Source organism: Lysobacter sp. Root667 (assembly GCF_001427715.1).
In the GTDB taxonomy this organism is placed as follows: Bacteria; Pseudomonadota; Gammaproteobacteria; order Xanthomonadales; family Xanthomonadaceae; genus Lysobacter.
The window spans coordinates 112,436-160,428 of the sequence record NZ_LMHF01000010.1 but is presented as its reverse complement, the minus strand read 5'-3'; the positions used below and the strand labels follow the sequence as shown (position 1 = coordinate 160,428).

General features: G+C 69.5%; 39 protein-coding genes (1 of these 39 cut by a window edge). 18 read left to right on the top strand and 21 right to left on the bottom strand.

Annotated features, from left to right (window positions below; all coding sequences use genetic code 11):
- Nucleotides 1–621: 621 nt before the first annotated feature.
- The 3 genes from fis to prmA all read right to left on the bottom strand — a co-directional run bounded on the left by fis (nucleotide 622) and on the right by prmA (nucleotide 2,903).
- On the bottom strand, nucleotides 622–894 hold the full coding sequence (gene fis, locus ASD78_RS08540) for a DNA-binding transcriptional regulator Fis (protein WP_055904222.1): 273 nt from the start codon (nucleotides 892–894) through the stop codon (nucleotides 622–624).
- 120 nt (nucleotides 895–1,014) lie between these two features.
- Entirely contained in the window at nucleotides 1,015–1,935 is a 921-nt protein-coding gene (locus ASD78_RS08535) for a DUF3426 domain-containing protein (RefSeq protein WP_056100258.1), read from the bottom strand.
- Nucleotides 1,936–1,982: 47 nt separating this feature from the next.
- A complete protein-coding gene (prmA, locus tag ASD78_RS08530) occupies nucleotides 1,983–2,903 on the bottom strand; it encodes a 50S ribosomal protein L11 methyltransferase (RefSeq protein WP_056100256.1) in 921 nt (306 codons plus the stop codon).
- Nucleotides 2,904–3,125: 222 nt separating this feature from the next.
- Between prmA and ASD78_RS08525 the strand changes: the two genes are divergently transcribed.
- Nucleotides 3,126–4,136: a hypothetical protein gene (locus ASD78_RS08525; protein WP_235566472.1), complete on the top strand. Its 1,011-nt coding sequence runs from the start codon at nucleotides 3,126–3,128 to the stop codon at nucleotides 4,134–4,136.
- Nucleotides 4,133–4,564 carry a hypothetical protein gene (locus tag ASD78_RS08520; protein ID WP_235566471.1) on the top strand — a complete coding sequence of 144 codons (432 nt, stop codon included), beginning with the start codon at nucleotides 4,133–4,135 and terminating at the stop codon, nucleotides 4,562–4,564. The genes ASD78_RS08525 and ASD78_RS08520 overlap by 4 nt, the downstream gene beginning before the upstream one ends.
- Before the next feature lie 208 nt (nucleotides 4,565–4,772).
- Here ASD78_RS08520 and ASD78_RS08515 read toward each other — a convergent pair whose 3' ends face one another.
- The 9 genes from ASD78_RS08515 to ASD78_RS08475 form a co-directional block, all read right to left on the bottom strand.
- Nucleotides 4,773–5,480, bottom strand: coding sequence for a hypothetical protein (locus ASD78_RS08515; RefSeq protein ID WP_055904212.1), 708 nt, complete (start codon nucleotides 5,478–5,480; stop codon nucleotides 4,773–4,775).
- 227 nt (nucleotides 5,481–5,707) lie between these two features.
- On the bottom strand, nucleotides 5,708–7,075 hold the full coding sequence (accC, locus tag ASD78_RS08510; RefSeq protein WP_055904209.1) for an acetyl-CoA carboxylase biotin carboxylase subunit: 1,368 nt from the start codon (nucleotides 7,073–7,075) through the stop codon (nucleotides 5,708–5,710).
- Nucleotides 7,068–7,505, bottom strand: coding sequence for a four helix bundle protein (locus ASD78_RS08505; protein ID WP_056100253.1), 438 nt, complete (start codon nucleotides 7,503–7,505; stop codon nucleotides 7,068–7,070). Before ASD78_RS08505 ends, accC begins: the two co-directional genes overlap by 8 nt.
- A gap of 26 nt (nucleotides 7,506–7,531) precedes the next feature.
- On the bottom strand, nucleotides 7,532–8,008 hold the full coding sequence (gene accB, locus ASD78_RS08500) for an acetyl-CoA carboxylase biotin carboxyl carrier protein (RefSeq protein ID WP_055904206.1): 477 nt from the start codon (nucleotides 8,006–8,008) through the stop codon (nucleotides 7,532–7,534).
- Between the two features lie 42 nt (nucleotides 8,009–8,050).
- Nucleotides 8,051–8,497 (bottom strand): type II 3-dehydroquinate dehydratase, encoded by a 447-nt coding sequence (gene aroQ, locus ASD78_RS08495; protein WP_055904204.1) that lies wholly within the window; start codon nucleotides 8,495–8,497, stop codon nucleotides 8,051–8,053.
- Between the two features lie 309 nt (nucleotides 8,498–8,806).
- Nucleotides 8,807–9,409 carry a TlpA disulfide reductase family protein gene (locus ASD78_RS08490; RefSeq protein WP_082575506.1) on the bottom strand — a complete coding sequence of 201 codons (603 nt, stop codon included), beginning with the start codon at nucleotides 9,407–9,409 and terminating at the stop codon, nucleotides 8,807–8,809.
- Nucleotides 9,409–11,889 (bottom strand): protein-disulfide reductase DsbD, encoded by a 2,481-nt coding sequence (dsbD, locus tag ASD78_RS08485; RefSeq protein ID WP_162250151.1) that lies wholly within the window; start codon nucleotides 11,887–11,889, stop codon nucleotides 9,409–9,411. The genes ASD78_RS08490 and dsbD overlap by 1 nt, the downstream gene beginning before the upstream one ends.
- Entirely contained in the window at nucleotides 11,882–12,217 is a 336-nt protein-coding gene (gene cutA / locus ASD78_RS08480) for a divalent-cation tolerance protein CutA (protein ID WP_055904198.1), read from the bottom strand. The genes dsbD and cutA overlap by 8 nt, the downstream gene beginning before the upstream one ends.
- A gap of 68 nt (nucleotides 12,218–12,285) precedes the next feature.
- On the bottom strand, nucleotides 12,286–13,218 hold the full coding sequence (locus ASD78_RS08475; RefSeq protein ID WP_056100246.1) for a LysR family transcriptional regulator: 933 nt from the start codon (nucleotides 13,216–13,218) through the stop codon (nucleotides 12,286–12,288).
- 93 nt (nucleotides 13,219–13,311) lie between these two features.
- Between ASD78_RS08475 and ASD78_RS08470 the strand changes: the two genes are divergently transcribed.
- The 3 genes from ASD78_RS08470 (at nucleotide 13,312) to ASD78_RS08460 (ending at nucleotide 17,971) form a co-directional block, all read left to right on the top strand.
- Nucleotides 13,312–14,322: an NAD(P)-dependent alcohol dehydrogenase gene (locus tag ASD78_RS08470; protein WP_056100244.1), complete on the top strand. Its 1,011-nt coding sequence runs from the start codon at nucleotides 13,312–13,314 to the stop codon at nucleotides 14,320–14,322.
- A gap of 362 nt (nucleotides 14,323–14,684) precedes the next feature.
- Nucleotides 14,685–15,860, top strand: coding sequence for a hypothetical protein (locus ASD78_RS08465; RefSeq protein WP_156087669.1), 1,176 nt, complete (start codon nucleotides 14,685–14,687; stop codon nucleotides 15,858–15,860).
- Nucleotides 15,860–17,971, top strand: coding sequence for a WG repeat-containing protein (locus ASD78_RS08460; RefSeq protein WP_156087668.1), 2,112 nt, complete (start codon nucleotides 15,860–15,862; stop codon nucleotides 17,969–17,971). Before ASD78_RS08465 ends, ASD78_RS08460 begins: the two co-directional genes overlap by 1 nt.
- Nucleotides 17,972–18,469: 498 nt before the next feature.
- On the opposite strand, the gene ASD78_RS08455 is transcribed toward ASD78_RS08460, so the two are convergent.
- Nucleotides 18,470–20,242 (bottom strand): endonuclease, encoded by a 1,773-nt coding sequence (locus tag ASD78_RS08455; protein ID WP_056100235.1) that lies wholly within the window; start codon nucleotides 20,240–20,242, stop codon nucleotides 18,470–18,472.
- Nucleotides 20,243–20,327: 85 nt separating this feature from the next.
- Nucleotides 20,328–20,744 (bottom strand): helix-turn-helix domain-containing protein, encoded by a 417-nt coding sequence (locus ASD78_RS08450; protein ID WP_082559725.1) that lies wholly within the window; start codon nucleotides 20,742–20,744, stop codon nucleotides 20,328–20,330.
- Nucleotides 20,745–21,863: 1,119 nt separating this feature from the next.
- Between ASD78_RS08450 and groES the strand changes: the two genes are divergently transcribed.
- The 3 genes from groES to ASD78_RS08435 all read left to right on the top strand — a co-directional run bounded on the left by groES (nucleotide 21,864) and on the right by ASD78_RS08435 (nucleotide 25,977).
- A complete protein-coding gene (groES, locus tag ASD78_RS08445; protein WP_055904175.1) occupies nucleotides 21,864–22,151 on the top strand; it encodes a co-chaperone GroES in 288 nt (95 codons plus the stop codon).
- Between the two features lie 108 nt (nucleotides 22,152–22,259).
- A complete protein-coding gene (groL, locus tag ASD78_RS08440; protein ID WP_055904172.1) occupies nucleotides 22,260–23,900 on the top strand; it encodes a chaperonin GroEL in 1,641 nt (546 codons plus the stop codon).
- A gap of 157 nt (nucleotides 23,901–24,057) precedes the next feature.
- The gene (locus ASD78_RS08435; protein ID WP_162250150.1) at nucleotides 24,058–25,977 is read left to right on the top strand and encodes an alpha/beta hydrolase; all 1,920 of its coding nucleotides are present in this window, start codon (nucleotides 24,058–24,060) and stop codon (nucleotides 25,975–25,977) included.
- A 196-nt stretch (nucleotides 25,978–26,173) separates the two neighbouring features.
- Here ASD78_RS08435 and ASD78_RS08430 read toward each other — a convergent pair whose 3' ends face one another.
- From ASD78_RS08430 to ASD78_RS08420, 3 genes are all read right to left on the bottom strand, one after another.
- On the bottom strand, nucleotides 26,174–28,216 hold the full coding sequence (locus tag ASD78_RS08430) for a multicopper oxidase family protein (protein WP_082575504.1): 2,043 nt from the start codon (nucleotides 28,214–28,216) through the stop codon (nucleotides 26,174–26,176).
- 287 nt (nucleotides 28,217–28,503) lie between these two features.
- Nucleotides 28,504–29,937: an XVIPCD domain-containing protein gene (locus ASD78_RS08425; RefSeq protein WP_055904163.1), complete on the bottom strand. Its 1,434-nt coding sequence runs from the start codon at nucleotides 29,935–29,937 to the stop codon at nucleotides 28,504–28,506.
- 15 nt (nucleotides 29,938–29,952) lie between these two features.
- Entirely contained in the window at nucleotides 29,953–30,450 is a 498-nt protein-coding gene (locus tag ASD78_RS08420; protein WP_156087667.1) for a hypothetical protein, read from the bottom strand.
- 302 nt (nucleotides 30,451–30,752) lie between these two features.
- On the opposite strand from ASD78_RS08420, the gene ASD78_RS08415 reads away from it, so the two are divergent.
- The 3 genes from ASD78_RS08415 (at nucleotide 30,753) to glnE (ending at nucleotide 36,112) form a co-directional block, all read left to right on the top strand.
- A complete protein-coding gene (locus ASD78_RS08415; RefSeq protein ID WP_056100220.1) occupies nucleotides 30,753–32,354 on the top strand; it encodes an NAD(P)/FAD-dependent oxidoreductase in 1,602 nt (533 codons plus the stop codon).
- Between the two features lie 374 nt (nucleotides 32,355–32,728).
- Entirely contained in the window at nucleotides 32,729–33,058 is a 330-nt protein-coding gene (locus ASD78_RS08410; protein WP_056100217.1) for a hypothetical protein, read from the top strand.
- 261 nt (nucleotides 33,059–33,319) lie between these two features.
- Nucleotides 33,320–36,112, top strand: a complete 2,793-nt coding sequence (gene glnE, locus ASD78_RS08405) for a bifunctional [glutamate--ammonia ligase]-adenylyl-L-tyrosine phosphorylase/[glutamate--ammonia-ligase] adenylyltransferase (protein ID WP_235566481.1) — start codon at nucleotides 33,320–33,322, stop codon at nucleotides 36,110–36,112.
- Between the two features lie 1,010 nt (nucleotides 36,113–37,122).
- Here the strand turns inward: glnE and ASD78_RS08400 are convergent.
- On the bottom strand, nucleotides 37,123–38,076 hold the full coding sequence (locus ASD78_RS08400; RefSeq protein WP_056100211.1) for a mitochondrial fission ELM1 family protein: 954 nt from the start codon (nucleotides 38,074–38,076) through the stop codon (nucleotides 37,123–37,125).
- A gap of 144 nt (nucleotides 38,077–38,220) precedes the next feature.
- Here ASD78_RS08400 and ASD78_RS08395 point away from each other — a divergent pair, with 144 nt between their 5' ends.
- From ASD78_RS08395 to ASD78_RS08370, 6 genes are all read left to right on the top strand, one after another.
- A complete protein-coding gene (locus ASD78_RS08395) occupies nucleotides 38,221–38,808 on the top strand; it encodes a malonic semialdehyde reductase (RefSeq protein WP_055904144.1) in 588 nt (195 codons plus the stop codon).
- 50 nt (nucleotides 38,809–38,858) lie between these two features.
- A complete protein-coding gene (locus ASD78_RS08390; RefSeq protein ID WP_056100208.1) occupies nucleotides 38,859–39,452 on the top strand; it encodes a YceI family protein in 594 nt (197 codons plus the stop codon).
- A 4-nt stretch (nucleotides 39,453–39,456) separates the two neighbouring features.
- Entirely contained in the window at nucleotides 39,457–40,188 is a 732-nt protein-coding gene (locus ASD78_RS08385) for a pirin family protein (protein ID WP_056100205.1), read from the top strand.
- Between the two features lie 441 nt (nucleotides 40,189–40,629).
- The gene (locus ASD78_RS08380; protein ID WP_031370314.1) at nucleotides 40,630–40,830 is read left to right on the top strand and encodes a zinc-finger domain-containing protein; all 201 of its coding nucleotides are present in this window, start codon (nucleotides 40,630–40,632) and stop codon (nucleotides 40,828–40,830) included.
- A 28-nt stretch (nucleotides 40,831–40,858) separates the two neighbouring features.
- Nucleotides 40,859–41,980: a glycosyltransferase gene (locus ASD78_RS08375; protein ID WP_056100199.1), complete on the top strand. Its 1,122-nt coding sequence runs from the start codon at nucleotides 40,859–40,861 to the stop codon at nucleotides 41,978–41,980.
- Nucleotides 41,981–42,053: 73 nt separating this feature from the next.
- Nucleotides 42,054–43,325 carry an O-antigen ligase family protein gene (locus ASD78_RS08370; RefSeq protein WP_056100911.1) on the top strand — a complete coding sequence of 424 codons (1,272 nt, stop codon included), beginning with the start codon at nucleotides 42,054–42,056 and terminating at the stop codon, nucleotides 43,323–43,325.
- Between the two features lie 24 nt (nucleotides 43,326–43,349).
- Here ASD78_RS08370 and lpxL read toward each other — a convergent pair whose 3' ends face one another.
- A complete protein-coding gene (lpxL, locus tag ASD78_RS08365; protein ID WP_082559720.1) occupies nucleotides 43,350–44,291 on the bottom strand; it encodes an LpxL/LpxP family Kdo(2)-lipid IV(A) lauroyl/palmitoleoyl acyltransferase in 942 nt (313 codons plus the stop codon).
- Nucleotides 44,292–44,434: 143 nt separating this feature from the next.
- Here lpxL and waaA point away from each other — a divergent pair, with 143 nt between their 5' ends.
- Nucleotides 44,435–45,730, top strand: a complete 1,296-nt coding sequence (gene waaA / locus ASD78_RS08360; protein WP_056100196.1) for a lipid IV(A) 3-deoxy-D-manno-octulosonic acid transferase — start codon at nucleotides 44,435–44,437, stop codon at nucleotides 45,728–45,730.
- Nucleotides 45,731–46,148: 418 nt separating this feature from the next.
- On the opposite strand, the gene ASD78_RS08355 is transcribed toward waaA, so the two are convergent.
- Both ASD78_RS08355 and ASD78_RS08350 read right to left on the bottom strand, forming a co-directional pair.
- Nucleotides 46,149–47,552 carry a TolC family outer membrane protein gene (locus ASD78_RS08355; protein ID WP_055904121.1) on the bottom strand — a complete coding sequence of 468 codons (1,404 nt, stop codon included), beginning with the start codon at nucleotides 47,550–47,552 and terminating at the stop codon, nucleotides 46,149–46,151.
- Nucleotides 47,553–47,573: 21 nt separating this feature from the next.
- Nucleotides 47,574–47,993, bottom strand: partial view of a protein-L-isoaspartate O-methyltransferase gene (locus ASD78_RS08350; protein ID WP_055904118.1) — the 3' portion only. It continues 237 nt past the right edge of the window; only the last 420 of its 657 coding nucleotides appear in the window; its start codon lies off the right edge, out of view; it ends in the stop codon at nucleotides 47,574–47,576.

The window sequence follows — 47,993 nt, the reverse complement described above, 5'->3', positions numbered from 1 at the left end:
TTTCGTTCTTAAGCAACAGCTTCCGCCCGCTGCGCGTGCGGGTCACTTTCTCTTGCTAGCCCAAGAGAAAGTAACCAAAGAGAAGGGCTTGCCTTGACAACCCTCCCGTGCGAGGTCGGAGCTGGCGCGGGGATTTTTCGAAGGAACATCCTGTTCCTCGAAAAACGGCGCGCGTCCTGCGCGCCGCCCTTCGGGTCTACGGTTGTTCGTCGTGGTGCGGCTCAATGGATTTAACATCCTGTTCCTCGAAAAACGGCGCGCGTCCTGCGCGCCGCCCTTCGGGTCTACGGTTGTTCGTCGTGGTGCGGCTCAATGGATTTCAATGCCGCGGCAACGGCAACGGCAACGGCAACGGCAACGGCAACGGCAACGGCAACGGCAGCAGCGCGCTGCGCCGGCGAATGGCCGCGTCAGGGCCGTTGGTGGTAGTGAGCGATTGCCCACGATTTTCGGCGGTTTCTGTTCCGCTCGTCGGAGACGCTATCCGGATACCGATCGGTGCCGATGCGAGTGTTCGGCAGGCGACGGCAGGCGCCAGCGCGCAGTGCGACGCGCCGAATTGGCAGAAAACAGCGAAAAACAAGCGTCCCAGCGCGCAAAACGCGCTGCGCGACGGCGCAATTACTCCAGCCCGTACTCGCGCAGCTTCTTGCGCAGGGTGGCGCGGTGGATGCCGAGCATGGAGGCGGCGCGGCTCTGGTTGCCGTCGCAGTGCTGCAGGACTTCGGCGAACAGCGGGATTTCGAGTTCGCGCAGGGCGATCTCGTAGAGGTTCTCGGTGCCGCTGCCGTTGAGGTCGCCCAGGTAGCGCCGGATCGAGGTGGCCACGTGGTCGCGCAGCGGGACGCGCGGTCCGCTGCGGGTAGCTTCGTTGCGATCGGTTGCGGCGTTCAAGCGTATCCCCTGGTGCAGTGTCGTTCCGCCGGGCGGGTGCCTGGCGCAGGGCGCGGCGGACGGGCGGGAGGGGGAGTCTAGCGCGCAGCGGTCGCGGCGGACAACGCGACCGTCGCAGTTTTATTGGAAATCGAAGGTGAATGCGACGATGTGGGGCGCCGGTTCGACCACGTCCAGTTGCACCGAAGCGCTCTGCCCGGGAGCGAGTTCGTCGGTGGGCTTGTGGTCGCGCCGGTAGTCGGACGGGGCGAACGCGCGCTGCCCGACTTCCCGACCGTCGACGTCGGACAAGGTCAGCAGCAGCGTCGGCCAGCGTTGCGGCCAGCGTGCGTCGTTGCGGAAGCTGGCGTTGACGCGCAGTACACCGGTCGCGCCGGGGCTGGGCCGTACGTTGCGGCCGAGCATGGTGTAGGCGGCGGGCTCGTGCCAGGGCGGCAGGCTGCAGCGCAGCACGCCGCACAGCGCGCCGACCAGCGGTCGCCAGCGCGCGTCGGCGGCGAGTTCCTGGCGTTGGGCCAGAACCAACTGCAGCGCCAAGGCGAGCAGCAGTGCGCCGATGGCGGCGAATGCGCGCCAATCGCGACGGGGGGCGGGCGCGGCGGCGGTGCCGCGTACGAAACTGGGTGCGTCGCGCTTGGCGCGGCCGGCGCGTGCGGGGCGGGCCGGCCGCGTGCGTGCGTTGGGCAGGGAGGACGCGGCGATCGATTCCTCCAGCGACGGCACGGCGGCGGTCGCGTCGGCCATCGGCTCGGCGCCGGTGTCGGCTTCGGCGGTGGCTTCGACCACGGCCGCTACGTCGCCGGCATCGTCAGCGGCGAGTTCGGCAGGGCTGTCGGCGTCCGCGCTGAGTCGCTCGGCTTCGTCCCGCTCGGACTGGACGACATCGGGCTCGGCGGTGGCATCGGCCGTATCGGCCGCAGCATCGGCTTGCAACGGCCGCTCGCAACGCGGGCAGCGTTGCGGCGCTACGCGCGCACCGGTACCGGCAGGCGGCAGGATCAGCGCGACCAGGAATCCGCAATGGGGGCAGGCGACGAACATCGGCGTATTCAAGCACGCCGGCTTCGCCGCTGTCCGCCCCCCCGGGCTCAACGGCGACGCGTGCCCGTGACGCGCATCCAGTCTTCGAGGCGATCGGCGCGCAGGTCTTCGAAGGCGTCGGCGTAGCGCGCCAGCACGTCTTCTTCCTGGCCGTGGAGGATGCCCGACAGCGCGATGCGGCCGCCCGGCGCGACGCGTGCGGCCAGGGTATCGGCCAGCGCGATCAGGGCAGAAGCCAGAATGTTGGCGACCACGACCGGGTAGGTTGCGGGCGGTTCGTCCTGCGGCAGATGCACGTCCAGGCGCGCGGCGACGCCGTTGCGTTCGGCATTGTCGGCGCTGGCGAGCAGGGCCTGCGGGTCGTTGTCGACGCCGACCGCGTGGGCGGCGCCGAGCTTGAGCGCCGCCAGGGCGAGGATGCCCGAGCCGCAGCCGAAATCGAGCACGCGCGCGCCGTCCAGGACTCCGTCGGCGGCCAGGCCGTCCAGCCACTGCAGGCACAGCGCGGTGGTCGGGTGGGTGCCCGAGCCGAAGGCCAGGCCCGGGTCCAGCCGGATCACCGCGGCGTCGGCCGCGTCGGCGCCTGCGGGCAGGTCGTGGTTCCAGGGCACGATCCAGGTCCGCGCGCCGAAATGCAGCGGCACGTACTGGTCCATCCAGGCGCGTTCCCAGTCCTGGTCCTCGACCGCGCGGAAACGCGCCTGGCTCCAGTCCAGGCCGGCGTCGAAGGACTCCAGCGCGGCCAGCAGCACCAGCGCGTCGGTGTCGTGCGGGAACAGGGCGCTGAGCACGATCTCCTCCCACAACGGGGTTTCGCCGACGCCGGGCTCGAGGATGGCGTGCTCGTCGTCGGTATCGGCGTCGGCGTCGAGCATGGTCACGGCCAGCGCGCCGACGTCGTCCAGCGCGGTCTCGTAGCGGGGCTGCTCGGATTCGCGGCAACGCAGGGTCAGTTCGAGGAAGGGCATCGAGGTCGCGGCGGATTACGGGCCGGCATTATCCCACCCTCGGCGGGGATTCTGGCCTGGACCCCCGCCGGTACGGCCCGCGCGGCCATTGGCCGGGCGTTTCGGCGGCGGCTGGCGGCTTGCTTTACTATTTGTGCCATCAGTGTGGCCCCGGCTCCGCGTGCGCTTACGCGGCGGGCGGGTCCGGCCCACTCTTCTGCACCCGGCCCAGACCAGGACCGAATGTCCGACTTGCTGACATCCGAACTCGACAAGCAGGCGCCGCCCGCGGCTCGGGCCGGCGTGTTCGCGTCGGGCCGTCCGGTGTTGCTGGTCGCCGCCTTGGCCCTGCTCGCCGGTGGCGTGCTGTACGCGCGCCGCAGCCCGGTCGAGACCCAGGACGCGCCCAAGCCGATCGCGGTGCCGGCCGCGGCCGGCACCGGCGCGGTCGCGAGCGCGACCGTCGGCGTGGCCGACGCCCGCGGCGGCGCACCCGCGCTCAGCCGCGCCTTGTCGCCCGCGGCGCGGCTGCGCGAGCGTTTCGAACACAGCGACGACCTGTACGGCTACGCCCAGGAGCTGGGCCCGGCGGTGCGTGCCGGCCAGCCCGCGGAAACCTGGATGTACAGCCGCGTGCTCGACTATTGCTCGGGCTACGCCGCATCGCCCGCCGATTACGGCCGCGACACCCAGGCGATCGCCGGCATGAACCTGCGCACCTCGGCGGCGATGGTCGCGGCGCGCAACCGCGTCGGCCAGCGCTGCGCGCGTTTCACCCCCGACGACGATCTGTCGTACGCGACCATCCTGGCCAACCGCGTGCGCGCGGCCAAGGCCGGCAGCCTGCCCGCGGAAGCGGCGCTGCTGGGTATGGACGAGCCTCTGAACGACGACGAGGACTACGTGCGCGATCTGGTCGATCGGGTACGCAATTCGCTGGACCCGGAAGCCTTCTTCGCGATCTCGCCGAAGATGGGCATCGCTTCCAGCGGTCGCCGCAACTTTTACGGACCGGTCGCCGGTACCCAGTTCTCGGAACTGGCCTGGCAGCTGGCCGCTTGCAGACTGGGGCTGGATTGCAGCCCCGACAGCGTGCTGATGACGACGTATTGCGCCAACGGAGGCATCTGCTCGCAGGACCCGAGCCAGGACTTCAGCGGTTTCGTTTTCGATGCGGCGGTGCCGCGTCAGGGAACGGAAGTGATGAACGACCTGGTCGACGGTCTTGTCGGCGGAGCGAGGACAACCAAATGAAAGACAAGCGCTTTGTAAACAAGGCCAAACTCGGTTTCTGGATCCTGCTGTTCGCCGCTTATTCGGTGGGCGCGGCCGGGGTCGTGATCGACGTGCTCGCCGACGACTACAGCGAGCTCTCGCAGGTCGCGGTGACCACGGTGCACTCGCCCGAACAGAGCCGGCGCGCCAGCTCGGCCCAGGTCGCGGCGATGTACCGGGCGCAGAGCGGCGCACCGTTCTCGTCGTTGCCGCCCGGCAGCACTTTCAAGGTGGTCTGGCCCGACGGCTCCAGCGAGTACGTGATGATCGTGAGCCCGGCGTCCAGCACCGGCGCGCAACCGATCCCGGGTACGCAGCAGTCGCGCCTGCCGATCCGCACGACGCTGCCCACGCCGGATCTGAACGGCGTCGAGGTCGACGTGTCGGTACAGCGCAACCTGGATTGAGCGCGTAGGGATCGAAGGATTCGCTACGAGCGTCGCGGCGCACCCCCATGTCTGGGTGTCGCCCGGTTTCGCCGGCAGCCGTAGCCTGCGGCGACAACCGCACCGGCGCGGGCATCCGATGTGACGCGATGGTGCGCTTCGGCGCAACGCAGCCTGCGCCTCGGTCTCGCCCGCTCCCGCACTCGGGAACGGGCGCGCGCCGCGACTGTCAGCCGCCGACCAGCTGTACCGCGTCGACGTAGCTGTAGCCGTTCTCGACGTTGTTGGCGAAGGTCACTTTGACGCTCTTGGCCTGGTAGGCCGTCGGCTCGAACTTGCGCACGATCCAGGTGCGGCCGCCGCGCTCGTCGCGCTTGCTGTCGCTCAGGCCGCTCCAGACCGTGTGCGCCTGGCCGGCGGTGTCGATCAGTTCGATCTTGGTGATGCCCTTGGCGCCGTTGCCGCCTTCCAGCGCGACACGCACTTCGCTGGCGCTGACCGGCTTGTCGTAGCTCAGCTCGATCCAGTCGAAGCCGACGCTCTGGTTCTTGTTGCTCCAGGATTCGTCGTTGGCCGGGCCGATGGCCTGGTAGGGGGTGTAGGACTCCTTCACGGTCGAGTCCTTGCCGTCGGCCGAGCCGTAGGACGAGCTGGCCTTGGCCGCGGTCGCCCACTGGCCCTTGGGGTCGTTGAGGTAGCCGTCTTCCATGGTCGCGAAGTCGAGCTTGGCCTGGGCCTTGGCGCGCTCCTCATCTTCGGCGCTGGGCTCGGCCGGGGCGGCGGCAGGAGCGGGCGCCGCTTCGGGGGCGGGCGTGGCGGCGGCGCTGGTGGCCGCGGCTGCCTCGGGCTCGGCCGCGGGGGCGGCCTGTTCGGCTTTCTTGCAGGCGCTCAGCGACAGGATCGCAGCGGCGGTCAGTACGAAAATTCCGTGTTTCATACGGGGGATTACCTGATTGGGTTGGGGATCGCCGCCGGATACGGGCGGGGGCCGTACGGCTGGGCGCGGCAAAGAGTACGCAAAAACATGATGCCGGGGGCACACCCTGCGACGGGCGCGGCGCCGGACCGATCAGGCGGCGCCCCGCCGGCGCCGCGCGCCTCGCGCCCACGAAAAAGGCGGCGCCGGTCGCCCGACGCCGCCCTCATGGTTTGCCGCCGCCGCGATCAGACGATCGAGATCGACTTTTCCTTCTGTTCCTTGAGCCGCTTTTCCAGGTAGTGGATGTTCATCCCGCCTTGCTGGAAGCCGGCGTCTGACAGGATCCGCTGCTGCAGCGGGATATTGGTCTTGATGCCGTCCACGACCATCTCGCTCAGGGCCACGCGCATGCGCGCGATCGCGGTCTCGCGGTCGGGGCCGTGCACGATCAGCTTGCCGATCATCGAGTCGTAGTTGGCCGGGACGCGGTAACCCTCGTAGATGTGGCTGTCCACGCGCACGCCCGGGCCGCCCGGGGCATGGAAGTGCTGGATCAGGCCGGGGCTGGGCAGGAAGCTGTCCGGGTCCTCGGCGTTGATGCGGCATTCGATGGCGTGGCCGGACAGGACCACGTCGCTCTGCTGGATCGACAGCTTGTGGCCGGCGGCGATCATCAGCTGCTCGCGCACCAGGTCGATGCCGGTGACCAGTTCGGTGACCGGATGCTCGACCTGGATGCGGGTGTTCATCTCGATGAAGTAGAAGCGGCCGTTCTCGTACAGGAATTCAAACGTGCCCGCGCCGCGGTAGCCGATGCGGATGCAGGCCTCGACGCAGACCTTGCCGATCTCGGCGCGCTGTTCGAGGCTGATGCCCGGCGCCGGCGCTTCCTCGACCACCTTCTGGTGGCGGCGCTGCATCGAGCAGTCGCGCTCGCCCAGGTGGATCGCATTGCCCTGGCCGTCGGCGAGGACCTGGATCTCGACATGGCGCGGGTTCTCGAGGAACTTCTCCATGTAGACCATGTCGTTGCCGAACGCGGCCTTGGCCTCGGATTTGGTGGTCTGGATCGCGGCGTTGAGGTGCGCCTCGGTGTGGACCACGCGCATGCCGCGACCGCCGCCGCCGCCGGCGGCCTTGACGATGATCGGGTAGCCGATCTCGCGGGCGATCTTGATGTTGGCGGCGTTGTCGTCGCCGAGCGGGCCGCCGCTGCCGGGCACGCAGGGCACGCCGGCCTCCTTCATCGCGCGGATCGCCTCGACCTTGTCGCCCATCAGGCGGATGGTGTCGGCCTTGGGCCCGATGAAGATGAAGCCGGACTGCTCGACGCGCTCGGCGAAGTCGGCGTTCTCGCTGAGGAAGCCGTAGCCGGGATGGATCGCCTGGGCGTCGGTGACTTCGGCCGCGGCGATGATCGAGGCCATGTTGAGGTAGCTCTCGGTCGACGGCGCCGGGCCGATGCAGACCGACTCGTCGGCCATGGCGACGTGCTTGAGGTTGCGGTCGACGGTGGAATGCACCGCGACCGTGCGGATGCCCAGCGCGTGGCAGGCGCGCAGGATCCGCAATGCGATTTCGCCGCGATTGGCGATGACGACTTTATCAAGCATGGGATTCGGGATTCGAGATTAGGGATTCGTAATGCGCGTGCGTCTCGCGGACGGTGCGCGGCGATGAGTCGAGTGACCGGATCAGAGCATTGAGACGGGCGAACGTTCGGTCCAGCAGGTCGGCGTCCGCGGCGTCGTCGGTGAGGTAGCCGAGGCGGCGGGCGATCTCGTACTGAGTGCTGACCTCGGCGAGCGAGCCGCGCGCCATCGCCAGGAATCGCAGATATTCCTGCCGCGAGCGACGCGCTGCGCCTTCGGCAATGTTCGACGGAACGCTCACGGCGGCTCTGCGCAACTGCATGGCCAGTCCCAGTCGCTCCGTGTCGGGAAATGAGGCGGTGATCCGATAGATCGTTTCGACCAGCGACATGGCGTCGCGCCAGACCTCAAGGCGCTCATGCGGCCGCTGCTTTTCCGAATCCCGAATCACGAATCTCGAATCCCGTCGTGATCGGCTCAGCCGATCACGAACAGCGGCTGATCGAACTCGATCGGCTGGCCGCTTTCGGCCATCACCTTGAGCACGGTGCCGGACACGTCGGCTTCGATCGGGTTGAACATCTTCATCGCCTCGATGATGCCCAGGGTGTCGCCGGCCTTGACCGACTGGCCGACGCTGACGAAGGCGGGTTTGTCCGGCGAGGGCGAGGTGTAGAAGGTGCCGACCATCGGCGCGCGCACGACGTGGCCGTCGGGCAGGTCGTTGGGCTTGGCGCTGCCGCCGGTGGCGGCTTCGGTCGGCGAGTGCATCGGCATCGCCTGCTGCGGGCGCTCGGCCATCGGCGCGGCCTGCATCATCGGTGCGGCCACGGCGTAGCCGCCCTTGGGCGTGCGCGCCAGGCGCACCGACTCCTCGCCCTCCTTGATCTCGATCTCGGCGAGGTTGGATTCCTCGAGCAGGTCGATGAGTTTCTTGATTTTGCGCAGGTCCATGGACGGGCCTCAGGTAGTGCCCCGGGTCGCGGGGCGGTGGTTTCAGGATTGGGGATCGAGCCGCTGCAGCGCGGCATCCAGCGCGTAGCGGTAGCTGTCGGCGCCGAAGCCGCAGATCACGCCCAGCGCCAGGTCGCTGAAGTAGCTGGTGCGGCGGAAGTCTTCGCGGCGGTGCGGGTTGGACAGGTGGATCTCGATGAAGGGGATCGCCACCGCGGCCAGGGCGTCGCGGATCGCCACGCTGGTATGGGTGAACGCGGCCGGGTTGATCAGGATCAGGGCGGTGCCGTCCTCGCGCGCGGCCTGGATGCGCTCGACCAGGACGTGCTCGGCGTTGGACTGCAGGCTGTCGAACGTGTGCCCGGCGGCCTCGGCGCGGCCGCGCAGGTCGGCGTCGATCTGCGCCAGCGTGGCGCGGCCGTAGACCTCCGGCTCGCGTGTGCCGAGCAGGTTGAGGTTGGGGCCGTGCAGGACCAGGAGCTTCGCCATCGGAACCGGGACGGTGGCCTTCAAAGGGCGGCAGTGTGCGTGAAGGCCGGTGCCATGTCCAGAAGTTCGCCGCCAAATCGGCGAAGTTGTTACAATTTAAGCAGTTGTTTGAGTGGCGACTCTAAATTCCGGGGTGCTGCCGGAACGTTGCCGGCGCGATGGCCGACGTTGCCGTGGACTGGCGGCCCGATTCGCTTCCTGCAAGTTGCGGTCGAGCGCCGCCGATGTCAAACGCCGCCGCTTGCCGGCGTGTTGAAGGACGATCGGTTGGTAGACGTTCGGGTTAGCGGACATCGGGCCTGGCGGCGCTCAGTGCGGCTGGCCGACCCAGGCTTCGAGTTCGCCGGGCTCGAACGGCCCGATCTTCTGCTTGAGCAGCCGGCCCTCGGCCGAGACCAGGGCGGTGTAGGGCAGCACGCCCTTGGGATTGCCCAACTGCACGCCGGCATCGCGTGGGCCGGCCTGGTCGAGCAGGATCGGGTAGCGCACCGGCACCTGCTGCAGGAAGTCGCGCACCGCGTCGGCGTCGTCCAGGGCGATGCCGACCACCTGGGTGCCGTGGGCGCCCTGGCTGGCGGCGTAGCGGTCCAGTTCCGGCATTTCCTTGATGCAGGGCCCGCACCAGCTGGCCCAGAGGTTGATCAGCAGCGGCCGGCCCGGGTAGGCCGAGGGCAGGCGCACCGGCGGGCCGTTCAGGGCCGCCAGTTCGATCACCGGCACCGGCGCGCCGCGCGAGGCCACGGGCAGGTCGGCCGGCGGCTTGGGCGCGGTCGAGGCGATCACGCCCTGCAGCACGCGCTGGCCGGCTTCGGTGCGCAGCAGCGGGCCGGGGCCGTTGAGCCACAGGCCGAGCCCGGCGCCGAGCACGCCGGCGATGCCTGCGACCAGCAGGATCTTCGCGTTCGCGCCCATCAGCGCGCCCGCTGCACGCGCGCGACGAACTTGGGCGCTTCCTCGAAACCGAACAAACGCAGTTCGCGACGCTCGACGCCGCCGCGGTAGTACAGCGTGGCCGGCGGGCCGACGATGCCGAGCTGCTTCATCAGCGCCGCGTCGGCGTCGTCGTTGGCGGTCACGTCGGCCTTGAGCAGGACGAAGCCCTTCAGCGCGGCCCGCACTTCGGGCTGGGTGAAGGTGTACTTCTCCATCTCTTTGCAGGACACGCACCAGTCGGCGTAGAAGTCCAGCATCAGCGGCTGGCCGGCGGCCTTGGCTGCGGCGACTTCGCGCTCCAGGTCGGCGACCGACTTGATGGTGCGAAACGGCAGTTCGGCGTGCGCCGCGGCCTGGCCGCCGCGCAGGCCGGCCAGCGGCTGCAGCGGGTCCTGGCTGCCGGCCAAGGCGCCGACCGCCTGGACCACGCCGGTCACGCCCAGCAGCAGGGCTGCGGTCCAGGCCAGCGTGCGCACGCCGTCGCGCGCGCCGGGTTTGCTCGCGGCCAGGCCGATCGCGGCCGCGGCGCCGAACAGCAGCACGCCCCACAACGCCAACACCGCCGGACCGGGCAGGATCCGCGACAGCATCCACACCGCCAGGCCCAGGAACACGAAGCCGAACGCGCGCTGCACCGCGACCATCCATGGCCCGCTGGTCGGCAGGCCCTTGCCGGCGGCGACGCCGAAGGCGAGCAGCGGCACGCCCATGCCCATCGCCAGCAGGAACAGGGCGGCGCCGCCGAACAGCTTGTCGCCGGTCTGGCCGATGTAGAGCACCGCCGCGGCCAGCGGCGGCGCCACGCAGGGGCCGACGATCAGCGCCGACAAGGCGCCCATTACCGCCACGCCGACCCAGGAGCCGCCGCGCTGGCGGTCGCTGATCGTGCCCAGCAGGCTGCGCAGGGAGTTCGGCAGCTGCAGTTCGTACAGGCCGAAGCTGGACAGCGACAGCAGCACGAACAGCAGGGCGAAGGCGACGATCACCCACGGGGTCTGGAACAGGATCTGCAGATTGGCGCCGACGCTGGCCACGATCACGCCGGCCACGGTGAACACCAGCGCGTTGGCCAGCACGTACACCAGCGACAAGGCGAACGCGCGGCGCGCGCCGATGCCGGGGCCGTGTCCGGCGATCAGGCCCGACAGGATCGGGATCATCGGCAGCACGCAGGGCGTGAACGACAGCAGCAGGCCGAAGCCGAGGAAGCTCAGCAGCGCGACATAGCGGTTCGGGCCGGATAGAGCGGCGGCGAGGCGGCTGTCGTCGGCTTCGCCGGAGGCGGCGGCGTTCTGACTGGCGCTCTGGTTGGCGTTCGCATTGGCGGCGGCCGTTGCGGCGGTCGCCGGGGCGTCCGCAACGGGGGCGACGTTCGCGCTTGCCGTGGTCGCAGCCTCCACGTCCGGCGCGGCTGCATCGCCGGTTTGCGGCAGGGCCGTGCCGGCATCGGTGCCCGCGTTCGCGTCGGCGGACGCGGCGGCGTCGGTCGCCGGCGTCAGTTTGCCGCGCGGCAGATCGATCGCGATCTTGCGGGTCATCGGCGGATAGCAGATGCCGTCGGTCTGGCAGCCCATGAAGTTCGCGGTCAGCACCAGCTTGGCCGCGTCTTCACGCGTGCGCCGCAGCGGCAGCGGCACGTCGATCTGGTCGAAGAACACCGTGACCTGGCCGAAGTGCTCGTCGCGGTGCGCGCTGCCGCGCGGCCATTGCGGCGCGCCCAGGGCGATGCCGGCCTTGGTCGCGGCCGCGTCGAGCTTGAACGAGGTCTTGTCGCGGTACAGGTAATAACCGCGCGCCGGAGTGAAGCGCAGCAGCAGGGTGTTGCCGTCGCCGGGGATGGCTTCGAAGCCGAAGGCCTGTTCCGGCGGCAGCGGCAGCGCGTCGGCGCCGGCCGCGGCGGCGGGCGCGCCACCGAGCAGGCCCCCGCTCAGCGGCGGAGCGCTGCGATTGGCGGCATTGCCGAAAGCGACCAGCGGTTCGTCCGAACTCGCGGCGGCAGCGGCCGCGGGCAGGTTCACGACCAGGTTGCGGGTCTGCGGCGGGTAGCAGATGCCGGCATCGGCGCAGCCCTGGTATTTCACCTGCAGGCTCACGCGGCCGGCGCCGGCCCGGCCGGGCAGGGTCGCGCTCAGGGCGCTGCGGTAGGTCTCGACCTCGCCGAAGAACTCGTCCTTGTGCTTGTCGCCCTTGGGCAACTGCAAGGCCTGCGCCGCGAACGCCGGGTCGGCCTTGACCGAAATGCGGTGCTTATAAAGGTAGTAGCCGTCGGCGATCTTCCAGCGCAGGCCGATGCGGTCGGGCGCGGCCGCGTCGGCGCTGAGCACGAAGGCCTGGTCGACCGGCAGCAGATCGGACTCGTCGATCGCCGGCGCGGGGCCGGACAGCGACAGCCCGAGCGCAAGCAAGGCGGCGGCGTAACCGGCGCGCGCGCGCCGGCGGAAAACTCGGAGTTCAGTCATCGTCACGGGTCTGTTCGGCCACCCAGTGCAGGTACTGGGGCAGGCCGCCGCAGGCTTCGACCGCGACAGCCTCCGGCAGTTCATAGGGATGCAGGGCCCGCAGCCGCGCGATCAGGGCGTCGAGGCGGTCGGCGCTGGTCTTGATCAGCAGCTGGACCTCGTCCGCACTTTCGACCGCGCCTTGCCAGCGGTAGGTCGAGCGCATCCCGGGCAGCCGGCTCACGCAGGCGGCCAGGCGCTCGCCGACCAGCGCCTGCGCGATCGCGTCGGCGCTGACCGCATCGGGGCAGCTGCTGAAGACCAGGCGCACGGGTGAGGGTTCGGCCATGAGGGGCGCAGTGTAATGCCCGTCCCTGGGCGCGGCGACCGTGGACCTGGCCACGCAGTGTTCCGCGCTCAATCGCCTGGGGCGCGGGCGAGCAGGCGTTGCCAATGCGCGGGCCGGCCGATCGCCTCCTCCAGGAAGTCGATGAAGACCTCGACCTTGCGCGGCCGGTACTCGCGGCCCGGGTAGACCGCGTAGATGCCGATCGGGACCAGGCTCCAGTCCGGCAGCACCTCGCACAGGCGGCCGTCGGCGAGTTCCTCGGCGACGGCGAAGGTCGCCGTCTGCAGGATGCCGCCGCCGGCCAGCGCGGCGTCGACCAGGGGCGCGCCGTAGTTCGAACGCAGGCGGCCGCGCACCGGCACCCGCAGGGTTTCGCGGCCGCGGTGGAACTCCCAGGTCGCGACGTCGCGGAACAGGGTGTAGTGCAGGCAGTCGTGGCCGACCAGATCGGCGGGCGCGCGCGGTGCGCCGCGGCGCTGCAGGTAATCCGGGGACGCGACCAGGATCCGGCGGGTGTCGGCGAGCCGGCGCGCGACCAGGCGCGAATCGTCGAGCGCGCCGATCCGGATCGCCAGGTCATAGCCCTCGCCGATCAGGTCGACGTAGCGGTCGTCGAACTGCGCGTCCAGGGCGATCCCGGGCCAGCGCTGCAGGAACGCGGGCAACTGCGGCATCACGTAGAGCCGGCCGAAGTTCATCGGCAGCGACACCCGCAGCTCGCCGCGCGGCTCGCCGGCGAGGTCGTGCACGCGCTCGGCCGCGGCGGCGATCTGTTCCAGCGCCGGCGCGATCGCGGCGTAGTAGTGGCGGCCGGACTCGGTCAGGCTGAGGCGGCGGGTCGAACGGTTCAGCAGCTTGGCGCCGAGCCGGGTCTCCAGCGCATGCAGGCGGCGGGTGATCGCGCCGGTGGTCACGCCCAGCTGGCGCGCGGCGGCGGTGAAGCTGCCCTGTTGGAGGATGGCTTCGAAGGCTTCCAGTTCGGAGTGCAGGCCGCCGACCATTGTTGCGCCTTTCTCAATAAAGACTTGATCGGCTGATCCTATATCCAATGCCGATTCAACAATAGCCTGTGTCTCCCGCCTAGGAGACACCCCATGGACGCCTACCAACTGCAAGGCCACAGCCTCGACAGCCTGCGCCGCGTGCGCCTGCCCGAGCCGATGCCCGGCCCCGGCGAGGTGCGGATCCGCACCGAAGCCGCCTCGATCAACTACCGCGACTACGCCCTGGCCACCGGGCGCTACCAGGCCGACCTGCCGCGCCCGTTCGTGCCGCTGTCCGATGGCGTCGGCCGGATCGAGGCCCTGGGCGAGGGCGTGAGCGGCCTGAGCATCGGTCAGCGCGTGCTCGGTCACTACACCACCGCCTGGCTGGACGGCGGCTTCCGTTCCGCCAACCACGCGAGCAAGCTCGGCGGCCCGCGCGACGGCTGGCTGGCGCGTTCGATCCTGCTGCCGGCCACGGCGGTGCTGCCGGCGCCGGCCTACCTGAGCGCGGCCCAGGCCGCGACCCTGCCGGTGTCGGGCCTGACCGCATGGGCGGCACTGCGCAAGCTCGGGCTGGCGCCCGGCGCGCGCCTGCTGGTGCAGGGCAGCGGCAGCGTTTCGCTGATGGCCTTGCAGCTGGCGGTGGCCGAGGGCGTGCAGGTGATCGCGACCAGCGGCGATCCGGCCAAGGCCGAGCGCCTGCGCGCGCTGGGTGCGAGCGCGGTGATCGACTATCGCCAGCGTCCCGATCTGGCCGCGGCGGTGCGCGAGCTCAGCGATGGCCGCGGCGTCGACGGCATCGTCGACGTGGTCGGCGGACCGGCGCTGATCGAACTGCTCGGTGCGGCGGCGGACAACGCGCATATCACGATCGTCGGTTTCCTCGGCGGCTTCGAGGTCGCCGGCAACCTGATCGGCCCGATCATGTCGCGCCAGCTCAACATCCACGGCGTCAGCGTCGGCAGCGCACGCGACTTCGCCGAATTCCTGGCCGCGCTGGAACGCCACCGCATCGAACCGGTGGTCGGCGAGCTGTTCGGCTTCGACGACGCGGCGGCGGCGATCGCCTCGGTCGCCCAGCAGCGCGCGCTGGGCAAGCCGGTGATCGTGTTCGATTGAGCGACGATTGGGCCGAAGACGGTTAAACGCCAGAAGACGGTTAAACGCCAAAGGCCCGCGCGCCCCGCAACTGCGCGGCGGACCCTCCCCTGTAGGAGCGGCGTGAGCCGCGATCGCGCCGCAGCCGAAGTATCGCGGCCGCGACTCGCATCGCCCCTACAAAGAACCGGTAATGCAATGGAGTCGATGTTCAGCTCAGCCAACGAACCCTCCCCTGTAGGAGCGGCGTAAGCCGCGATTGCGTCGTCTCCGAAGCGGCGCGGTCGCGACTCACGTCGCTCCTACCCCAAAGCTGCACACGATAGCGACCGGTCGCCGCGTTATCCTTGCGCCAGGATGTTCGCCGCAGCACAGGATTCCGCATGGCATTGCTTCAGGGACGATGGTGGCTTTCGCTTTGTCTGTTCGCCGGTGCCGCATCCGCGGCGGAGCGGCCGCAGTGGTTGCCCTTCATGGGCGACGAGGAAAGCCAGGCGCATGCGATCCATCTGGCCGTGCTGAAGCAGCGCCCTGACGGATTGCTGGAATCGGCCAGCCGTTACCCACGCACCTCCGGGGCCGGCTGGAGCGTCGAGCAGAGCGAGCGCGGCTGGTACGAATACCTCGAACGTCTGATCGATTGCGAGACCGGGCTGTACGTCGACACGGCGCTGTCCCTGCTCGATCGCGACCACCACCCGGTCGCGCGCCGCGACACCAGCCGCGACGACCAGTTGCAGCAGATCGCGCTGACCCAGCAGGACGTGCGCTCGCACCGCTGGCCCGGCAACAGCGAAATCTGGATCGCCTGCGCGGCCGCCCGGAATCCCGCGATCGGCAACGACGCGCGGCCGATGATGATCGAGGACGAAGGCCGCTACGGCTACGATTACCGCGCGATCGGCGATGCGCCGCCGCCCGATGGCGACGGCCTGTTCGCGCGCCTGCGCGCGCAGTACGACGCCGAGCTGGCGCGCTACTCGGTGCCGTCGCAGGCGCCCGCGGGCCAGCCCGCGGCGGCGTTCAAGGGCGAACGCTGGGCCACGGCCAGCGACGAAACCGAAGCCTGGGACCTGGCCGGCCTGCGCCACCGCGGCGCCGGCATCGTCGAGGCCTCGCAGCGGGTGGCTTACGACCCGCGGCGTCCGCCGGACGTGCCCGAGGACGCCGACGTACGCATCGACTACAAGATCGATTGCCGCAACGGCCTGATCGTGCCGGTGACCAAGGCCTACTACGCGCCCGGCAGCGAGCGCCTGCTGCAGCGCATCTCCACGCCGGTGTTCGACACCCTGGACTCGCTGTCGCGGCAGTCGCAGTGGGGCGACGCCTGGACGTCCTGGCTCGGGCCGCAGCGGCCGGGCCCTGCGGCGATGCTGTGCACCGCCGCGGCCGCGCGCTGCAACGGCGGAAAGCCGCAGGCGCCCGCGGCCTTGTTCGAGATCGACCCGGAAGCCTTGCCGCCCGTCGGCGGAGCGCCCTTGTTGCTGGCCGCGCGTGCGCGTTGGCTGGCGCATCGCGACGGTTTCGTGCCTGCCTGCCCCATCGGAGTCCTGTGATGCCTATCCGTCCCATGCTGCTGGCCGTCGCGCTGGCGTCGGCGGCCTTCGCCGCTTCGGCGCAGGAGCCGCCGCTGCAGATCTACACGGTCAAGAACGAATTGGTGAATTGGCGCGGCGACGGTTTGCGCGATGCCAAGGGCGGGACGGTGCTGGCGCCGGCGGGCCTGCTCACCGCGCTCGGCAACGGCGGCTTCCTGGCCCGGCGCGATGGCGCCTACTGGCTGTACGACGCGCGCGGCGCGCGCATCGCCGGCCCTTACGACGATCTCGAAGCGGTCGATCCGGCCCTGGATGCCTTGATCGTCGGCGTCGGCGGCAGCCCGGTGCTGGGCGGCGACGGCGGCCTGATCGACGGCCGCGGCCGCGAACTGATGGCGCCGGTCTACAAGGGTTTCCGTTACCTGCCGGGCACCGGCCTGTTCTCGTTCGAGCAGGCGCGGCGCTGGGGCCTGGCCGACGCGCGCGGCCAGGTGCTGGTCAAGCCGACTCTGGACGGCGTGGCCGACGCGCCGGGCGCGGTGCTGGTCGGCGATGCCGGTCAGCAGGGCCTGATGGATCGTACGGGCCGCTATGTGGTGCCGCTGAGCGAACGTCCCGTGTCCTCCATCAACGACGGCGCCAGCAAGGCCACGGGTTATTTCGCCGTGTGCGACAGCGAGGGATCGGTGTGCCATGGCGTCGACGGCGCGGGCCGGCCGATACTCGGCGGACGCAGCTTCTCCTCCGCGATGTTCCACGCCGATCTGGCGCGCTGGGTGATCGCCGAGGCGCCCGAGGCGGCGCCGGCGGTCCAGGACGACGGTACGGTGGCGATCGGCATTCCGGCGTCGCAGCGCTGGATCCTGGCCGACGAGCGCGGCCGCACGCTCGCGAGTTTCGACTGCGACTATCTGTATCGCATCGGTGGCCTGTTCCGCGCCGCGCGCGCGAAAGACGAGGGCGGCGACTGCGTCTGGGGCTTGGTCGATCGCGACGGAAAATGGCGCGTGCCGGCGCGTTACGACTCGATCGAGGCGATCGGCAACGCCTGGGGCGTGAATGCGGACATTCCGGCGGCGAAGGCGGACGAGTATGCGGTCGGCATCGACGGCGAAGACCGCGAGCGCCGTTTCGGCGTGCTCGCCGCGGACGGCAGCGAAATCCTGCCGCCGCGCTACGCGCAGATTTACTACCGCTATCCCGAATTCGGCCTGTACCTGGTGCGGCAGGGCGAGAAGATCGGCCTGGTCGATCGTCAGGGCGTTTGGCGCCTGGAGCCGACGTACAGCGAGACCGCGCCGAACGCCAGCCTGCCGATGCCGTACCTGATGCTGAGCGAACGCGACGACGACGGCGATGGCCCGCAACGCGATCGCTACGCGATCATCGACCTGCGCACCGGCAAGCCGATGTTCGCCGGCGACTACGAATACCTGGGCGTCGAGTACGACTTCCGCTGGGGAAAACTCGGCCTGCCCTGGGAAGAGTTCGCGGTGGTCGTCGCCAAGCGCGGCGACAAGTACGGTGCCCTCGATCTGCAGGGGCGCGTGGTGGTGCCGTTCGAATACGACAACCTGCAGGGCATGGACACCTGGGGGCGCCTGCGTCCGACCCGTAAAGAGCGCGACCTGCCCCTGGTGTCCGGGCTCGGGCCGCAGCGCAGCGCGCGTCTGCACGAAACCTTGTCGCGCCGCCTGCGCGAGGAACCGGCGCCGCACGCCAGTCAGGCGATGCCGTACGCCGGCCGCTACCTGCCCGCCGATTACCGCAGTGCCGGGCAGGTGCGAGCGGCGCTGGCGTCGGGCCGCTTGTCGCGCGGGTTCGCGCCGATGCTGTTGCTCGACGAGGATACGGCGATCATCGACCTCGACATGATCGTGGACAAGAAGCGGCCGGACTTCGATTTCCTCGAATACTACTGCCCGCGCGACGACGGCTTCGATCTGCTGCTGCCGCAGTCGGCGTTGTCGGAAGAGGCCTGTGCGGATCCGGTCGCGCCGAAGCTCGAGTTTCGCGCGAGTGCGAGCGCGGGCCCGGACCAGGCCTGGGATTGCGGAAACTGCGCGGCCAAGGGTTTGCCGGCGCGCTGGGTGCGGACCGATCCGGCGGCGGATGCGACGATGCCGTAGGCAGTGCGGTGGCGCTGTTTCCTGGATTTCTGTGTAAGACGAGGGACTACGCACGATGCGACGACGCGATGGTTCCTTCCCTGTGGGAGCGGCGTAAGCCGCGATCGCGCCGTATCCGAAGTGTTGTGGTCGCGACTCACGTCGCTCCTACCCCAAAGCCGGCGCTGCGTTGAGTGTGCGCAAGGACGAGATGAGGCTGGGACGGGTTCGGGGCCGTGCTATCCAGCCGGGCCACGCGTGTGAGCGGTGCAGGCCCCGATCTGCGTCGCAGCCGGAATGGCGCGATCGCGGCTTACGCCGCTCCCACAGGAAGCGCGTCGCTACAGGAAGCGCGCCGCCGCAGGAAGCGCATCGCCCTAGGAAGCGCGCCGCCATGGCGCGTCGTCGCCGGAATCGGATCGGCGGCCCTATCGGATCGACGCGGCTCTCTGCGAGGTCCCGACAAACGAACGCCCGCATTGCGCGGGCGTTCGTCGTAGCCGCGGGCGGTTTCGCCGATTACGGAATCAGCGTGCAGCTCGCCGGCTTGGTCGAGGTGAACAGCGAGGCGCTGGCCCACTCCGGATGATCGATGAAGGGATTGCGGTTGCCCTGGAAGCTGAAGATCACTTCGTTGCGGGCCTGCTCGGCGGCGTCCGGCGGGTCCTGCGTGTGCCAGGCCAGCAGCGTGCTCAGCAGGCCCATGTAGGCCGGCGAGGACGAGGTGATCACGATCTTGCTGCGGTCGTCGGTCAGCTCCAGGTCCGGCTCGCTCTGGCCGGTGACCGGATGGGTGTCGCCTTCGTAGCGGATCGCCATGTACATCACCGCGCGGGCCATGTTGCCCTTCATGTGGCCCCAGACCTGGAACGAGCCCGCGTTGCCGTCCGGCGTCTTGACCCAGTTGGAGTTGCCCGGGTACACGCCGCTGCCGCCGCCGTAGCCGGCATTGGCTTCGGTGACGCGCTCGCCGCAGCCGCTGGCCAGGGTGCAGTCCGCGTACGGCTTGTTGCCGCGGTCGGCGTTCCAGGTCGCGTCGGTCAGGTACAGCATGTGGGTGTCGGTGTAGGGCGCATGCGGCAGGCCGAGGTTGCCGGTGGCGCTGCCGAAGCCCAGCGAGTTCGGCCAGGTGTGCTCGCGGTTGTACTTCAGGCCGCTGCCGCTGCCGGCGCGGTCGGTGACCTTGAGGTAGCTGCGGTTGCGGTAGGCGTCGAGGATGCGGCCGGAATTGTTGGGATCCTCGTCGGCGATCTCGAGGATGCTCCAGGTGTTGGTGGTGCCGCCGCTGTACGGGTAGACCGTGTGGCCCTTGATGGTTTCGTGCAGCGAGCAACGCAACTGGCCGGCGCTGCTGGTGTTGACGTGGGCGTAGTAACCGCCGCCGCCACCGCCGCTGGCCACGCTGAAGCCGACCACGGTGTTCTGGGCCGGATGCGCGCCGCCGCTGTCGGTGACCTGCGATGCGACCACGGTGTAGGTGCAGCTCTCGCCGGCGAACAGCGCGGTGCCGGTGGAAGCGGTGAAGCTGGTGCCGCTGGACGGGTAGGTCAGCGCGACCGTGCCGGACTGCGCGCACTGCAGGGTCAGGGCGCCGCTGCCCAGGGTCACCGCTTCGCTGAAGCTCACCGCGAGGTCGCCGGCGGCCGGGAAGCTGTTGCTGCCGTTGGCCGGCGTGGTCGAGGTCACGGTCGGCGCCGGGTTCGGCGTCGAGAAAGTCTGGCCGGCGTTGCAGGCGCCGAAGCTCTGCGCGGCCGACGCCTGCCAGGCGAAGTTCGCGTAGGTGCTGCCGCTGCCGGACAGGCGCAGCGAAGTGCCGGCGGCGGTCGAACCGCTTTCCGATACCGGCAGGTTGCTGCTGGTCAGGCCCGCGGCCGGGCCGTTGGAGGCGGTGATCGCGCCCTCGTAGCTGAGGAACTGGACCACGTTGCCGCTGCCGTCGACCAGGGCGAAGCCGTCGTTGCTGCCGTTCTGGATGCCGTTGGTCGGGTAGCTGAGCACCGCGATGCTCACGCTGCCGCCGCAGGCGACCGTGCTGCCGGCGGGCAGCAGGTCGTTGTCGTAGCTGGTGGCGGCCGACGGCGTGGCGCCGTTGTAGAGGTAGATGCGGTAGTTGCTGAGGGTTTCGCCGGCGGTGGCGACGACCTCGATCTTCTCGCCGACGTCGCCGCTGGAGGTGGCGTCGTCGTAATGGAATTCGTTGATGAAGACGGCGGCCGGTGCGGCGGTGGGCAGCGCGGCGGCGAGCAGCAGGCAGGACAAGCTCGTACGGGAACGACGTAAGGACAACGGCATCGGGCGACTCCCTTTCCCCAGGTGGTCGCCGCAGTCTAGTCGGCCTTTGTGACATCGCCTGCCGCAGCGCAGCAGGCGACCGGGTTCACAGCACCACGCGGGTGCCCTTGGTCAGGCTGGCGCGCGGCCGCCCCGTGCGCAGTTCCGCCAGTTGTTCGGCGATTTCCACCAGCGGCGCCTTGGACTTGGTCGGGGTATCGCGGAAGGCCACGATCAGGCGCAGTTCCAACGGGTCTTCGATCAGCAGGGCCTCGGCCGCGGCCACCGAATCCATCTCGGTATCGGCCGACAAATTCATTTTGCCGCGCCCGGTCGCCAGCCATTCGAACTGCACGCCGGTGATCAGCGCGACCTCGCGCAAATGCGCGACGCTGGGAAACTTGCCCTGCGCACTTTCCCAGTGGCCGACCGCGCTGCGTTGCACGCCGACCGCCGAACCCAGTGCCGCCTGCGACATGCCGGCATGGCGTCGCGCCAGTCGTATCCTTTGCTGTGGCGTCATGTGTGAAGCTCCTTTTCGAGGGTTTTTGCCTACAAAATAGCCATTTGCTACCAAAAGTCACTAGGCGACCAATAGAGAGGAGACCTTGTACGCTTTCGGTAGCAAGTTGAGCCTGATAGGTGGTTGGAAGTCAATGGTGACGGCATTCGCCCTTTTACGGTGCCACCAGGAGTCGGCAGATTTTGCGACCGGACACCTAGAAAATGACGCGGGGAGTGCACAAGATCCATCCACGCCAACACGGATGTGGGCACACGACACGAGGTCGGTTCGGGGGAAGGGGCGCAGGATCGCGCCATGCTGAGGACGGCCGTCTCCGCACCAAAGAGCGCGTTCCACGGGACGCGCTCTTTCTTTTTGGGCGATGCAAACGCAACGCCTGCATCGCTCGCGACGCAACCGTCGCATGTCGCGCGAGCGGAGCGTCGATTTGCGCATGCCTTATGTGGCGGCGGCGTGAGCCGCGATGGCGTCGCTTCTTTAATATATGAAGCCCTCGCGGATCGTGCCGTGCCCGCAATGGGTGGGCCATCGGCCGACGGAGTAAGCGCATAGAGAGCGCCCGCCCCAAGGGGACCGGCTTCCTGTGGGAACGGCGTAAGCCGCGATCGAGTTCCAGATATCAAGCAACCCTCCCTGGACGCTGCATTCGGCGCCGGCTTCGGGGTGGAGCGACCTGAGTCGCGAGCACGCTGCTTCATGGGGCGGTGCGATCGCGGCTTACGCCGCTCCCACAGGGGCCAGATCGGAGCCGGCGCGGATCTGGCCCGTCCGACCGCATGCGATCGCCGCATGCGGCTCGCGGTTCGGTCCCCGGCCCGGCCTGGCTTGCCCTCATCCCTCGGACCAGGACCCGACCTGACCCGACCCGACCCGACCCGACCCGACCCGACCCGACCCGACCCGACCCGACCCGACCCGACCCAGCGGATCACATCGCCTCGACCCTGCCGACCCGACCCGCCGTATCGCCCCCCGCTTGAAAAGCCCCGCCGCCGCCCCATCTCGTGGCTATCCCGGTTCGCCGGGCGTTTTTTGCCCCCGGCATTGGCACTCTGCCGGGGTGACTGCTAAAATTCGCGATCTTTCCCCACCCATTCAACCACTTAGAGGTTGCCAATGAATATCAAACCGCTCTACGACCGCGTGGTCATCAAGCGCATGGAAGAAGAAAAGATGTCCGCCGGCGGAATCGTGATTCCGGATTCGGCCACCGAGAAGCCGATCAAGGGCGAAGTCGTCGCCGTCGGCGAAGGCAAGGCGCTGGACAACGGCAGCGTGCGCGCTCCCAAGGTCAAGACCGGCGACAAGGTGCTGTTCGGCAAGTACAGCGGCACCGAAGTGAAGCTCGACGGCACCGATTACCTCGTCGTCAAAGAAGACGACATCTTCGCGATCCTCGGCTGATCCGGCTGCGGGAACCGAGCCGTCGTAGCGCCTGCGCCGACGCCCCGACCCGCACCGCAGTCCGAAGTTTTCGAACCCCTTACTCAATTCGCATCCGGAGTTAGCAACATGGCTGCCAAGGAAATTCGTTTCGGTGAGGACGCACGCGCCAAGATGGTGCGCGGCGTCAACGTGCTCGCCAATGCCGTCAAGGCCACCCTCGGCCCGAAGGGCCGTAACGTCGTGCTCGAGAAGAGCTTCGGCGCCCCGACGATCACCAAGGACGGCGTGTCCGTCGCCAAGGAGATCGAGCTCGCCGACAAGTTCGAGAACATGGGCGCGCAGATGGTCAAGGAAGTCGCTTCCAAGACCTCCGACAACGCCGGCGACGGCACCACCACCGCGACCGTGCTGGCCCAGGCGCTGATCCGCGAGGGCATGAAGGCGGTCGCCGCCGGCATGAACCCGATGGACCTCAAGCGCGGCATCGACAAGGCCGTGATCGGCGCAGTCGAAGAGCTGAAGAAGATCTCCAAGCCGTCGTCGACGAGCAAGGAAATCGCCCAGGTCGGCGCGATCTCGGCCAACTCCGACGCCGACATCGGCGACCTGATCGCCCAGGCGATGGACAAGGTCGGCAAGGAAGGCGTGATCACCGTCGAAGACGGTTCGGGCCTGGAGAACGAGCTCGACGTGGTCGAGGGCATGCAGTTCGACCGCGGCTACCTGTCGCCGTACTTCATCAACAACCAGCAGTCGATGTCGGCCGAGCTGGACGACCCGTTCGTGCTGCTGTACGACAAGAAGATCTCCAACGTGCGCGACCTGCTGCCGGTGCTGGAAGGCGTCGCCAAGGCCGGTAAGCCGCTGCTGATCGTCGCCGAGGAAGTCGAGGGCGAGGCCCTGGCCACGCTGGTCGTCAACACCATCCGCGGCATCGTCAAGGTCTGCGCCGTCAAGGCTCCGGGCTTCGGCGACCGTCGCAAGGCGATGCTGGAAGACATGGCCGTGCTGACCGGCGGCACCGTGATCTCCGAGGAAGTCGGCCTGCAGCTCGAGAAGGCCACGATCAAGGATCTGGGCCGCGCGAAGAAGGTGCAGGTCTCCAAGGAGAACACCACCATCATCGACGGCGCCGGCGATGCCGACGCCATCCAGGCCCGCATCAAGCAGATCAAGGCGCAGATCGAAGAGACCTCTTCGGACTACGACCGCGAGAAGCTGCAGGAGCGCGTGGCCAAGCTGGCCGGCGGCGTGGCGGTGATCAAGGTCGGCGCTTCGACCGAGATCGAGATGAAGGAAAAGAAGGCTCGCGTCGAAGACGCGCTGCACGCCACCCGCGCTGCCGTGGAAGAAGGCATCGTCCCGGGCGGCGGCGTCGCGCTGCTGCGCGCCAAGGCCGCGATCGCGGGCCTGAAGGGCGCCAACGAAGACCAGAACCACGGCATCCAGATCGCCCTGCGCGCGATGGAAGCTCCGCTGCGCGAAATCGTCACCAACGCCGGCGAAGAGCCGTCGGTCATCCTGAACAAGGTCCAGGAAGGCAAGGGCGCGTTCGGTTACAACGCCGCCAACGGCGAGTACGGCGACATGCTCGAGTTCGGCATCCTGGACCCGACCAAGGTCACCCGTACCGCGCTGCAGAACGCCGCGTCGATCGCCGGTCTGATGATCACGACCGAAGCGATGGTCGCCGAGCTGCCGAAGAAGGACGAGCCGTCGATGCCGGGCGGTGGTGGCATGGGCGGCATGGGCGGCATGGATTTCTGATCCAGCCCCATCTGCGTCATCCGGAAAGGCCCGCCTCGTGCGGGCCTTTCTTTTGGGTGCGGGCCGATGCGCGTCGGCGGACTCGCGCCGGTTCGCCCGATTTGCGGATGCGCTGCAACAGCGGACAATGGCCGCCGGATTCAGCAACGGAGGCGGGATGCGTTCCAGCCGGCGGTACTCCCAGACGATCGTGCTGGCCCTGTCGTGGCTGCTGCTCAGCGGTTGCGCGGTGGTCTCGGTCAAGCAGCACGCCGTCGGCGACGCCGCGATCGCGCGCCGCTCCGACGTCCTCAGCAGCGGCAAACTCAGCGCCGACGCCGCCACCACGCTGGCCGCGGCCGGCCTGGAACAGGGCGCCTGCACGCGCGAGCCCGATCCCTGCGTCGCCCAGATGCGCGGCGCCGCGCCGGTCGAGGCCTGGCTGGCCGCATCGGCGGAACTGCAGCTGGCGCGCCTGCAATCGGACAAGGAGGCGCAGCCCGTCGGATCGCCGCTGCGCACGCGCCTGGCGACCGAGGCCGCCAGGCTGTCCTATGCCTACCTGTTCCTGACCCCGCGCACGCCCGAGCAGCGCGTGTTCGAATCGCGCCAGCAGCGCGTGCTGGCGATCTACAACCGCGCGGTCGAGCTGCTGTCCCAGGCCACGTTCGAAAGTAGCCGCGCCCAGGGCGGCGTCGGCAGTTCACCGGTGCGGGTCGGCGAGTTCCAGACCACGGTCGCGCTGCACGGTTTCGAGGCCAGCCTGCTCGGCCAGCAGCCCGACGAACTGCTGGCTTCCGACACGCTGGGCTTCGACAACCTGCGCGCGGTGTATCGGCGCGATGGCTTCGGCACCAGCCTGGTCGCGGTGTTCCCGCGTGCGCAGCGCGATCCCGAGCGGGCCCAGGTCGCCTACCGCGACACCCGCTACCTGCCGGTGACGGTGACGGCGCGCTTCCCCGGCGACGATCTGGACGCGGTGCTGACCAGCCGCGAACTGCGACTGGACGCCTACAACCCGTATCGGATCGACAGCGAAACCATCGCCGGCCGCACCGTGCCGCTGGCGGCGAATTTCTCCGCCGCCTACGGCGTGTGGCTGGCGCGTTCGGAGCTGGCCAAGCTGAGCCTGGAAAGCCTGCTCAGGCCACGCCAGAGCACCTCGTTCCGGCCGCGCGTCTACCTCAACCAGCCTTACGATCCCGACAAGCGCGTGATCATCCTGGTCCACGGCCTGGCGAGCAGTCCGGAAGCCTGGGTCAACCTGGCCAACGAACTGCTCGGCGACGACGAACTGCGCGACCACTACCAGGTCTGGCAGGTGTTCTATCCGACCAACCTGGGGTTGCTCGCGAGCCGGCAATCGATCGATGCGGCGCTGCAGTCCACCTTCCGCCACTACGATCCGGAAGGCGACGACGCCGCCAGCCGCGACGCCGTATTGGTCGGACACAGCATGGGCGGGGTGATCGCGCGCCTGCTGGTCAGCGACAGCGGCGAACGCGTGCTCGACGCCACGCTGGAGTCGTTCTCGCCCGAGCAGGTCGCGCGCTTGCGCCAGGAGCCGCTGGTGCGCGGCCTGACCGTGTTCGCGCCGATGCCGCAGGTCGGACGCGTGGTGTTCATGGCCTCGCCGCACCGCGGCGCCGGTGTCGCCGACGGCTGGGCCCTGCGCGTGGTGCGCAAGCTGATCGGTTTGCCGTTCGAGGTGCTGCGCGAAACCGCCGAACTCGCGCGCCGCGCCGATGTCGACGAGCAGGCCTTGCAGAAGGTCGGCTTTCGCAAGGGGCGCCCGCCGACCGGTCCCGACGATCTGAGTCCGGCGTCCTGGTTCATGCACGTGACCCAGGGACTGACCATGGAGCCGGGCCTGCCCTTCCACACCATCGTCGGACGCAAGGACCCGAGCGTGCCGCTGGCGCAGTCCAGCGACGGCTACGTGCCGTATGCGAGCGCGCACCTGGACGGCGCGGTCTCGGAGGTGGCGATCGCCTCCGGCCACAGCGTGCAGGAGACGCCGCAGGCGATCATCGAGCTGCGCCGGATCCTGCGCGAGGACGAGCGCGCGCAAGCCTTAGCCGCCCGTAGGATGYGGTGAGCCGAAGGCGAACCGCATYGTCGCCRTGCATCGAGCCCGCGCGCCGGTGCGGTTACCACCGCACCCTACGGCCTGCGCTTCAACACCAAGCGCCCGTAGCTCGTAGGATGTGGTGAGCCGAAGGCGAACCGCATYGTCGCCRTGCATCGAGATCCAACGCCGGTGCGGCTACCACCGCACCCTACGACGTCTGGCCTCAATGATGCCGGCTGCTGTCGATCCCGCCGCCCTTGCCGTCGGGCACCAGCACGCGCACGTTCTGCATCATGCCCTGGTCCTCGTGTTCGAGGATGTGGCAGTGCAGGACGTATTCGCCGATGTAGCGCTGGTAGCGGGTGCGCACGAACACGCGGTAGCCCTTCTTCACGAACAAGGTGTCTTTCCACACGCCCTTGGTGTCGGCGTACTGCGGATCGTTCTTCTCGCCGCTGACGCTGACGTCCTTGCCTTGCGGGTCGAGGATGCGCGAGACCTGGAACGGATTGACGTGGATGTGGAAGGGGTGGCCGCCGCGGGCCGAGGTCAGCTCCCATTCCTCGATGTCGCCCAGCACCAGATCGCGCGGTTGGCTGGGGTCGTAGGGGTGGCCGTCGACCTTGTAGACGTTCGGGATCTGGTCGGTGTCGATGTCGAACTCCAGCGTCTGCTTGCCGGTGAGTTCGCCGTCGGCGATGTCCGGATGCGGCACGAACGCGTCCAGGCGCAGGCCGTCGCGCAGTGCGGCGACGATGCCGGCGCGCTGGTCGGCCGGCATCTGGGTTTCGGCGGCCGCGATCAGGCGATCGGTGACGTAGGGCTGCAGCTGCGCGATCGGCGCGCCGCTGCCCGCGGCCACGGTGGCCACGCCCAGCAGCTGCCGATCCTCGGCGGCATTGGTGATGCTGGCGCTGGCCGGCGCGGCGGCGTCGATCACGCAGTACTGGCCGGCCTTGGGGAAGACCACGAGCGCGTCGCTGCGATAGCCCGGCTGCAGCACGTTCTCGGCCTTCGCGATCGCGCGCGCGTGGCTCAGGCCGTCGGCGGCCACTTCGAACTGCGTCACCACCGGGCCGGTACAGTTGCGCGCCACCCAGTTGTCGAGCGCGGCGCCGGACAGGCCTTCCATGCTGGCGTGGTTGGGGCGCAGCTCCCGCAGCTGCAGGTTGATGGTGTCGCGCACGCCCGCGTGCAGCAGGCGCCAGCGTTCGATGCGGCCGGCGACCAGGCCGGTGAAGGTCGGCAGCACGTCGCCGTTGATGCTGGTGTGGCGGCCGGACTGGACCCAGGTGTCGATCGTGGCGCCGGGCTCGAAGCCGAACTGGTCGTAGCCCTCGATCTCGCCCAGATCGCCCTCGTCGCAAACCCAGGCCACGGTCTGGCCGGCGTCGTTCTTGCGCACCTTGATCTTGCCGGTGGCCTTGTCGCGGCAGGCGTAGGCGACCTGCTGGAACAACAGCAGGCGCTCGGGCAGGGCAGTGCCGTCGGGATCGCGCAGCAGGGTGTCCAGGTCGCCGGTGCGCCCGGCCGCCGGCAGGCGGTTGCCGCGCACCAGCAAGGCGCCGGCCATGCCGCTGGACACCTGCAGCGCGGTCGAGCCGTGCAGGTGCGGGTGATACCAGTAGGTGCCGGCGGGATGATCGGCCGGCAGGTTGTATTCGTACTCGAAGGTCACGCCCGGGCGCAGGGTCAGCAGCACGTTGTCGCTGTTGCCGGTGGGGCTGACCCACAGCCCGTGCGAATGCAGGTTGGTGGAGTTGAAGCAGTGCGGCACGTTGATGTTCTTGGGCTTGCAGTCGGGCTGCTCGGGCAGGTCGTTGTCCAGCCGGATGCGCACGGTCTCGCCGGGCGAGGTCACGATGGTCGGGGCCACGAACGGCACGTCCGGGTCGGTGCCCGGGCTGTGGTACGAGCGCAGGTTGACCTCGTCGTAGCGCTGGCTCTCCGGGTTCCAGATCTTCGAGCGGGTGTAGGCGATGCGCAGGTCGAGCCGGGCCTCGTGGGTGTCCAGCGGCCGCGCGCCCTGCGCCGTCAGGCTCAGCAGCGGCTTGCCGGCGTCGGCCGAACGCAGCATGCGCGCCTGCACCGGCTGGTCGAGGTCGCGCGGCTCGGCGTCCTGCGCCATCAGCGGTGATGCGAGCAGACAGAGCAAGGGGAGGATGGCGGCGGCGAGCGTGCCTGTCGGGAGCGTGCCTGTCGAGAGCGGGCGCGGCGCCGGCGCGCGATGAGAACCCGGAGTCGTGTCCAGGGAGGTGCGTTCCATGCTTATTGCTCCTGATGGCGGAGTGGGTATGCCATCCGAGCATATAGCCGGCTGTGAACGCGCGCACCGGCGGTCTTGGCGGCGCGTTCGCGTGCGCAGGCGTGCTGCATCGCCGCAATCGGCGTCGCCGCGCGCAGGCGGAGTCGCCTGTTCGCCGCGTACTCACGCGCAGGCGCGTCGCGCGCGCGCGACGCGGCGTAGGCATGAAAGCGACGGGACGCGCACGCGCGCGTCCCGTGCCGCGCCGACCGCCGATGCAAGGGCACCGACGGACGGTCGCTGCCGTCTTACATCGACTGCGCCTGGCGCTGCTCCTTGAGCGGTGCCGGTTGGGCCGGGGTCTGGCCCTGGTTGAGCGCGTCGATCTGGCGGAAGGATTCTTCCGTCGGCGGCGCCTTGTCGGTCGGCACGCCGACACGAACGTGGGCCGGATCGGCGAGCCCGCCCTGGACCAGGAACGCGGTCTTGCCGACTTCCTTGGTTACCGGATCGACGCTGAGCGCGACGTGGTCGGGGCTGGTGATGCCGTTGCGCTTGCCTTCCAGGGTCATACCGGCGGCGATGCGGTCGAGGTCGCCCTCGGACATGCTGCGGCCGTGGCGCGCGAACTCGCCCTCGACCTTGTCGCGGATGCCCGAGAACAGCTTGTGGTCGGCATGCTCGCTGCTGCGCGGGTCGACGCGGATATGCGTGTGGTCGTCCTGCAGCAGCGCTTCCAGCGGCGAATTGATCGGCACCGCCCGGTGGGTGGTCTTGGTGTGATCGAAGTTGCCGGGTTTGGGCGTGCTGGTGCTGATGTCGACGTAGGGCTGACGACCGGCCGAGTTGGCGCCCAGGTCGATGCCGTTCTGCTCCATCAGGCTTTCGTTGAGCTTGAGCTGGGTCATGTTCAGATGCACCGCCGGCTTGCTGCCGTCGGCGGTCTTGCCGTGGGCGTGCTCGAGCTGGCTGATGTAGCTGACGTAGCTGGCGCCGTAGTAGTTGGCGTAGTCGGAGTTGCCGTTATGGCCCAGGCGCGCCTGCGAACCGGGCATGTCGAAGTAGTACTTGCCCATCGCCTTGATGTTGTCGGCGCTCTGGGCCATCGACAGGTCGGCGCCGACGGTCAGGTCGGGCTTCATCGCGTAGGTGAAGTTGGGCGCGGTGCCGCTGCGGTTGATGAAATCGCCGGCGCGGCCGGGCGATTTGAGGTAGACGTCTTCGAGCGTGGCGGTGGGCTTGGTCTGGCGCACGTTGCCGACCAGCGCGTTCCAGCCGGCGATGTGGGCCTTGGCCTCGTCGTCGCGGTTGGTCTGGATCATCTTGCCGACGATCGTGGTGTAGTCGTGCACCGCCGCCGGGCTCTTGGCCATCGCGGTGGCGTCGGTGGCGAAGGTCGCCAGGGCGGTGGCGCGATCGCCGCGGAAGTAGCCGTGCTGCACTTCGTGGCCGAGCACGAAGGTCATGTTGCCGGCGTCGTAGCTGCCGCCCGGCGCCTTCTCCAGGCCCTTGATCGGCAGCAGCATGGTCTGGTCGCCGCTGCGGTAGGCGCCGCCGGCGTGCGGGTCGGTCAGTGCGCCGAAGGCCTTCAGGTGGCCCTTGCTGACGACGTCGTTGAGCTGCGCGAGCAGGGCCGGCGAGCCGTTGATTGTGGCGGTGAGGTTGGTGACGGCATCGGCGCTGACGCCGGACTGCTTGCCGAAATCGTCGATGAGTTTCTGTAGATCTGCACTGATGGGCATGACGGGATCCTTCCCTTACTCGACCGTGATCATCTTCACGCAGTGGTGGGTGGCCTTCTCGGGCGTCGCGTCGGACTCGCCCTCGATGTAGACCTGCAGCGACAGCGACGGACGCTGGAAGCGCCAGTGGTCGACCCGGCCGTGTTCGCCGTAGCTCACGCTGTCCTGGAAACCCATGCCCTTGAGCGCTTCGGCGTACTGCTTGAAGTCGACGCCGCAGATCGCGCTCATCGGCGCGTTGCCGTCGCCGGTGCGCGAGAAGTCGAAGATCAGCTTGTTCTTGTCTTCGCCGGCCGGCTTGGTCACGTACAGGTTGTACGACCAGTCGGGGGTGAGTTGGGCGCCGGTGCCGAACGAATCGGCGCGGCCGGCCGCGCGCTGGATGGCCAGGCCGGTCTGCTGTTCGACGTATTCGGGGGTGAGCTGATCGCTGGACTTGAGTCCCTCGATCAGTTTCAGCACGCGCCGGCTGACGTCGTCGCCGGTGAGCTGGGGTTGGGCGGTGGTGCTCATGGGTTCCTCCTTGAGGTTGGTCTTGTCTGTCGGCTCGCCCTGCGACACATGCGCGCAGGCGGCCAGGGCGAGGCTGCCCAAAGGCAGCGCACACCAGGTGCGTAGGGAAGCGAAGGGGGATGTGCTGCGGGGCGGCGGCATGGCGTCTGCTTCCTCCTTGGACGCTAGGACTTCCCAGTTATAGAACATGCGTAGAACCCTAACAACGACAAAACCATGTCGGCCAGGACAGCGCAAAGCGTCGCTGGCCTGAACCCGATCCGGCCTGCGTTGCCCGTGCAGAACCCGCCCAGGAAGCGCGTATGGTCCGCACTCCCCTGTATTCCCTGCTGCGCCGCGCGGCCCGGATCGCGCGCGCGTCCCTGCATACGCCGCAGCCGGTGGACGAACTGCACGAGTTCGCCCGGCAACGCCGCACCGACCTGCGCCGCCGGCGCCTGTTGCAGGGCGCCGGCGCCGGCCTGGTGCTGGCCGGCTGCGCGCAGGCGCCGCCGCGCGCGCTGACCGCGCCGGGCGAGGAAGTGGTGGTGGTCGGCGCCGGCATCGCCGGACTCACCGCGGCCTGGCGACTGCGCCAGGCCGGCGTACGGGTGCGCGTGTTCGAGGCCCAGGGCCGGGTCGGCGGGCGCATGCACAGCCTGCGCGATCACTTCCCGGACGGGCAGGTCGTCGAACTCGGCGGCGAACTGATCGACAGCAACCACGTCCGTATCCGCGCCCTGGCCGGCGAGCTCGGCCTGACTCTGGACGATCTGCTCGACGGCGATAGCGGCGCCGACCGCTGGTACTTCGACGGCCGCAGCATCGGCGAACGCGAACTGGTCGAAGCCTTCGCGCCGGTCGCGGCCCTGATCGAACGCGACATGGCCCGGCTCGGCGACGGCGACATCACCTATCGCGACGCCCAGGGCGCGCAGGCGCTCGACCGCCAGTCGATCGCGCAATGGCTGGACGCCAACCAGGTCGGCGGCTGGCTGCGCAAGCTGATCGACGTCGCCTATACCACCGAGATGGGCCTGGCGATCGAAGCGCAATCGGCGTTGAACCTGCTGACCTTCATCGGCACCGGCGACGACGCCTTCGCGGTGTTCGGCGAAAGCGACGAGCGCTACCACGTGCGCGGCGGCAACGACCTGATCGTGCGCGGCTTGGGCGCCAGGCTCGAGGACGCGGTCGAGACCGGGCAGGTGCTGGAATCGGTGCGCGCCGAAGCCGGCGGCTACGCGCTGTTCTTCCGCAGCGGCGCGGGTTCGCGCCAGGTATTCGCCAAACAGGTGGTGCTGGCCTTGCCGTTCACCCTGCTGCGCCAGGTCGCGATCCGGGTCGAACTGCCGCCGGTCAAGCGCCGCGCGATCGACACCCTGGCCTACGGCAGCAACGCCAAGCTGATGATCGGCTACGACCGCCGGGTCTGGCGCGAGCACGGCGCCAACGGCGCCTCGATGAGCGACCTGGCCTACCAGACCAGTTGGGAGACCTCGCGCAAGCAGGCCGGCGACGGCGGTGTGCTGACCAATTTCACCGGAGGCCGGCACGGCATCGACCTGAGCCAAGGCACAGCGCGCGAACAGGCCGACGCCGCCACCGCGGCGCTGGATCGCGTGTTCCCCGGGCTGATCCAGGCCCGCGCCGGCGCGCGCGAGGTGCGTTTCCACTGGCCCAGCCATCCCTGGACCCTGGGCAGCTACGCCTGCCTGCGCCCCGGCGATTGGACCGGTTTGCGCGGGGCGATGGGCGAGTCGGTCGGCGGCCTGCATTTCGCCGGCGAGCATTGCGCGCTCGATACTCAGGGCTTCATGGAGGGCGGCTGCGAGTCCGGCGAAACCGCGGCGCGCGCGGTCCTGGCGCAGTTGCGCCTGAGCCGGTTCCGGCGCGGGCTGGCCCCTATTCAGGTAACTGCCTGAATCTTTGGGCTTTTTGAACTGACGGGTATTGTTTTGCAGTGCAGCGTGCAAAGGGGATAACGTTTCCTTCACGATCCCCCCGCATCCCGACGTGGGGGAGGGAGCAGGCCCGCAACCGGTTCGACCGGAGCGGGCTTTTTTATTGCCCGCAGTTTTTACTGCCGCGCCCTCGCCGCCGCGCCTTTACTACCCACACCTCCTGACCCCTCCACGCCGCCGCGCCCGCGGCAAGAATCGCGCAGCAGCCGCACGACGTGCGGTGGCCGTTTTCGGCCGCGAATCCGTGTCTTGAGACCCTGTCCGCATAGGCCTACGCTGCGTCCGCGCCGGGGGGATGACTGTGACGTAAGTCGCTCTTATCCAGGAGAAGGCTTATGAAATCTTCGACATCGACATCGACATCGTGCGCGGTAGCGCTGGCGGCGGGCAATGCGCATGCGGCGACGTACGTCGTACAGGCGAAGGCACTGAACTTCAGCGCCGCGCTCGCCAACAAGATCACCGCCGCCGGCGATCGAGTACGGGCGCGATATCGGCGGATCGGCGCGGCGATCGCGGCGCCGATCATCGGCGCCGCCGGCGGCGAACTGCAGGTCTCGCGGGTGGAGGATGCGCTCAGGCACGGCGCGGCCGACCTGGGCTCGCCCGGCATCGATGAGTTCTTCGGCAAGGGGCGCGTGAACGCCGACGATTCGCTGCGTTGAGCAGCCACCGCGCAGGGGCGCCGCGACCGAGGTGACCGGGCGCGGCGATGCGGACGCCCGTCGCGCCGAGCGCGGCGGGCGTTCGCTGTTTCGCGCTGCCGAGTGCGGCGGCGGCCATGCCATCATCGCCGCATGTCCGTATCCGTTCCGCCGCAATCCGGCCCGGCCCAACCTGGTTCCACGCAACCGACTCCGGCCCCACCGAGCCCCGCTCAACCCGGCCCGAGCCAATCCGACGTGGCCGATCGCGCGCTCGCGCGCCTGCGCGCCTCCGCGACCGAAGCCGCCGCCGCGCTGTCCGAGCCGGCGCTGGCGCAGCGCGTGGCCCGGGTCGCCGCGATCAGCGATTTCGCCATCGACACCCTGGCCCGGCAACCCGCGCTGCTGCTGGCGCTGGCCGCCGACGACGGCGCCGAGCCCTGGCCGGTGCCCGAACTCCTGCCCGAACAGCGCGCCGACTGGGGCAGCCTGCTGCGTCGTTACCGCGCCGCCGGTTCCACCCGGCTGATCTGGCGCGACGCGCTCGGCCTGGACGACGTCGACGCGACCCTGGTCGGCAGCACGCAACTGGCCGAGATCTGCCTGCAGCGCGCACTCGCCGCGCTCGAAGCCGAGTTCGCGCAGCGCTACGGCGTGATCCGCGACCGCGACGGCGCGCCGCAGCGGCTGGTGGTGTTCGGCCTGGGCAAACTCGGCGGCAGCGAACTCAACTTCAGTTCCGACGTCGACCTGGTGTACGCCTACGAGCACGACGGCAGCACCGAGCACGACGGCCGCGATCCGGCGCGCGCGCTGGACGCCGAGAACTACTTCGCCAAGCTCGGCCAGCAACTGGCGCGGCTGCTCGACGAAGTCACCGCCGAAGGCTTCTGCCACCGCGTCGATCTGCGACTGCGGCCCTACGGCAACGCCGGCCGCCTGGCCTGGTCGTTCGCGGCGATGGAGCAGTACTTCCAGCGCGAGGGCCGCGACTGGGAGCGCTACGCCTGGCAGAAAGCGCGCCCGGTCGCCGGCGACCTCGAGGCCGGCGAACGCCTGCTGGAAGCATTGCGACCGTTCGTGTACCGGCGCTACCTCGACTTCGGAGCGCTCGACGGTCTGCGCAGCATGAAGGCCGCGATCAGCGCGGAAGTCGCGCGCAAGGAACTGGCCGACGACATCAAGCGCGGCCCAGGCGGGATTCGCGAGATCGAATTCCTGGTCCAGGCCCTGCAGCTGATCCGCGGCGGCCGCGAAGCCGAACTGCGCGGCCGCCGCCTGCTGCCGGCGCTGCACGAACTGGTCGCGCAACGCCAGATCGGCGAAGCCGCCGGCGCCGCGCTGGCCGACGACTACCGTTTCCTGCGCCGGCTGGAAAACCGCCTGCAGATGCTGCGCGACGCCCAGACCCACGCCCTTCCGGACGCCGAAGCCGATCGCGTGCGCATCGCCGAAGGCCTGGGCTACGCCGACTGGGACGCTTTGCGCGTTGCGTTGGACGTGCGTCGCGCGCGCGTGACCGCCGAGTTCGACGCCCTGCTCGCGCCGCGTCGGCGCGTGGTCGCGCCCAACGCCCTGACCGCGTACTGGCGCGCGCTGCCCGAGGCCGGCGAGGCCGCGGTGCTGGCCGACGCCGGTTTCGACGATGCCGCCGCGGCCGACGCCATGCTGCGCGACTTCGCCCGCAGCCCCGGCGTGCGCGGCCTGTCCGACGGCGCGCGTACCCGCCTGGACCGGGTTCTGCCGGCGTTGCTGCAAGGCGCGGCGCTGTCCTCGCAGCCGATGCTGGCGCTCAAGCGCCTGCTCGCGCTGCTGCACAACGTCCTGCGCCGCAGCGCCTACCTGGCCCTGCTCGACGAACAACCGGCCGCGCTCGCGCGCCTGCTCGAAGCGGTCACGCGCAGCGCCCTGCTGGCCGAACGCCTGGCCGCGCACCCGCTGCTGCTGGACGAACTGCTGGACGCGCGCGTCGTCGGTCCGCTGCCGGGCCGCGCCGAACTGCTCGCCGCCTGCGCCGAGGTCGACGAGGGCGACGAGGGCGACGATACCGAAGCCACCCTGCAGGCCTTGAACGAAGTGCGCCAGGCCCTGAGTTTCCGCATCGCCCTGGCGCTGCGCGACGGCCGCCAGTCGGCCGAGGAAAGCGCGCGCCAGCTGGCCTGGCTCGCGGACGGCGTGGTGTTGCGCGTGCTCGCCCTGGCCGAGCGCGAAGTCGCCGCCGCGCATGGACAGGTGCCGGGCTCGCGTTTCGTCGTGCTCGGCTACGGCAGCCTGGGCGGCGAAGAGTTGGGCTTCGGTTCCGACCTCGACCTGGTGTTCCTGTACGACGCACCGCGCGCGGACGCCGCGGGCGGCGCGCTGGAGGGCGTGCATTCCGACGGCGCGCGTCCGCTGGAAGCCGCGCGCTGGTTCGCGCGCCTGGCGCAGAAGGTGGTCGCGCTGCTGGGCGCGGTGACCGCGGGCGGGCGCTTGTTCGACGTCGACGTGCGCCTGCGCCCGGACGGCGCCAAGGGTCTGCTGGTGTCGTCGCTGACCAGCTTCGCCGACTACCAGCGCGAGCGCGCCTGGACCTGGGAACATCAAGCCCTGGTGCGCGCCCGCGGCGTCGCCGGCGATACCGGCTTGCGCGAGGACTTCGAGCGCGTGCGCGCGCAGACCCTGGCGCGCGCGCGCGACCCGGCCAAGGTGCGCGAGGACGTGAGGGCGATGCGTCTGCGCATGCGCGCCGAACTCGACCGCAGCGATGCGGCGGCGTTCGACCTGAAGCAGGGCGAGGGCGGCCTGGTCGATCTGGAATTCCTGCTGCAGGCGCTGGTGCTGCGCGAGGCGTCGGCGCATGCGGAATTGTTGCTGCCGAGGGATACCCCGGGATTGATCGGGGTGGCGCGCTCGGTCGGGGTATTGGACGAGGCTGTCGCGGTTTCCTTGCAGTCGGCGCATGCGGTGTTGCTTGCGCGCGGCCTGGACTGCACTTTGGACCGGCGTGCGCGGCGGGTTGCGCCCGACGATGCGGTCGAGGCGGCGCGGGCGTCGATTCGCGCTGCGGCGAAGGCGCAGGGCTTGTCGTTCGACTGACCCTGTCGCGGCTCCGCTCCCGCTTCGGGGTAGGAGCGGCGTAAGCCGCGACCGCGAACTTCGGCTACCGCGCTGGCTTCGATGCGGATCGGCTTCGCTTTCCGCTTTCTGCTTTCTGCTTTCTGTGGGAGCGGCGTAAGCCGCGATCGCGAATTCCAGCTACTTCGTTGGCTTCGTTCTGAAGCAACAGCTTCCGCCCGCTACCCATACGGGCCACTTTCTCTTGCCACCCGCCTTGGGGTAGGAGCGGCGTGAGCCGCGACCGCAACCTCCGGCTGCTGCGTGAGCTTCGATGCGGACCGGCTTCGCTTTCTGCTTTCTGTGGGAGCGGCGTAAGCCGCGATCGCGAATCCCAGTTACTTCGTTGGTTTCGTTCTTAAGCAACAGCTTTTGCCGCTGCGCATGCGTGTCACTTTCTCTTGCCACCCGCCTTGGGGTAGGAGCGGCGTGAGCCGCGACCACGACCTCCGGCTGCTGCGTGAGCTTCGATGCGGATCGGCTTCGCTTTCTGCCTTCTGTGGGAGCGGCGTAAGCCGCGATCGCGAACTCCGAGGTTCGACGAAGGTTTCGATTCTCAAGTCAACGGCTTCTGCCCGCTGCGCGTGCGGGTCACTTTCTCTTGCTAGCCCAAGAGAAAGTAACCAAAGAGAAGGGCTTGCCTAGACAACCCTCCCGTGCGGGTTCGGTGCTGGCGCGGTGATTTCGGCGCGCGTCCTGCGCGCCGCCCTTCGGGTCTGAGTGGGATTAGGCGAGTGCGGCTCAATGGATTCCAATGCCGCGGCAACGGCAACGGCAACGGCAACGGCAACGGCAACGGCAACGGCAACGGCAACGGCAGTGGTAACCGCAACTGTGGAACGCTAATTGCAATTGCAACGGGCAAGTTCGCCTCGGACGTTCGAACGAAGGCCGGAGCTGCGTAGGATGCGGTGAGCCAAAGGCGAACCGCATCGCCGCGTGGTTTCGTTCGCTACGCGCGAGCCGCAGACGTCGCAGCCACCATCGGCTGCTTAAACCCTCAATCCCAACCGCCGCCGCACCTCGTCCGCCACCCGCGCCGTTTCCCGCAGCGGCGTGACCGCATACCCCGCGGGCGCATCCGCATCGATGAACCGCCGCACCCGACCGCTGTCGATCAGGCGATCGACGAATCGCCGTGGCCGTCCGCCCAAGGCTTCGACCCCGGCGACGTACACCGGCACCGTCGTCGCCGCCGCTTCCGACAACAGGTTGACCGAGTCGGCCGTGCAGACCACGCGGTCGGCCCAGCCGAGCAGGCCGGCGTAGGGATTGGCGCCATCCTCGGGGCCGGCCCAGACCACTCCGGGCACGCGTGCGAAGTGGCCGCGCAGGCGTTCTCGCACCGGCGCCGGCGTGCGGCGCGAGGCGGTAGCGAGAATGCTGCCGCCTTCGCGTTCGACCCATGCGGCGACCTGCGCGCTCAGCGCGTCGAACATCGCCGCGTCGAAGGCGGCGTGGGCGCTGGGGCCACCCAGCAATAGAGCGGTGTGCGGCGAGGGCAGGGCGCCGAACGCCGGGAAGGCGCTGCGTGCGGCGGCGAGCCAGAGGTCGTCGACCGGATTGAGGCTGCCGAGCAGGCTCAGGACGTTGTCGCCGACGAGACCGTCGTGCTCGGGCGCGATCACCAGGTTCCAATGCCGGCTGGGGATGCGCGGGTCGAGGATCTGCACCGCGCGCGCCCCGCGTGCACGCAGCATGCGGGTGGCGAGCGCGGCCTGGCGGCCGCAACCGATCGCCAGCGCGGGTGGCGAAGCCAGTGCCTGAGCGAAGGCCGGGCCGAAGGCGTGGGCAGCACCCGGTAGCCGGCGTGGCGCGGTCCAGGCCCAGGGAAGCTGCGGTTGCAGGGTGAATTCCCGTCCCGGCCGGCCCAGCGCGGCGGCCAGGGCCTGGGCCTGGCGGACATTGCCGGCATGTCCGTCGGTCAAGATCCAAGTTTCATCCATGGATATAACCGGGCTGGATGGCTTCGTTTGTTGCACGGGTGCTATCAATCCGTTCCGGCGATGGCGGCGTTGCTTAACCGCCTGGACTCTACACTTCCGCACCTGGCCGCGGCGCTCCTGCTCCGGCACCACCTGGAGACCCCAATGTCCTCGACCTTGTCCGATGCTGCCCTGGACCAGCTGTTCCGCACCGCGCGCACCCATAACGAACTCGGCGGCGAAGTCAGCGACGACACCCTGCGCGCGCTCTACGACCTGATGAAGTGGGCGCCCACCAGCGCCAACATGTCGCCGGGCCGCTACGTGTTCGTGAAGTCCCAGGAGGCCAAGGAGAAGCTGCGCCCGGCGCTGTCGGAGGGCAACCTGGAGAAGACCATGAAGGCTCCGGTGACGGTGATCGTGGCCCACGACGAGGACTTCCACGAGAAGCTGCCTTATCTGTTCCCGCACACCGACGCCAAGGCCTGGTTCGACGGCCCGCGCGAAGGCCGCAGCGCCGCCGCGTTCCGCAACGGCAGCCTGCAGGGCGCCTACGTGATCCTGGCCGCGCGCGCGCTGGGTCTGGACGCCGGCCCGATGTCGGGCTTCGACAACGCCAAGGTCGACGCGGCGTTCTTCGCCGGCACCCCGATCAAGTCCAACTTCCTGATCAACCTCGGCCACGGCGACGTGTCCAAGCTGTTCCCGCGCTCGCCACGCTTGTCCTTCGACGAAGTCGCGCAGATCCTGTGATCCACCGCAATACGCCCGCCACCCCATTCACGTATCCGGAGACAACCGCCATGAAGCGCACCCTGCTCGCCACCGTCCTCGCGTTCGCCTTCGCGGGCGCCGCCGCGGCCGCTCCGCTGACCTACAAGATCGACGCCAACCACACCGACGTCGTCGCCAGCTGGAGCCACTTCGGCTTCTCCAACCCGATCGCCCACTTCGGCCAGGTCGACGGCAGCATCACCTACGATCCGGCCAAGCCGTCGTCGTCGTCGGTCGAGGTCACCATTCCGCTGGCCGGCCTGAACTCGCACGTCGCCGCGTTCGACGAGCACCTGCGCAGCGAAGATTTCTTCGACGCCGCCAAGTACCCGACCATCACTTTCAAGAGCACCCAGGTCGAGGCCGCAGGCGACAAGAAGCTCAAGGTCAGCGGCGACCTGACCGTGCACGGCGTGACCAAGCCGGTGGTGCTGGACGTGACCATCAACAAGGTCGGCGAGCAGCCCTTGGCCAAGCGCGCCGCCGCCGGCTTCGACGCCAGCACCACGATCAAGCGCAGCGATTTCGGTATCGCCAAGTACGTGCCCAACGTCAGCGACGAGGTGACGATCCACATCACCACCGAAGCGATCGTGCCCAAGCCGGACGCCGCGAAGCAGTAATCGCATGATCGTCGAACGCCTTTCCGCCGACCGCGGCCGCGCTCCGAACGGTGGTGCTGAGGCCGGCTGGCTGGACAGTCGCCACACGTTTTCCTTCGGTGGTTACTACGACCCGGCCTGGATGGGCTTCGGCCCATTGCGGGTGATCAACGAGGACCGCGTCGCCGCCGGCGCGGGTTTCCCGCCGCACCGCCATGCCAACATGGAAATCCTGAGCTACGTGCTCAGCGGCGGTCTCGCCCATAAGGACAGCAGCGGCGGGGGCGGCACCATCCGCCCCGGCGAGCTGCAATGGATGAGCGCCGGCCACGGCGTCGAACACAGCGAGTACAACGCTTCCGACGCGCAGCCGGTGCACTTCCTGCAGATCTGGATCCAGCCCGATCGGCTCAACGCCAAGCCCGCTTACGCCCAGCGCGAAGCCGATGCCGGCGCGGCCGGCGGCGACGGCTGGACCTTGCTGGCTTCGCCCGACGGGGCGCAGGGCAGCATCGCGATCCGGCAACGGGCCTGGCTGCACGGCGCCCGTCCGGCTCGGGGCGAGACCCTGCAGCGTGAACTTGATCCGGCGCGGTTGTATTGGCTGCACGTGGCCGAGGGCGAGGTCGAGGCCAATGGCCGAAGGCTGCTGGCGGGCGATGCCTTGGGGTATCGCGAGGAAAGCGGTTCGTTGCGGATCGTCGGGCTCGGCGCCGAGCCGGCGAATCTGTTGTTTTTCGATCTGCCCGCGCAGTAGCGGCTGAGGGTTTGGGTTGAGATGGGAGCCGCGCGCTCGCTCCGGCCCTCACCCCAACCCCTCTCCCGCAAGCGGGAGAGGGGCTAMGTCACGCAGTGYTTTTGATGTTCCCTTCTCCCGCTTGCGGGAGAAGGGGCCCGAAGGGCGGATGAGGGCCCGGGWTGAGGTTGGAGCCGCGCGCTCGCGGCGGCCCTCACCCCAACCCCTCTCCCGCAAGCGGGAGAGGGGCTAMGCACGCAGTGYTTTTGATGTTCCCTTCTCCCGCTTGCGGGAGAAGGTGCCCGAAGGGCGGATGAGGGYCCGGGATGAGGTTGGAGCCGCGCGCTCGCGGCAGCCCTCACCCCAACCCCTCTCCCGCAAGCAGGAGAGGGGGCTAAAACCGCGGCCCCACGCGGCGCACCTGTTAAACTGCCGCCTCCGCGTCGCCACCCGTCGTCCGTCATGACCGCAGCCAACGCCCATCCCACCCAGGCCAACGCCGAGCAGCGTTACACCGTCACGCGTGCGGACCTGCCGCTGAGCTGCCCGCTGCCGTCGATGGCGCTGTGGAACTCGCATCCGCGCGTGTACCTGCCGATCGAGGCCGAACGCGAATGCCAGTGCCCGTACTGCGGCGCGCACTTCACCCTGGTCGACGACTGAGCCACCGCGGCGACGCCGCAGGTTCCGTGTGCGCCGGCTGACCGTAGTGCAGTTGCTGCCGGCCCTGGAGTCGGGCGGCGTCGAACGTTCCACCCTCGAGATCGCCGACGCGTTGGTGCGCGCCGGGCATCGTGCGATCGTGGTGTCCGCCGGCGGCCGACTGCTGCCGCGGCTGCTGGCCAGCGGCGCCGAGCACATCACGCTCGACATCGGCCGCAAGTCGCTGGCGAGCCTGCGCCACGCACGCACGCTGCGGCGCGTGTTCGCCGACACCGATGCCGATATCGTCCACGCCCGTTCGCGCCTGCCGGCCTGGCTCGCGCGCCTGGCCCTGCGCGGCATGCCCGCCGCGGAGCGGCCGCATTTCGTCACCACCGTGCACGGTCTCAACTCGCCCTCGCGCTACAGCGCGGTGATGGCCAGCGGCGAGCGCGTGATCTGCGTGTCCGACACCGTGCGCGACTACGTGCTGCGGCAGTATCCCGGCACCGACCCCGGCAAGCTGCGCACGATCCCGCGTGGCATCGACCCGGCCGCGTTCCCGCGCGCGCCGATGCCGGACCGCGACGCGCGCGCCTGGGCCGCGGCCGCGCATCCCGCGCTCGCCGGCGCGGGACCGTTGCTGCTGCTGCCCGGCCGCGGCACCCGGCTCAAGGGCCACGCCGATGCCCTGAACCTGCTGGCCGCGCTGCGCGGCGACGGCAGCGACGCGCGCCTGTGGCTGCCCGGCGCGCGCGAAGCCGGGCGCGAGGCCTACATCGCCGAACTCGAACGTGAGGCCGCGGCTTTGAACATCGCCGACGCGATCGCCTTCACCGCGCCCACCGACGCGATCGCGCGCGCCTACGCCGCCTCCGATCTGGTGTTGCAGCTGTCGCGCAAACCCGAAGCCTTTGGCCGCACCGTGGTCGAGGCCCTGTCGGTCGGCCGCGCGGTGCTCGGCTGGGCCCACGGCGGCGTCGGCGAATTGCTGGCGCGGCTGCAGCCGCGCGGTGCGGTCGCGCCCTTCGACGCCGACGCACTGCAGGCCGCGGCTCGCGAATTGCTAACGCATCCGCCGTCGGCAACGGATACGATGGAGTATTCCTTGCGTGCGATGCAGGAGGCCACGCTTGGCGTCTACGCCGAATTCCCCCGCCGACCGCGCTGACTCGCGTTGGGTCGATCCCAACCCGCCGCAGCCGGCGGGCGCCGCCCATGGCTGGCGTTGGGCACCGGCCTGGATCCTCGCCTACGTCGCCTTGTGGCCGGCGCCGGGCTATGCCGAAGCGGTGCTGGTGCTGGGCGCGCTGGCCGCGATCGTGTACCTGATCGCCTCGCGTTTCCGCAGCGGCGGACAACTGCTGAGCAATCCGGCCTGGGCCCTGACCAGCGTGCTGTTCTTCGCCTACTGGCTGCCCGAACTGGTATCCGCGTTCGACGCGGTCGATGCGCCGCACGCGTTGCGCAAGGCGCTGGAAGACATCCGCTACCTGCCGTTCCTGTGGCTGGCCGCGTCGGCGGTGGCCAACCCGCGCGGGCGCCGCACCATCTTCGGCGGCCTGGCGGTGATCGTCGCGATCTGGACGGTGGACGCGCTGCTGCAGGCGCTGACCGGCGCCAGCCCCTTGTTCTCGGCGATGGACGCGATCAAGCACGGCATCAGCGGCCACGGCATGTGCACGCCGGAGGAAACCGCCGGCGTCGACCGTCTCAGCGGCGTGCTCGGCCCCTGCAATCTCAAGCTCGGCCAGGTACTGGCGAGCCTGTCGCCGTTCGCGCTGTACGCCGGCGGCCGTCGTTGCGGCATGGCCGGCTGGTTGATCGCGGCCGCCGCGGTCGGCCTGGTGGTGGTGCTGGCCGGTTCGCGCGCCTCGTGGATCACCTATGCGCTGGTGCTGGTGCTGTCGGGCTGGGGCCTGCTGGGCTGGAAGCGGCTGCTGGGCGTGTTCGCGTTCGGCGCGATCGCGGTGGCGACCATTGCCGTGGTCTCGCCGCAGGTGCGCGAGCGCATCGCCCGCACCACCCTGGTCCGCAGCGCCGATGCCGAAGGCGTGGACAGCGCGCTGTCCGGACGCACGCGGATCTGGGGCGCGGCCCTGTGCATGGTGCGCGAGAATCCGATCAACGGTGTCGGCGCGCGCGGCTTCCGCGAAGCCTTCCCGGCCTGCGATCCCGATCCCGGCAAGCAGGCCGCCTGGGGCTACGGTCCGGCGCTGCATGCGCATCAGGTGGTGCTGGAAGTGCTCAGCGAAACCGGGGCCTTCGGTCTGCTGATGTGGATGGCGGGCGTGGCCCTGGCCTGGCGCGCCTGGCGTTACGCCGACGCCGCCGCGCGCGAACGCGCACGTCCGGCCTTGCTCGCGGTCGCGGTCACGCTGTTCCCGCTCAACACCCATCTGGCCTTTTATTCGACCTTCTGGGGCGGCGTGGCCTTGCTGCTGGTGGCCTTGTACGCCGGCAGTCTGCTGGCGCAGCCCTTGCGCGAACGCGACGAGAGCGGCACCGGGGCCTGAGCCCCGCGCGCCGCGGACGCGAACTCAGTCGCGATCGTCGCTGTCGTCGGGCCTGGGCTTGTACGGCGAGACCATGCCTGGCGGCCGGCGCTTGAAGCGGCGGTGGATCCACAGGTACTGGCTCGGCGCCTCGCGCACCATCGCCTCGATCTGGGCGTTGACGCGCGCGCTGTCGGCGGTGGCGTCGGCGGACGGGAAGTCCGCCAGCGGCGCACCCAGGCGCAGCACGTAGTCGCCCCCTTCGCGGCGATGGAAGAACGGCACCACCGCGCAGCCGCTGAGCCGTGCGAACTGGTGGGTCGCGGTGATGGTCGCCGCGGGCACGCCGAAGAACGGCGCGAATACCGTGTCCTTGCCGCGCATGTCCTGGTCGGGCGCGTACCACAAGAAGCCGCCCTGCTTGAGGTGGCGCATCGCCGGGCGGATCTCTTCGTTGGTGTACATGGCCGCGGCGTAGCGCAGACGGCCGCGCTTGACCGCCCATTCGAACACCGGGCTGCGATGGCGGCGGTACATGCCGGCCAGCGGCAGGTGGTCGCACATCAGCCGCCCGCACATCTCCAGGGTCATGAAATGGCCGGAGATCAGCAGCACGCCACGGCCCTGCGCGCGCACTTCGTCGATCAGCTCCAGGCCCTCGATCCGCACCGTGCGCCGCATCGGCGCGACCGAGCCCCACCAGGCGCGGGCGAACTCGAACAGGCCGATGCCCAGGTCGCGGAAGCTCTCGCGCAGCAGGGCCTCGCGCTCGGCCTCGCTCTTTTCCGGGTAGCACAGCGCCAGGTTGATCTGCGCCGCGCGCCGGCGCTCGCCGGCCACGCGCAGCGCGAACGCGCCGAACAGCCCGCCCAGCGCGCGTTGCAGCGCCCAGGGCAGGCGTGCGCCCAGGCACATGCCGGCGAGAGCGAGCCACATCGGCCAATGCTTGGGGCCGCGCGGGGGAGGGGGCAGCTGGGTTGCGCTCATGCTCAATAGTTTAGAGGCCCGCGAGGTAACGCGGTCGCGGAACGGCACCGACGTTGCGCCGGGCTTGGCCGATCCGGGCCGCAAACGCGCTTTTCGCAACCGCGGCGACCGTCGTGCGGGCGCGGAGCGCTTATCCTTAGCGCATGCGGATTGACTTCATCGAGCGCCTGTTGCGCGGCCTGTATTCGGTCGCGCTGTACCTGTTGGCGCCGGTTACGGTCTATCACCTGATCTGGCGCGGCTTCCGCCAGCCCGCCTATTTCCAGCGCTGGCTGGAGCGCTACGCGATCTACCGCGGCCCGGCCCATACCCGCACCCTGTGGCTGCACGCGGTCTCGGTCGGCGAGGTCAACGCCGCGATCCCGCTGGTCAACGCGCTGCGCCGCGGCCGCCCCGACCTGCGCCTGCTGGTGACCACGATCACCCCGACCGGCTCGGACCGCGCGCGCGCGGCCTGGGGCGACAGCGTCGAGCATGTCTACCTGCCCTACGACCTGCCCGGTGCGGTGTCGCGCTTCCTTCAGCATCACCGCCCCTGCGCGGCGCTGATCATGGAAACCGAGCTCTGGCCCAGCCTGCTGTTCGGCTGCCGCGACCGCGGCATTCCGACCTACATCGTCAATGCGCGACTGTCGGAACGCTCGCTGCGCGGTTACCGGGTGCTGGCCTCGCTGGTCGCGCGCGCATTGCGCACGGTGCGTGCCGTCGCGGTGCAGTCGCGTGCCGATGGCGAGCGCTTCCTGCGCTTGGGCGCACGCCCGGAGCAGATCGTCGAGACCGGCAACCTCAAATTCGACGTCTCCGTGCCCGAAGCCCTGGACGAGTTCGCCGCCGAGTGCCGCCGCCACAGCGGTACTCGCCCGGTCTGGATCGCCGCCAGTACCCACGAGGATGAAGAGGCCGCGGTGATCTCGATCCACCGCCGCCTGCGCCTGCGTTTCCCGGAGTTGCTGCTGCTATGGGCGCCGCGCCATCCCGAGCGTTTCCGGGTCGTGGCCGAATCGGCGCGCGCCGCCGGCTGGACCGTGTCGACGCGTTCGCGCGTGCGCTGGCCGCAGCGCGGCGACGACGTGTTCGTGATCGACACCCTGGGCGAGCTGATGTGCTTCTACGCCGGCGCCGACGTCGCTTTCGTCGGCGGCAGCCTGCAGGCGATCGGCGGCCACAACCTGCTGGAGCCGGCGGCGACCGGCACCCCCATCGTCACCGGCCCGCACCTGCACAACTTCGTCGAGATCGCGGAGCGCCTGGAAGCTGCGGGCGCGCTGCGCATCGGCACCGACGCCGAGGCGGTGCAGGCCGAGATCGAGCGCCTGCTCGCCGATCCGGCGCAACGCGCGCAGATGGTCGCGGCCGGGCGCTCCCTGGTCGAGCTCGGCCGCGGCGCGTTGGCCAAGACCATCGCCCTGTTGCAGCCGGCGCTGCCGCCGCAGGGCTGACGACTCAACGCGACTCGTGGGGCGCGCGATGCGTTTCGCGTTGCTCACCGCATCCTACGGGGCCTGAGCGCTTGCGATGGCCGGACAGGATTCCTGTGGGAGCGACGTAAGTCGCGATCGCGCAGCTGTGGCCAACGACGGATCGCGACTTACGTCGCTCCCACAAGGAAAGGGTCATCCCCGTAGGATGCGGTGAGTGCTGCGAACCGCATCGTCGCGTCGCGTCCACGAGCGTCCATGCCTCGTAGCATGCGATGCGTTCGCGTAGTTCGACCGTATGCAACGCATGTGCAGCGGTGCGGTTCCCTGTGCTCACCGCACCCTACGATGGTTGGTTACGCTCGCCCGTTCATCGCCCACAAAAGAAAACCGCCGGGCAAGCCGGCGGTTTTCGTGTCGCATCGCGGTGGCGCCTGGATCAGCCGCCGCTGGGGTCGAACTTGGCGGCCGGCTCGGCGGTCAGCAGGCGGTTGATGTCCTGCACGTCGGAGACGTCCAGGGTGCCGGCGGCCTGTTCCAGCAGCAGGCGGTTCTGCAGGTAGTTGTACTTGGCCTGGGCGTAGGCCTGCTGCGCGGTGAACAGATTCTGCTGATTGATCAACACGTCCAGCACCGTGCGGGTGCCGACTTCCAGGCCGACCTGCGAAGCCTCGTAGGCGGCGCGTGCCGACACCAGCGCCAGACGGCGGGCCTCGACTTCGCTGACGCCGGCGACCAGGGTCTGGTAGGCGTTGCGGGCGTTGCGCACCAGGGCGCGCTTCTGCTGCTCGAGCTCGTCGTTGGCGACGTCGCGGGTGGCCAGGGCCTGGCGCACGCCGGACTGGGTCGCGCCGCCGGCGAAGATCGGCACCGACAGGGTGATGCCCAGGTTGGGGCCGCGGCCTTCGCTGTCGCTTTCGAAGGTGTTGCCGCCGAAGGTGCGGTCGGTCCAGCTCTTGCTCTTGTCGTAGCCGCCGGTCAGATACAGGGTCGGCCAGTGGCCCGAACGCGCGGTCTCGACATCGGCTTCGGCCGACTGCACCTGGAACTCCTTGGCGCGCAGCGCCGGGTTGTTCTCGATCGCGGTCTGGACCCAGCCTTCAGCGCCCTGCGTCTCCGGCAGCGCCGGCTTGAAGTCGTCCGGCAGGCCCTTGAGATTGCGGATCGGCTGGCCGGTGATTTCGCTCAGCGCCTGGTAGGCGTCCTCGACCGCATTGCGCACCAGGATGGTGTTGGCGCGGGCGTTGTCGTACTGGGCGCGCGCTTCGTGCACGTCGGTGATCGGCGCCAGGCCGACTTCCAGACGCTTGGACGCGTAGTCGAACTGCTTCTTCAGCGCGGTTTCGGCCGCTTCCGCGGCAGCCAGGGTTTCCAGCTGGACCAGCACATTGAAGTAGGCCGCGGAGGTGCGCGTGATCAGCGTGTCGCCGGCCGACTCGAGCTGGAAGTCGCTGGCCTGGCTGAGCGCGTTGCGGCTCTTGAGCGTGGTGAAGCGGCTGCGGTCGTAGATCATCTGCCGCAGATCGACGCCGTAGCTGCGGGTGGTCGTCTCGGTGGTCAGATTGCCGGAGACTTCGACCGGATTGGTCGGGTCGCTGTTGTCGGTGAAGCTGGGCGCGGTGTTGCGCGACTTGTTCAGCGTCGCCGAACCGGTCAGCGACGGCAGCAGCGCCGCACGGGCCTGCACCGCGCCTTCCTTGGTGGCCAGACGGCTGGATTCGGCGGCCGACAACTGCGGGTCGCCGTTGCGGGCCAGCTCGTAGGTCTGCAACAGGTCTTCCGCCGAAGCGGCGGCCGGCAGCAGGGCAAGAACGAGGGCGAGAACCAGTGGGCGGCGGATCATGCGGCTTCCTTGACGTTCGGTTCAGAACTCGAAGACGGGCGCGGGCGCCGCGCCGACGAGATAGGGGAGGTCGGTTTCGAATAACGATTGGATGCGGCGAGCGTTGACTTCGTTGCGCACCAGCACCGCTTCCATCGCCGGCGAGCGGCCGCGGACCACGAACAGGCGTCCGTCCGGCTGCAGCCAGTCGAAGAAATGCTGCGGAATCTCGGAGACCGCGCCGGTGACGCAGATCGCGCTGTAGCGGCGGTCGGTACGCCAGGCGTAGGCATCGGCGAGCACGACCTGGGCGTTGTCCACCGACTGCTCGGCCAGGCGCGCGCGGGCGGCGTCGGCGAAGTCGGCGTGGATCTCCAGGCTGGTCACTTCGCGCGCCAGGCGGCCCAGGCAGGCGGTCAGATAGCCGCTGCCGGTGCCGATCTCGAGCACGTCGTCGCTGGG

Bases quoted from the DNA above. Each gene is read 5' to 3' on its own strand.
- ASD78_RS08535 (WP_056100258.1), bottom strand. From the start codon at position 1,935: ATGTTCGTCGCCTGCCCCCATTGCGGATTCCTGGTCGCGCTGATCCTG.
- prmA (WP_056100256.1), bottom strand. From the start codon at position 2,903: ATGCCCTTCCTCGAACTGACCCTGCGTTGCCGCGAATCCGAGCAGCCC.
- ASD78_RS08525 (WP_235566472.1), top strand. From the start codon at position 3,126: ATGTCCGACTTGCTGACATCCGAACTCGACAAGCAGGCGCCGCCCGCG.
- ASD78_RS08520 (WP_235566471.1), top strand. From the start codon at position 4,133: ATGAAAGACAAGCGCTTTGTAAACAAGGCCAAACTCGGTTTCTGGATC.
- ASD78_RS08515 (WP_055904212.1), bottom strand. From the start codon at position 5,480: ATGAAACACGGAATTTTCGTACTGACCGCCGCTGCGATCCTGTCGCTG.
- accC (WP_055904209.1), bottom strand. From the start codon at position 7,075: ATGCTTGATAAAGTCGTCATCGCCAATCGCGGCGAAATCGCATTGCGG.
- accB (WP_055904206.1), bottom strand. From the start codon at position 8,008: ATGGACCTGCGCAAAATCAAGAAACTCATCGACCTGCTCGAGGAATCC.
- aroQ (WP_055904204.1), bottom strand. From the start codon at position 8,497: ATGGCGAAGCTCCTGGTCCTGCACGGCCCCAACCTCAACCTGCTCGGC.
- ASD78_RS08490 (WP_082575506.1), bottom strand. From the start codon at position 9,409: ATGGGCGCGAACGCGAAGATCCTGCTGGTCGCAGGCATCGCCGGCGTG.
- dsbD (WP_162250151.1), bottom strand. From the start codon at position 11,889: ATGACTGAACTCCGAGTTTTCCGCCGGCGCGCGCGCGCCGGTTACGCC.
- cutA (WP_055904198.1), bottom strand. From the start codon at position 12,217: ATGGCCGAACCCTCACCCGTGCGCCTGGTCTTCAGCAGCTGCCCCGAT.
- ASD78_RS08475 (WP_056100246.1), bottom strand. From the start codon at position 13,218: ATGGTCGGCGGCCTGCACTCCGAACTGGAAGCCTTCGAAGCCATCCTC.
- ASD78_RS08470 (WP_056100244.1), top strand. From the start codon at position 13,312: ATGGACGCCTACCAACTGCAAGGCCACAGCCTCGACAGCCTGCGCCGC.
- ASD78_RS08465 (WP_156087669.1), top strand. From the start codon at position 14,685: ATGGCATTGCTTCAGGGACGATGGTGGCTTTCGCTTTGTCTGTTCGCC.
- ASD78_RS08460 (WP_156087668.1), top strand. From the start codon at position 15,860: ATGCCTATCCGTCCCATGCTGCTGGCCGTCGCGCTGGCGTCGGCGGCC.
- ASD78_RS08455 (WP_056100235.1), bottom strand. From the start codon at position 20,242: ATGCCGTTGTCCTTACGTCGTTCCCGTACGAGCTTGTCCTGCCTGCTG.
- ASD78_RS08450 (WP_082559725.1), bottom strand. From the start codon at position 20,744: ATGACGCCACAGCAAAGGATACGACTGGCGCGACGCCATGCCGGCATG.
- groES (WP_055904175.1), top strand. From the start codon at position 21,864: ATGAATATCAAACCGCTCTACGACCGCGTGGTCATCAAGCGCATGGAA.
- groL (WP_055904172.1), top strand. From the start codon at position 22,260: ATGGCTGCCAAGGAAATTCGTTTCGGTGAGGACGCACGCGCCAAGATG.
- ASD78_RS08430 (WP_082575504.1), bottom strand. From the start codon at position 28,216: ATGGAACGCACCTCCCTGGACACGACTCCGGGTTCTCATCGCGCGCCG.
- ASD78_RS08425 (WP_055904163.1), bottom strand. From the start codon at position 29,937: ATGCCCATCAGTGCAGATCTACAGAAACTCATCGACGATTTCGGCAAG.
- ASD78_RS08420 (WP_156087667.1), bottom strand. From the start codon at position 30,450: ATGAGCACCACCGCCCAACCCCAGCTCACCGGCGACGACGTCAGCCGG.
- ASD78_RS08415 (WP_056100220.1), top strand. From the start codon at position 30,753: ATGGTCCGCACTCCCCTGTATTCCCTGCTGCGCCGCGCGGCCCGGATC.
- ASD78_RS08410 (WP_056100217.1), top strand. From the start codon at position 32,729: ATGAAATCTTCGACATCGACATCGACATCGTGCGCGGTAGCGCTGGCG.
- ASD78_RS08400 (WP_056100211.1), bottom strand. From the start codon at position 38,076: ATGGATGAAACTTGGATCTTGACCGACGGACATGCCGGCAATGTCCGC.
- ASD78_RS08395 (WP_055904144.1), top strand. From the start codon at position 38,221: ATGTCCTCGACCTTGTCCGATGCTGCCCTGGACCAGCTGTTCCGCACC.
- ASD78_RS08390 (WP_056100208.1), top strand. From the start codon at position 38,859: ATGAAGCGCACCCTGCTCGCCACCGTCCTCGCGTTCGCCTTCGCGGGC.
- ASD78_RS08385 (WP_056100205.1), top strand. From the start codon at position 39,457: ATGATCGTCGAACGCCTTTCCGCCGACCGCGGCCGCGCTCCGAACGGT.
- ASD78_RS08380 (WP_031370314.1), top strand. From the start codon at position 40,630: ATGACCGCAGCCAACGCCCATCCCACCCAGGCCAACGCCGAGCAGCGT.
- lpxL (WP_082559720.1), bottom strand. From the start codon at position 44,291: ATGAGCGCAACCCAGCTGCCCCCTCCCCCGCGCGGCCCCAAGCATTGG.
- waaA (WP_056100196.1), top strand. From the start codon at position 44,435: ATGCGGATTGACTTCATCGAGCGCCTGTTGCGCGGCCTGTATTCGGTC.
- ASD78_RS08355 (WP_055904121.1), bottom strand. From the start codon at position 47,552: ATGATCCGCCGCCCACTGGTTCTCGCCCTCGTTCTTGCCCTGCTGCCG.